Origin of the sequence: Lewinella sp. W8, assembly GCF_004375085.3 — a bacterium.
Taxonomy (GTDB): domain Bacteria; phylum Bacteroidota; class Bacteroidia; order Chitinophagales; family Saprospiraceae; genus Neolewinella.
On record NZ_SNAQ03000030.1, the window covers coordinates 3,669 to 49,155 of the forward strand.

Here is a 45,487-nt window from a genome sequence, read left to right on the forward strand (position 1 = left end):
AGGCTGGCCGTCTCGTAGAAGCCGGCGTCAATCGTCGGGTTGTTCTCGCCGGAGGCCAGGATCACCACCGGGCTCTGGCCCGTGGTCTCGTCCGCGTCGCTGTCCGTGGCGTCATCACCTACGTTGGAGGGGCTAGACTCAAAGCCGGCCGGGCTAACGAATTCTACCACGTACTCAACGCCGGGCGTCAGGTCCGTGAACTGGTAGAAACCACTGCCGTCCGTGGTCGTCGTGGCAACCTGCGCTCCGTCGACCAAAAGATTGACCGTTACGTTCTCAATGCCGGGCTCACCAGCATCCTGCTGACCGTCAGCATCGCGGTCCAGGAAGACAAAGTCGCCCAGGCTCGCCGTCTGGTAGAAGCCAGCGTCAATCGTCGGGTCGTTCTCACCGCTTTCCAGTACGATCGGGGCCGTTACGCCACCGGCAAGCGCGTCGGAGTCCGTCGCGTCGTCACCTCCCTGATCGGCGGGGCTCGGCGTCAGACCGGCCGGAGTAACGAACTCGACCCGGTAGGTATCGGGCGCAAGGTTCGTGAACTCGTAGAAGCCGTTGCCGTCCGTGGTCGTCGTGGCAACCTGGTTGCCGTCGGCATCCAGCAGGTTGACCGTCACGTTTTCGATGCCGGGCTCACCAGCATCCTGTACGCCGTCACCGTCCGTGTCCTGCCAGACGAAGTCGCCCAGGCTCGCAGGGCGGTAAAGACCAGCGTCAAGATCATCATTATTATCACCGCTTTCCAGCGTCACCGTTTCGGTCATGCCGTTCATCGCGGGGTCAGCGTCGCTGTCCAGCGCTTCGTCACCACCTTCGTTCAGGTCCGTGTATTCGTAGCCGCCGGGAAGGACAAACTGTACGCTGTAAACACCGGGCTCAAGGTTCGGGAACTCGTAGAAGCCGTTGCCGTCGGTGGTCGTCATGCCGATCACCACACCAGCTTCATTCTTCAGGTTAACCGTCACGTTCGGTACGCCGGGCTCGCCAGCATCCTGGATGCCGTCGCCATCCGTGTCTTCGAAGACGAAGTCACCGAGGCTCGCCGGACGGTAAAGTCCCGCATCCAGATCGTCGTTGTTCTCGCCGCTTTCCAGCGTGACCGTCTCAGTCATGCCGTTCATCGCCGGGTCAGCATCGCTGTCCAGCGCTTCGTCACCACCTTCGTTCAGGTCCGTGTACTCAAAGCCGCCGGGCAGGACGAATTGTACGCTATAATCGCCGGGGACCAGGTTATCGAAGGAGTAGGAACCGTCACCCGCAGTCGTCGTGCTGGCAATTACGTTTCCGTTCTCGTCCTTCAGATTAACCGTCACATTGGGTACGCCGGGCTCGCCAGCGTCCTGGATGCCGTCGCCGTCCGTGTCTTCGAAGACGAAGTCACCGAGGCTCGCCGTCTCGTAGAAGCCGGCGTCAATCGTCGGGTTGTTCTCGCCGGAGGCCAGGATCACCACCGGGCTCTGGCCCGTGGTCTCGTCCGCGTCGCTGTCCGTGGCGTCATCGCCTACGTTGGCGGGGCTAGACTCAAAGCCGGCCGGGCTAACGAATTCTACCACGTACTCAACGCCGGGCGTCAGGTCCGTGAACTGGTAGAAACCACTGCCGTCCGTGGTCGTCGTGGCAACCTGCGCTCCGTCGACCAAAAGATTGACCGTTACGTTCTCAATGCCGGGCTCACCAGCATCCTGCTGACCGTCAGCATCGCGGTCCAGGAAGACAAAGTCGCCCAGGCTCGCCGTCTGGTAGAAGCCAGCGTCAATCGTCGGGTCGTTCTCACCGCTTTCCAGTACGATCGGGGCCGTTACGCCACCCGCAAGGGCGTCGGAGTCCGTCGCGTCGTCACCGCCCTGATCGGCGGGACTCGGCGTCAGACCGGCGGGAGTAACGAACTCAACCCGGTAGGTATCGGGCGCCAGGTTCGTGAACTCGTAGAAGCCGTTGCCGTCCGTGGTCGTCGTGGCAACCTGGTTGCCGTCGGCATCCAGCAGGTTGACCGTTACGTTTTCGATGCCGGGCTCGCCAGCATCCTGTACGCCGTCACCGTCCGTGTCCTGCCAGACGAAGTCGCCCAGGCTCGCAGGGCGGTAAAGACCAGCGTCAAGATCATCATTATTATCACCGCTCTCCAGCGTAACCGTCTCGGTCATGCCGTTCATCGCGGGGTCTGCGTCGCTGTCCAGGGCTTCGTCACCACCTTCGTTCAGGTCCGTGTACTCATAGCCGCCGGGAAGGACGAACTGTACGCTGTAGGTGCCGGGCTCCAGGTTATCGAAGGAGTAGGAACCATCACCGGCAGTCGTCGTGCTGGCGATTACGTTTCCGTTTTCGTCCTTCAGGTTAACCGTCACGTTCGGTACGCCGGGCTCACCAGCATCCTGGATGCCGTCGCCGTCCGTGTCTTCGAAGACGAAGTCACCGAGGCTCGCCGGACGGTAGAGTCCCGCATCCAGATCGTCGTTGTTCTCACCGCTCTCCAGCGTGACCGTTTCGGTCATGCCGTTCATCGCGGGGTCAGCATCGCTGTCCAGGGCTTCGTCACCACCTTCGTTCAGGTCCGTGTACTCAAAGCCGCCGGGAAGGATAAACTGTACGCTGTAATCGCCGGGTACCAGGTTGTCGAAGGAGTAGGAACCGTCACCGGCAGTCGTCGTGCTGGCGATTACGTTTCCGTTCTCGTCCTTCAGGTTTACCGTCACATTCGGTACGCCGGGCTCGCCAGCGTCCTGGATGCCGTCGCCGTCTACGTCTTCGAAGACGAAGTCACCGAGGCTGGCCGTCTCGTAGAAGCCGGCGTCAATCGTCGGATTGTTCTCGCCGGAGGCAAGAATCACCACCGGGCTCTGGCCCGTGGTCTCGTCCGCGTCGCTGTCCGTGGCATCATCACCTACGTTGGCGGGGCTCGACTCAAAGCCGGCCGGGCTAACGAATTCTACCACGTAGGGCAGACCAGGAATCAGGTCCGTGAACTGGTAGAAACCAGCACCATTTGTGGTGGTGGTCGCCACTGGTGATCCAAGCAGCAATAGGTTAACCGTTACGTTCTCGATGCCGGGCTCACCAGCATCCTGCTGACCGTCAGCATCGCGGTCCAGGAAGACAAAGTCGCCCAGGCTCGCCGTATTGATTACACCGGCATCCAGGGTATTATTTGTTTCTCCTTCACCGAGGGTTACGGTTTGCGTCATACCGTTCATTCCGGGATCCGCATCGCTATCCGTAGCATCGTTGCCCTGGTTAGCCTCAGTGAATGAGGTGAAGCCAGCGGGCAGTTCAAACTGCACGCTGTAGGTGCCGGGAACGAGGTTATCGAAGGAATAGAATCCGTTCGAGTTAGTCGTCGTAGTTGCGATGATGTTACCGTTCTCGTCTTTGAGGTTAACGGTTACGGATTCTACTCCGGGCTCCAGAAGAGCAAGACCCTGCTGACCATTTCCATCCGTATCGACGAACACAAAGTCACCCAAAGAAGCACAGGCGTTGGGGTCAACGGTGATGGTAACGTCATCGGTATCAGAACAGCCGTTGGCGTCCGTTACTACTACCGTATAGGTAGTCGTTGCGGTGGGATTAACCGTTAAAGTGGCCGCCGTAGAAACAACGGTATTATCGTTTCCTACCGTCCAGGCGTAGGAATAATTCGGGGTTCCTTCCGTAACGTTGGCCGTGAGGATTACTTCCTCGGTAGCACAGGTCACGTCGTTTTCGTCGCTGGTAGTGATTTCCACCACGGGGTTTTCGTTGACGGTTACCGTGACGTCCGTAGTAGCCGTACAGCTTACGGGTCCGTTGCTACTGGTGTAAGTGCTGGTTACCTCAACGCTGTAGGTAGTGGTAACGGCGGGAGATACGCTGATGGAAGCAGTAGTAGCACCGGTGTTCCACAGGTACGTAAAGGTTCCGTTGCCACCGGAAGCCACTGCCTCCAGCGTAGCCGTTTCACCCACACAGATCGTTTGGGGAGCTACGGACACTTCAGGGTTGGGGACTACCGTTACCGCGATGATGTCAACGTCCGTACATCCTTTGCTATCGGTAGTGGTCACCCGGAACTCCGTGGTTCCAAGTTCCGTAGGCATTACCGTAGAGGAAGTTCCGGAATCTCCGTTGCTCCAATCGAAGGTGTAGGGAGGCGTTCCGCTGAAGCCCTGAACGGTCAGGACTGCATCATCGCCCTGGCAGATGGTAATATCGTTGCTGGCATCGCCAACCGGAAGCGGGTTAACCGTCACCGTAACGGTGGTGGTGCCCGTACATCCATTAGCGTCGGTAACCACTACGGTGTAGGTGGTGGTTTGCGTAGGCTCGACGGAGATATTTTGCTGACTGTCGCCATTACTCCAATCGAAGGTAAAGGGTGCAGTACCTCCAACAACCGTGGCGGAAAGCTGAGCACTTTCACCAAGACAAATCTCGGCATCCATGACCGAAACCGTAGGGTTCTCATTAACGGTTACGGTCACCACATCGGTGCTTTCACAGCCATTGTCGTCACGAGCCGTAACGGTATAGGTAGTAGTGACGGCCGGGCTAACGTTTTGTGATGCTCCGGTAAGGTTACCGGGCATCCAGGTGTAAACGATGGTTCCCGTGCCTCCGGTTGCCGCGGCAGAAATGGTCGTGCTGCTGCCCACGCAGATGGCTACATCAGCGGAAGCCGTTACAACGGGAGCGTTTTCATCAACCAGGTTGACGTCTTCCAGATCAATCGGGCATTCGTTGTTACCCCAGCGGACGTACAGGTCGTAGCTTCCCGCATCCAGGTTTTCAATGGTAATTGAGCCGGCATTATCCGCGCTGGTGAAGGGATAGGTAAGACCACCATCAATGCTGAATTCAATGCCCGTACGACCGGGATCATCATTAAAGAAGATGGTGATGGTTCCGTTATCGTCACCACAGGTGGGGTTGGTGGAAGTCACCTCCGTAACGTCGGGCAGGCTAAGCACTTCAACTCTCACCACGTCGGTATCCGTGCAACCTTTAGCGTCCGTCACCTCGACGGTATAGTCGGTGGTAACTGCGGGGCTGACGGTAATGGAGGCGGTGGTGGCTCCGGTAGACCATTCGTAGGTATAAGCGCCCGTTCCGGCGCTGGCGGAGGCCGTTAATTGTACCTCATCGTTCAAACAGAGGCGTACGTCATCTCCCGCGTCAACTACGGGGAGCGGGTTGACGATTACCGTACCGGAGGTCTCTCCCGTACATCCCTGCGCATCGGTAATGGTTACATCGTACACCGTAGTGGCTCCGGGGCTCACCGTGATGGATGCCGTAGTCGCTCCGGTAGACCATAGATAGGTGTATCCAGGAGTTCCTCCACTACCAACGGCGGTGAGGGTGGCGTCTTCACCACTACAAATTTCTTGATTTTCTACGGTCACTTCGGGATTTGGCACGACGGTCACCATAACAATGTCAACGTCGGTACACCCTTTGCTATCCGTGGTGGTTACGAAGTAATTGGTGGTACCAAGCGTATTCGGAGTCACCGTGCTGGAAGTCCCCGTATCTCCGGTGGACCAGCTATACGTGTAAGGAGGAGTTCCTTCGCGACCAGCAATGGTCATGGTGGTAGACTCGCCAAAACAGATCGTGACGTCATCACTGGCATCACCGATGGGCAGCGGGTTTACCGTTACCGTAGCGGAGGCCGTGGCGGTACATCCCTTCGCGTCCGTAATGACTACGCTAAAGGTCATCGTAGCGGTGGGTTCCACAGAAATGGAAGCTTCGCTATCTCCGTTACTCCAGTCGTAGCTGAAGGGAGGCGTTCCTCCCGCAGGTACCGCGGTTAGTTCGCCGGTTTCACCAAGGCAGATTTCAACATCGTCTACGGCGACGGTGGGACGATCATTTACGGTTACGATTACCTGGTCCGTGTCTTCACAGCCATTCTCATCGCGAACCGTAACGGTGTAGGTCGTCGTTACCGCGGGGCTTACCGTTTGGTTGGGGCCCATCAGGTTACCGGGCATCCAGGTGTACACCAGGGTACCAGTACCTCCCGTAGCGCTAGCAGAAATCGTCGTACTGCTGCCCTCACAGATTTCAACATCTTCGGAAGCCGTAGCGACGGGGGCGTTCTCGTCGGTTAGTTCGACGTCTTCAATGTCCGTGGGACAATCGTCGTCTCCCCAGCGTACTCGAAGATCGTAGGAACCGGCATCCAGGTTGCTGTAGGTTACGGAACCGGAGTTATCCGGCACGCTGGACTCGAAGGTTAGTCCTCCATCCAGGCTAAACTCAATCGCGGAACGATTGGGGTCATCATTAAAGGAAATAGTAATGGTGCCGTTATCGTCACCACAGGTAGGGTTGGTGGAAGTTACCTCCGTAATGACCGGGCGGGTGTTGTACCGTACCGTGACCACGTCCGTGTCCGTACAGCCGTTGGCGTCCGTTACGGTGACCGTGAAGGTCAGGTTCGTCGTGGAGCTGGCAGTCGGCACGAAGGTTGTCGTGGCGGTGTTGTCACCGTTACTCCAGGCGAAGGTGTAGGGGGCGTTACCGCCGGATGCCGTGGCCGTCAGGGACACGCTTTCACCATCACAGACTTCCTGGTCCGGCCCGGCTTCCGCCACCGGATTGGGGTTAACGTTAATGGTGCCGCTAACCACGGCGTCACAACCGTTCGCGTCCGTGATGGTCACGTCGTAGGAAGTGGTGGTAGCGGGGCTGAAGGTAGCCGAGGCTTGAGTTCCTCCGCCATTGCTCCAGGCAAAAGTGAAGGGTGCATCCCCTTCCGTTGGCACGACCGTCAGGGTCGCTTCATCTCCGGCACAGATGGTCTGGCTGGCGATGGTGCCGGCGGGGTCCGGCTTAACGACCAGCGTTACGGGTGCGGAGAAGGCCGTATTACAGTCAACTCCACCGCAAACCAGCCGGGCACGGTACTGATAGGTACCGGCGGTAAGGCCAGCATCGGTGACCAGCGTGTTGCCGGTGGTCGCCAGGTTCGTCCAGCTGCCGGAAGTTCCGTTGCGGAATTGCCACTTCACGTCCTGACAGTTGATTCCGCCACCGGGGGTAGCGGTCAGGGTTGCCGTTTCGTCCAGGCAGATTACGTTATCGCTGATCACGGCCGTTACTTCCGGATCGGGGAATACCGTCAGGGTAACCACGTTGGATACATCGTTATTACAGTCCGTACCGCTACAGTTCAGGCGGGCACGGAACTCGTAATCACCGGGCGTCAGGCCCGCATCCGTCACCAGGGTATTTCCGGTGGTGGGCAGGTTTTGGTAGGTTCCGCCTACGGGCCGGAATTGCCAGACAACCGCCGAGCAGTTAAGTCCTCCACTGGGGTCAGCCGTCAGGGTGACCGTACCACCTTCGCAAACCTCGTTTCCGGAAGCCGTGATGGTTACTTCTGGGTCAGGAACTACGGTGACCGTAACCTGATCCGTAGCGGTACATCCGTTTTCATCGGTGGCCGTTACGGTGTAGGTGGTCGTTGTCGTGGGGCTAACCGTTACCGAAGCACCGTTGCCCGCACCATTGTTCCAAGCGTAATTTATCGTGCCGGTTCCACCCTGAGCCGTAGCGGTGAGGGTTACGGAACCACCAACACAAATCATCTCATCGTTGCCGGCTTCTACGCTCGGTCCTTCCTCATCCACCAGGGTTACGGAGGGCAGGGTTACCGGACAGGAGTTGTCTCCCCACCGTACCACGAGGGTATAAGTACCGGGAGCCAGACCATCCACAACGTAAGGAGAGCTGTTGACCGAAACGGTGACAAAGTTCCCGCCGTTGACGCTGAATTCAATGTTGCTGCGGTTATCCTGAGGACCGTAGGTAAAGGTGATACTTCCGTCATTTTCGCCACAAGCGGGGTTTTCCGTGCTTACCGTTACGTCGGGATTTTCCCGAACGTTGAGGTGGCCAGCATCTGAAGCCGTACAACCGTTGTCTACGTTGGTTACGGTTACTCCGTAGCTTCCTTCGTCGGCGAGGGTAGCGTTAGAAATGGTAATGGAGGGGGTAGTTGCCCCGTTGCTCCACAGGTAGGTATAGTTTCCGGCCGGATCAACCGTTGCCGTGAAGGTCGCATCCTCGCCCTCGCAAATCGTACGATTGGGAACGGACACGGACACTTCGTCAAAAACGGTGATGGTGATCACGTTGCTTTCTCCGAGGTAAAGTTCGCAGCCTTCGTAGCGTGCGCAGCGGATAAAGCAGGTCGTTTCCGTCAGGAATCCGGGATCGTAGGTTGGAGCGTTGGCGCCGGGAATTTCTACCCAGTCGCCCAGGTCCTCGGTGGTGGGAGGCGTACAGTCTCCCGTAGTCTGCAACCAGATGTACTCGGTGGCGGTATTACCCGTTCCTCCGCTTGGCAGGCTCACGCTGGTCAGCGCGTTGGGATCGAAGGGACCACAGTTGTCCTGCTCACCGGCAATTTCTCCTCCGTCGGTGAAGTTCGTAAAGACTTCAACTTCAATTTGATCGGTTGAGAAGCAACCGTTCTGGTCCGTCACCGTGACGCCGTAAGTGGTCGTCGTGGAAGGGCTAACGGTAATGGCCGGAGTGGATTCCCCCGTAGACCAGGAATAGGTCAACGTACCGGTTCCTCCGGTAGCGAGGGCCGTGATGGTCGTGGAACCATCTTCACAGATGGGCTCACAGTCATCCTCTTCTCCAAACTTGGGCAGGGTGTTGCTGTCCAGAGAGAGATTGAAGTCAAACTGAACGCCAGCCGCGGCGTGGGGGCCGGAAGCTGGCTGACTAATGATCGTATAGTTCATCCAGGTAGACAGACCAAAAGCGTCGCTGTCCTTCAGGTTGGCGCCCGTTCCGACTTGCAGGGCGGGGCCCATATTCGTTACCGAAAGTTGTAGTCCGGACAACGCACCACTACCCGTTACCGTACCGGCCAGAATTGGATAGTAGTACCAGTCGTTGGTAGCGGCTCCCACACAGATCCCCGTTTTTGGGCTTCCGGCGGGTTCCGCCTGGGTACGTCCCGTCATGAGGACGTCGAACTGCATCACCAGCGATGTATTGTCACGGTTACGAACCGTCATCTGCAGGCGGGCCGTACCATTATTAAATTCTTCAAAAGAGGAGCTGCCGTCTACCGTCCACAGGTCCGCAGCGTTGTTGCTGCAGTTCGTGGCGGAGGGGAAGAGACAGTCCGCGTAGAATACGTGGGGCAGGTCACCGGTGTTGCAATCCTGTACCGTATTCTGGATGGATTTTGATTGTTGGGGAACGTCGTCACAAACGATGGCCACGGCGGGGCCTTCGTTGGCGTTAACCACGACGGTGCCAAGATCAACGGGGCAATCGTCATCACCCCAACGAACGAAGGTGCTGTACACCCCGGCCGCAACACTGTAGGACACTGAGCCCGCATCCACCGAAACACTGGACTGGTAGGTGTTGCCACCGTCAAAGCTGAACTCGTAGTTCGTCCGGCCGTTGTTGGGGTTACTGAAGGTAAAGGTGATGGTGCCGTTGGACTCCCCACAGGTAGCGTCCGTTGCGGATACCATGGCGTCGGGGGCTTCCTGGATGGTGATGGTAATCACGTTACTCTCTCCGAGGTATAGATCACATTCGGCGTAACGCGCACAGCGAATGAAACAGGTCGTCTGGCTGATCAGGCCGGGATCGTAGGTCGGGCCATTGGCTCCGGGAATTTCTACCCAGTCGCCCATATCATCGATGGTGGGCGGCGTACAGTCTCCGGTAGTCTGCAGCCAGAGGAACTGCGTGGGGCCCGTTCCGGTACCTCCGCTGGGCATGCTTACGCTGGTCAGCGGGGCAGCATCGGTGGGCTCACAGTATTCCTGGTTGGCGGCGATCTCGCCACCACTGGTGAAGTTCTGGATCACGGTCAGGGTTCCCGAAGCCTCGCTCGTACAGTTGGTTTGATTATCCGTGATGGAAACCGTGTAGGTTCCGGCGTCGGCCAGCACCGCCCGGTTAAAGGTGATCGAAGAGGTCGTAGCTCCGTTGCTCCACAAGTAGGAGTAGTTTCCGGGAGGAGTCACCGTAGCGGACAAGGTGGCCATTTCGTATTCACAGACCGTAACGTTGTTTACCTCCACGTCGGGGGCATCGTTGACGTTTACGTGGATGGTGGTGCTGGAAACACAACCATTTCCTTCATTTAGGGTCGCCACGTAATCACCGGCCTTCGCCAGGGTCATGGTGCCCAGGCTAACGTCGTTGCCCGTTGCGGTAAAGCCGTTGGGGCCGGTCCAGCTGGGATTGGTTCCGTTCGGATTAATGGATAGCGTAAGGTGCTCACCTTCACAGACCGTCACGGTGCAGTTATCCAGTACCACCCACCCCATATCCGGAGTATTGGCTTCACACACTAAATCAATAGTGTTTTCCAGAGTGACTTTATAGTCCTCTACCTCACCATCCTGAGCGGCATTATTGGTGTCACAGAACAAGCCCGTGGGGCCAGCCTCGCTTACGTCGCTGTTGATCGTGAAGCGGGCGTAGGAAGTACCACATCCAATGTCAGAAGGTACGTTTACCGTGAAGGTGTGCGTACCCGTCTGGCGATTGTTGTTCGCACCAACGATAAAGTTATTAACCACGATTTCGTCGCTATCGAAGGTACCGTTCCGGTCCCAGTCGATCCACCCGAAGATGTGCCCCTCCTGGTCGTTGGAGCTCCAGCTGATCGTGAGCTGCTTGGTGCCCCCGCCGGTCAGGGTGGTGCCACCAACGAAAACCACACCGTCTTCGTCGTCTACGCCGTTGTTGTCGTCGCCGTTGGCGTTATTGTTGCTCTGTGATCCGTTCTCACCGTCAATATTATTACCCAGCTTGGTTTGGCGGTTGACCACTTCGGGGTTACCGACGATGTAGCAGATGTCTCCGTAGCTCGCTGGTGCATCACCGTAGTCGGCGTTGGACAGTACCGGACACTGGACGTCTACGTACGCCAGTCCGGCAATGGTGTAGGACTGACCGTTGACGCCTCCGGGGCCCTGCCCGTTGCGAGTATCTACTTCCACGGTAATCTGGTCAACGTTTCCGGCCACGTTGGTCACCGTCAGTTCCAGAATGTCAATACAGCAGGGGCCGCCGGCGGGGCCGAAGGTCCACTCCTGGGTGGCACGCAGCGTGCCGTTGATCTTCGCGTTGAGCCGGACGTAGCGACCGTCCAGCGTAATTTCGGAGAAGGGGATCTTCAGCACCACGTCGCGGCTGAAGTTATCCGTGGGAATGGGAATGGTAAAGGACGCCAGGCTGTTGTAACCCGTCAGGTCGGTAAAAACACCAGAGCCCGCAACTTCGGTCGTCACGTTCCGGAAGGCGTAAATCGCCAGGGACTGTAGTCCGCTGTTGTTGGTACTGTTGTTCGTACACTGACCGGACAGCGCCGTGTGGCTCACCGAGCTGATGGCACTCACCGGGATTAATCCGCGGTAGATTTTGAAGCTGGTGTTCCCGCTGTTCGTTGGCGTGATTTTCTCCAGCAGGTAATTGTTACCGTCACTGGCCGTGACGAAGGTAGAGTTACCGGGGTTATTGGATCCCTTGTAAACTACTTCAGCAACAACCTGGTAGACGTTGCTGCTGTTGGGGATGTTTACGACGGCCTGGGGGTTGGCGCTACAGTTGACGTCGCTGGCGTAGAGGTCCACCATCTGACCGGAACCACAGTCTGCGGTAAAACCGGCCGGCGGATCACCACCATCGATGATCCCGTCCTTCTGCTCAAAACACACCAGGTCAAACCAGGAGTCGTTATTGGTGCTGTTGTCCCGGTACAGCCACAGGTTAATGGTCGTGGCGTCATTGGGAATTACGCCCTCGAAGGTGTAAAGGCTGTAACCGCTGTTACGGGTAACGTGCTGGGTAACCTCACTGAGTTCCTGCCCGCCAGAGTTGACGAAATCCAAACCGATAAACACCGTACCGGTCGTTGAGTGGTTCTTGGCGTAGATGGAAAAGCAGTACTCACTGCCACCGTCTACCGAAAAGGTTTGTCCTGCCGTGGTTCCCGGGGCATCAAGTTCCAGGGAGTAACTTCCGCTATACACATAAAAACCCTGAGCGGAAGTTCCGATCAGAGCTGAACCCCCGGAGGCCCACCAGGGGGATGCACCGTTTTCAAAACTGCGGTTAACGATTCTGTTGTTGACGCAACCGGTATTCTTCAGGGGCTCCACATCGGTCAATGGTTTGCCCACGTAGGGTTGGTCGTTATCCGGCAACACTTCCGGAAGGTCGCTGCGGTCAATCATGTTCAGCATGGTGTTGACCAACAACTCATTCTGGAAAAGCAGGGTCTTTCCGCCCTTCCGAATGCTCAACCGCTCGTACAGACCGTTCTGGGGCCGCAGATAGCGAGCGTACCCGGCCTCATCAACGGTCAGTAGCTCCTGAATCTTTTTACCGTTCAGGGTCGCCACAAATTCCAGCTGATCTCCCGGACGGGCGCTGGACTCAATTTCCAGGTATCCATCCCGGGCACCGTCCACGGATTCCGACATCACGCTAAGCTCATACACCTCAAGGGGCGCCGAAGCAGCGGCTGAATTTTCTTGAAGTAGTCCCTGGGCGCCCACGGGAAGACTGAGCAATGTAGTGACTACAAATGCGAATAGCAGACCCAGGGTCTGCTTGCGAAGCACCATACTTGTCATGGCAAATGTGTTGTGTTGTTCAGCGTGGCTGAAAAGACCGATTGTGTTGTTCATTTGTGTTGCATAGCGGGAGGAAAAACCTCCTAAAAAAATCTTCAGGCTCAACCGCCGTCAGACAAAAATTCAGTTCATAGCGTCAATAAAGGCAAAAGGCGTGTTGCCAACGGGCAACGTCGTGTTTATGAATACGCGGTCTTCGGAATCTTACGAATAGAGGGATACTCTCTCGTGTACGCAAAGGTATATTAATAATTTTCATAACACCAAACCCCGAAGGGCCCACTGCAGAAATTTTATATACGCTTTACTTCCTTCTGAATACCTGATGAATCAGACGCAGACTTCATCTGGCCGTCACATCAAAAAAAAATTGCATTGACTAAAGTAGTAGAAAATGGGGACAGATTACAAACCCAAGTACATAAAGAATTTATTTAAATATAAATTTTAACATAAATCCACGGCACTTCACCCCGCTTCTGTGGTCCTGAATTCCGTCAAAAAAACACGGAAAATTTATTGATACCCCCGGGCCTGCAGGCGGAACAGCTCCGCATACCGGCCATTCAGCTCCATGAGGGACCGGTGGCTCCCCATCTCTAAGCGGCGACCATACTCCAGAAAAAGGATGGTGTCTGCCATCCTCACCGTAGAGAATCGGTGGCTGATCAGCACGGCCGTCTTCCCCGCGATGAGTTCCGTAAACCGCTGAAATACTTCATACTCCGCCCGGGCATCCAGGGCGCTGGTGGGTTCGTCGAGAATGAGCAATTGGGCATCCCGCATGTACGCCCGGGCCAGGGCAATCTTCTGCCACTGACCGCCGCTGAGGTCCATGGCGTCGGCGAATCGTCGCCCAAGCAGCTGATCGTAGCCCCCCGGTAGTTCCGCAATGACTTCGGCGGCCAGGGACTTTGTCGCACTGTCTTCAATGCGGTCCTGCTCGCCAATATCCTCAATCCTCCCGACGGCAATGTTCTCTTTCGCGGATAACTGGTAGCGGAAAAAGTCCTGAAAAATCACCCCCACATTATCGCGCAATTCCGACAATTTATACTCCCGCAAATCCTTCCCGTCCAGGAGGATTCTACCTTCGGTGGGTTCATAGAGTCTTGCCAGCAGCTTGACCAGCGTGGTTTTACCGGCCCCGTTCTCACCCACCAGAGCCAGGCGGCTGCCGGCCGGCAGCTCAAAGGACAGGTTACGAATGGCGTATTTCTCTGCCCCCGGATACCGGAAGCTGACGTTCTCAAAGACCCACCCCTTTTGAATCGGCGCGGGAAAACTGACGGCGGTGGGCCCGTCGGCAATCCGGGGCTGAATCTTGAAGAAATCGAACAGGTCCTGCAGGTAGAGCGCATTTTCCCCAATGGTGGCAAAACGCGACAGAATCGTCCGTAAACTCCCCTGCATCCGCCGGAAGGCTCCGGCTAGGAAAGTCAGCGTTCCCACCGTAATCTGACCGTTGATTGTCTGCATGATGATCAGCACGTAGGCCCCGTAGTAGGTTACCGAGCCGATGGCACTGAAGAAGGCGCCCCATCCCGCCCGCCGGATACTGAGGTCCCGGTTGACGTAGTAATACTTCATGGAGAGCTGGTCAAAACGGTCGGTGATGAAGTCGGCCAGACCAAAAATTTTCACCTCCTTGGCCGTGGTATCACTGGCCCCGATGTAGCGCAGGTAATCGAGTTCCCTCCGCTCGGGCGTCCAGCTCCGGGTGATGCTGTACTTCTGCTGGTTAAAGTAGTTCTCCTGAATGAAACTGGGGATCACGGCCAGCACGAGCAACAGGATCAGCCAGGGATTAAAGGCAATTACGCTGGCCCCCAGCACCAGCAGGGTAACGATACTCTGAAACTGGGCCAGCAGCTGGGACATTAAGGTCGCTCGGCCCGACGTCTGCCGGCGGGCCCGCTCCATCTTATCGTAAAACTCGGCGTCCTCGAAGTGGTAAAGGTCCAATTTAGCGGCGTGGCGCATCAAATCGACGCTGGTTTGGTTCGCGATCAGATCCGTCAGCAACGAGTCGATCAGGTTAATGCCCCGGGTTAGTAAATCCGAGAGCAGGGCCAGGCCAAACTCCAGGGCTACGATCTTCCACAAATAGTTGGGGTCTCCCCCACCCTCGATCACCAGAAGTACCTCATCGATGATCAGTTTTCCGACGTAAAGGATGGCCGTCGGCAGGGCCGCCTGCAGCAACCGCAGAAGAATATTGCCAAGGGCGAGTCCCGGACTGGTGCTCCAAATCAACTTCAGAAAAGGGGGGAGATTGCGCAGCGCCCCCAGTTGATCGCGGAATGATTTTTTCTCCTCCTCCTTACCCCTTCTTTTTGCCATGGATACAATACGCAGCACCACCAAAAATAGTTGCTCCTTTCTCAGGTCCCCGGCACCTGTACCGGCTGAGCCGAGTATTCCGCTGCGCTCCACACGCCGTTGCATTTTCAAAAAAACAGCGATCCCGACGAGGTACGGAACTCGGGACCGTTGCCCCACATTTGGCGAGGAGCGATTCTTGCATACTACCCCGTCGGTCCAGATGGTTATATCCGCGAGGGGTTAGCAGTTTTTGGCGAAGTCGCAGGTGCCAAGTTTTTCCCGGCGGCACAAATGCTAAAGTCCATCCCTCGCCGAACAAATGCGACATTTTTTAATTTCTTAGAAAACCTGTACTTACCCACTACCCACGGCGGGCTTCCACGCGTGGCCTTCCGCACTCAGCTTTTAATAACTGGATTCATGAAAAACTTTTTACTGTTTGCGCTGATCGTGGTGATCAGCAGCAAAGGACTTCTCGCACAGGAAGTTCCCCTCACCACCTACGTCCCCACCAAATCCCAGTTGGAATCTTCCGAAAACCTGTTGCTCCCCGAACGGGCCAGCTACCACCGGCTGGAAAACCCAGCGCAGCTGATTGAAAGCCTTAGCCCCCGGAAGGATGCCCCCGCTACTCCGCGGGAATTCACCCTCCCCGACCCAGACGGGCGGGCCCGGAACTTCATCCTGACGCCCTACCAAATGGTACACTCCTCCGTCCGGGAGATGTTCCCCGAGCTGCTGACCGCCCGGGGGTACGATCAGGACCGCCCCTGGGTTTCCATCGTGGTGGACTGGACGCCCCACGGTTTCCACGCCAGCGTCCGCAACGGAGCGGAAGGCCATTGGTACATCAACCCCCTCCTCCCCGGAAGCCAGCAATTCTACCAAAGTTTCTACACCCGGGAGCTGACCGACCATGCGCATGAACCCGTCGAATGCATCACGGAAGAAATTCTCGCCCAGCCCGATATGCCCGATGGATTCCGGCCGAAGTCGGTCGGTGATTGCCAGCTCCGGGAATACCAACTCGCCCTGGCCTGCACCGGAGAATACGCCAACTTTCACGGCAATACGGATGCGGAGGTCTTTGGGGAGATGATGACGGCCATCAACCGGGTTAATCAGATATTCGGCCAGGACCTCTCCCTCCAGCTTACGCTCGTCAACCAGGTGGACATGGCCGGTAACATTGAACTGGTCTTCAATAACCCGTCTACGGACCCCTACACGAACAACGACCTCGCTCAGTTGCTCGCCGAAAACCAAACGACCTGCGACAACGTCATTGGCTCGGCCAACTACGACATCGGGCACGTCCTGGCCACCACCGGCGGAGGAATCGCCACCGTATTCAGCACCTGCCAGAACGGCTTCAAGGCCCGGGGAGCCACCGGGCTGAACAACCCCGTTGGCGATCCCTTCTACGTTGACTTGCTCGCCCACGAGTTCGGACACCAGTTTGGTGCGCGTCACTCCTTCAACTCTTCCAACGGCAACTGCTCCCAGCGTAACGGCCCCACGGCCTACGAACCGGGCGGCGGCAGCACCATCATGGCCTATTCCGGCATCTGTGGCCCGGCCGCCAACATTCAGTTTAATGCCGACGACTACTATCACGGTGGAAGCATTTCCGAAATTGCCAACTACCTGGAACTCAATTTCGGAGCCAGCTGTGCTTCCACCCGGTCCACCTCCAATACGGCTCCGACCGTTTCCGCCGGCGCCGATTACACCATTCCCACCAACACCCCCTTCGTGCTGACGGCTTCCGGCAGCGACGTGGACGGAGACTTCCTTACCTACTGCTGGGAACAGGCTGACCTCGGTCCGGCCGTGGACGCACTGCCCACGGGCAACGAAACGGAAGCGCCCCTGTTCCGCTCCCGCCCCCCAACGCCCGCTCCGGAGCGATACTTCCCCCGCCTGTCGGACCTGGCCAACGGCACCGTAGACTGGGAGGTGCTCCCCCTGGTTAGCCGGGATATGTCCTTTGTCGTTACCCTCCGGGACCTGCACGTCGCCGGAGCCGACGTTTACGGCTGCCCGGTTCAGGACGGTATGAACATCAGCGTCGTCAATACCGGAAGCCAGTATGCCGTCAATTCTCCCAACGGGGGCGAAAGATGGCAGGCCGGCTCCACCCAGACCGTCACCTGGAACGTGGCGGGCACTACCGGCAACGGGATTAATTGCGCCAACGTAGACATTGTCCTCTCCACCGATGGCGGCCTGACCTTCGACCAGGTGCTCGTCTCCTCGGTCCCCAACAACGGTTCCCGGGCCATTACCGTTCCCGCCATCACGCAAACGGATTCGCGGATCATGGTCCGCTGTAGTGACAACATCTTCTTCGACATCAGCGATGCCGACTTCAGCATCGAACAAAACGATTATGATTTCCGGGCTACGATCAATACGGGAATTGCCTGTGATGGCGCCAATATCGTCGATGAGTACAGCCTGGAGCTGGAAAGTCTGCAGGGCTACACGGGTACCGTTGACCTGAGCACCATCGGGCTCCCCGGGGGCATTAACCCCTCCTTTTCCATGGATCCCGTCGCGCTGGGCAGTGGTGACGAGGTGACGGTTTCACTGGAATTGAGCGGAGTAGCCGCCATCCCTCCGGGCTCCTACCCCTTCATCGTCCGGGCCAGTGACGGCGGTGCCCCCAAGGATCGTAACTACACCCTGGTGGTGAAGCCTACCCTGGCGGCCGCGACGCTGGTCAGTCCGGAGGACTGCGGCTTCCTGGACCCGGAGGCCGCCTTCTTTGACTGGGAAGCCGTTCCGAACGCCACCTCCTACGAGTGGCGCATGTACAGTAACCCCGCCGGTACGGGAGGCTTCAACTTTGCCACCACCACCAACTCGTTCATCAACTTCGGGCCGAATCTTCCGGTCAGCGATGGCGACATCCGGTACTGGGGCATCATTGCCGTTGACGAAAACTGTGATCCCGTAAGCCAGAGCGTCAGTGCCCTCATTAAGGTTCAGTTCGGCACCGCTCCCGTGCTACCCGTAGAATGGCTGAGCTTTCGGGCAAGCCAACGGGGGAAAACGGCACTGCTCGACTGGGTAGTTCGGCAGGACGCCGAACACCTCGGCTTTACCCTCCAGCGGCGCAATGATGAAGGGAGTGAGTGGGCGGACCTTCACTGGATCGACGCTCTCCCCGGTGAGGAAATCACCGAATACCGGTTCACGGATCGGGAGATCAACGAAGCCAGCACTTACTACTACCGTCTGCGGCAGGAAGATCGTGACGGGCAAACGTCCTTCAGCCCCATCCGAAGCGTCAGTTTCGACGGTACCGCAGCGACGGTTGTCTTTCCCAACCCCGCCGAAGACCGGGTCTTTTTGCGCACCGCCCGGGAATACACCAACTATGAGCTCTTTGACGCGCAGGGGCGGCGGCAACAATCCGGGCTAATCCAGGATGGCCGTGCGGCCATCGAGCTGGAAGCCCTTCCGGCGGGCGTCTATCAAATCAAGGTTGCCGGAGCGGGCGGCAGTGCCGTCGTTCGGGTTGTGCGGAAATAAATAAGTGCTTGATTGGACTTTAGTAATCGACCTCCATTTGGCCAGAATCCAAACAAGCTATAAAGTACGTGCGGCGGCCTCGAAGTTTCGAAGCCGCCGCACGTACCTTAAGGTTAAACCCGGGAAGTAGGGTTAATCCCTTTTCTTTTTGAAGTCCCCACGCTTCCAACCGTCGAAGAATTGCTTCCAGGCCACGGGGCTGAAAATATTCATTGGCGGACGCTGGCCGATATAATAGGTCTTACCGGCCTGTTGCCGCAGGTAGTAGCTGGCGTTTTCGGCCCCTGCCCGGGGAACGGTTTCCCGCAGTCGATCCAGCTTATCGGCGCTTAGGTTCTCTCGGGCGCGCGTTTGTAATTCCGGAGTGACGTCCATGGCCAGGAATTCCAGTTTAAAGTGGTCGCGGCTGGGCCAGGGAAATACGACCGTTTCCGGGAGGTTGATCGCGTCCTGGGTCATCAGTTGTACCATACTGTACTTGTCGTCTTCCAGGTCAGCGGGGATAATGTAGGTTACGTCTTCGTAACCGAGGGCGCTAAAGAGAATGGTATCCCCCTTATGGGCGACGATGCTGAAGAAGCCCTCCAGGTTGGCGTAGGTTCCCCGGCCATCATTCTTGATGAGGATGGTAGCGTAAGGGACGGGCTGCAATTGTTCGTTCGTTCCATCCAGAACCATACCGGAAAATTGCACCAGATCTTCTCCATTCTGGTCTACCAGCTGGGCACTCACGCCAAAGCTGAGGAGAAAAAGGGCAAAAAGTAGAAGTACGTTTTTCATAATCTAACACTGAATTCCGGACAAAGGACGCACATTCGCCCCTTTCCGTTGGATGGAGAACGCTTAGTTAACGAAAAATTACACCATTAGGGTTTAGCTGGAATGGATTATCCTTGTCTACTGCAGGGCAAAATCCAGGACTTCCTGCATCGTTTCGACGTATTTGATCGTCAGCCCCTTCAGGTAGCGCTCCTCGATTTCCCGGACATTTTTCTCGTTCATCTGGCTGAGCAGCACGGTTTTCATGCCCGCACGGCGCGCGGCCAGCAATTTTTCCTTAATACCACCCACCGGTAGCACCCGTCCGCGGAGGGTAATTTCCCCCGACATGGCCAGGTAGGGCTTCACGGGGCGGCCGGAGTAAATGCTGGCCATGGCCGTCAGCATGGTGATGCCGGCACTTGGTCCGTCCTTCGGGGTCGCTCCCTCGGGCACGTGAATGTGTAAATCGTGCTCTTTGAACTCGGTGATGTCTACCCCGAGATGCTTGGCGTTGGCCTTCAGGTAGGACCGTGCGGTAATGGCACTTTCCTTCATTACGTTCCCGAGGTTCCCCGTTTGTTGCAGGCTACCCTTCCCCGGACTGAGGCTGGCCTCCACGAAGAGAATTTCTCCGCCGACCTGGGTCCAGGCCAACCCGATGGCGACACCAGCCTGTTTCGCCTTCCGGTAGGGTTCCCGTTCAAAGCGACGGGGACCCAGAATTTCTTCCAGTGCCTCCGGTTCAATCTTTACCTGACTGGCTCCCTCCATGGCAATGGCTTTGGCCGCGTGCCGCATCAGCGCCCCCACCAGTCGATTAAGGCTACGGACGCCACTTTCCCGGGTGTAGCCCTCAATGGTGGCCCGCAGCGTGCTCACCGGAATTTTAACCTGGTTGGCCTTCAGTCCGTGGTCCTCCCGCTGATGCGGGAGCAAATGCCGTTTGGCAATTTCCAGCTTCTCCTCCTCGGAATATCCGCTGAGGTTAATGATCTCCATGCGGTCGCGCAGGGCGGGTTGAATGGCGGCAAAGTTGTTTGCGGTGGCGATAAACATCACCTTGCTGAGGTCAACGTCCAGATCCAGATAATTATCGTGGAAGCTACCGTTTTGCTCGGGGTCCAGGACTTCCAGTAAGGCGGACGACGGGTCCCCACGGTGGCTTTGCCCCACCTTATCGATTTCGTCGAGAATGAATACCGGGTTGGCGGACTGCACCTTCTTCAAGGACTGCACGATGCGGCCCGGCATCGCTCCGATGTAGGTCTTGCGGTGTCCCCGGATTTCGCTTTCGTCGTGCAAGCCACCCAGACTCATCCGTACGTACTTCCGGCCCAGCGCATCGGCGATGCTGCGACCCAGACTCGTTTTTCCCACGCCCGGAGGGCCCAGCAACAAGAGAATCGGGGCCTTCATGTCTCCCTTCAACTTCAGCACGGCCAGGTGACCGAGGATGCGGTCCTTGACTTTTTCCAGCCCGTAGTGGTCCTGGTCCAGTTTCCGGGCCACGGCCTTCAGGTCAAAATTGTCCTCGGTGTATTCCTGCCAAGGGAGGTCCAGCAGAATCTCCAGATAGGAAAGCTGGACGCTGTATTCGGCCACCTGAGGGTTCATACGCTTCAACCGGGCAACTTCCCGCTGAAAAGCCGTGGCAACCTCTTCCGGCCAGGCCTTGGCTTCGGCGCGCTTTTCCAGGCGGTCGATTTCGGCCTTGTTGGGGTTCTCCCCCAACTCCTCCTGAATCGCCTTCATTTGCTGGTTAAGGAAATACTGCCGCTGCTGTTCTTCAATGTCGCCCCGGGTCTTGTTCTCAATCTGATCCCGCAACTCCAGAATCTGTAGTTCCTTTTGCAGTTCCCCCAGGACCATTTCCGACTTACTCCCGAGATCATTGGACTCCAGCAACTCCTGTTTGACTTCCACGGGCCCGTTCAGGTTGCTGGAAATGAAGTTCAAAAGGTGACTGGGTTGCTCAATATTGTCGAGCATTACCTGGGCCTCGGTGGGAATGTTCGGGCTGAGTTCAACGGCCCGGCGGGCATTATCCCGCACACTGTCCATGGTGGCCTGAAACGCCAGGGGATTGAGGGTCGGGGTGTAGTGCAGGAGCTCTACCTCTCCTTCCATAAAGGGCTCCTGACTGACCATCCGGCGGCGGATGATCCGGTGGCGTCCCCGCAGTACGGCCGTCAGGCTGCCATCCGGCATCCGCAGCATTTTCAGGATTTTGGCAATCGTACCCACCTCGTAGAGGTCCTTCGCTCCGGGTTCCTCAACGTCCTGATCCTTTTGGGCGAAGACGGCCACGAGCTTGTTGCCCGAAGCGGCGTGGTTGATGGCCTTGATGGAACGATCCCGTCCGATGTTAATCGGGATTACGATCGTCGGAAACAGCACTGAATTTTTCAGGGCCAGTACCGGAAGGGAATCCGGCACTTCGTTGCTTTCCATTTGCTCATCTCCTTCTTCCGTTCCGATGAAGGGGAAAAGATCTGGTTCGTCGTCAAATCCGCGATTATCCATGGGGTAAGTTTCTTTTCGGTGAGCTTGCTGGTCGGTTCAGGTTAACAGGTAAAACAGCTTGAACCCGCTCAGAGTTTCCATCAATAATCGTGCCAAAGTGGCCATGTCGCCACCATGAATTACTGCGACCAATAAACTGCGTTGAAACTTTTGATCTACCAGAAAGAAAAACCCCCAAACCAATGGTAAGGGGGCAAAGAATGTGGTATGTCAGAAAGCTTTATCTATTACTGATTGAATCAAAATCCTCTGTGCAAGGATGGATGAAAATCAGTTTCTCTTATTCATAGCATTTTAGAGCCGTAGAGAAAACCTTCTCTTAAATCTGCCGAAAAATAGGACTTTTCTAGCTCGCAAGCCAATGCTTTCAATACTTTTTTACATCAGGGTACCCCATGATAGTGGGGTGAGCGGAAAAAAACGTGAGATTTGTCAGGATGGTTTCAGAAATAATCACAAACGTAACTGATTGTTTACGCGCACAATAGCTATGCATTTTTATAATTTATGAAATTATTGTTTCGACCCATCCTTCTTTGCTGCACCCGAGTGGAAATCCGCCAGATAAATCGGCGGGCGGGCGCAAAAAGATAAGACAGACTTAAATCCGGGAAAAGTATTGGCGTCTTGCGTAGGCATTATCTTGCCCCAAATCACTTCATCCATGCGATTTCTTTCCGTCATCCTGCTACTATTTGTTTCCCTCGGCGCAGTGGGCCAATCCAGCCTTTTACAATCCGGTCCCATGCTGGGTTATTGTGAACAACGTGAGGTACTCATCTGGGTACAGACCACGGCCCCGGCCACCGTACAGATTGTATACACCGACAGCCTGGGGCATCAATTCCTCACCGCCGAACACCATACGGAAAAAGCCTCGGCCTTCACCGCCAAACTCATCGCGGATGAAGTACAGCCCGGAGTTACGTACCAGTATGAACTGCTCATCAACGGCCAGGCCGTTGACCTGGACTACCCTACCACCTTCACCACCCAACCCACCTGGCGGTGGCGCACCGACCCGCCACCGTTTACCGTAGCGCTGGGCAGCTGCACCTACATCAATGAACCCCGGTACGATCGTCCCGGACCGGGCTACGGCAGTGAATACGAAATCTTCACCAGCCTGGACGAAAAGCACCCCGACCTGATGATCTGGCTCGGAGACAATATGTATTTGCGCGAACCCGACTGGTATACCAAAACCGGATATTTCCACCGCTTTACCCATACCCGCTCCACCAAAGAGATGCAGCCACTACTGGCCCGCACCCACCATTACGCTACCTGGGACGACCATGATTACGGCCCCAACAATTCTGACCGGACCTGGGTGCACAAGGACCTGGCCAAGGAAACCTTTGACCTCTTCTGGGGAAACCTTACCTCCGGTATTCCGGGTAGTGGGGAAGGCATCACGACTACTTTCCGGTACATGGACATCGATTTCTTTCTCCTGGACAATCGCTCCTTCCGCACCCCCAACGATCAGGAGCGCACGGACAATAAGACCCTGCTCGGCAAAGCGCAACTGGAGTGGTTGATCGAGTCCCTGATCTTCAGTGATTCCCCCTGGAAGATGGTGTGTATCGGCGGGCAGGTACTAAACAATTCCGGCCGGGGAGAGGCCTACCTGGTGCTGGCCCCCGAAGAGCAGGAGTACCTGCTGCGAAGAATCACCGAGGAGAACATCAGCGGAGTGGTATTCGTAGACGGCGACCGCCACCATTCCGAGTTCAGCGAAATGGAACTGCCCAACGGCAAAATGGTTTACGACATCACCGTCAGCAGCCTGACCGCGGGAACGGGCAACAACCGGGACGAACAAAACGACTTCCGGGTGGAGGGCACCCTTACGGTCCGGCACAATTTTGGCCTCCTCAATTTCAGCGGCCCGCTCCGGGAGCGTCAACTATCCCTTGATCTCTTCGACAAGGATGGCCAGCGCCTGTGGGGCAGAATCCTTCACCGGGAAAAGCCCAGTGAAAGCAAGGAATAGAATTTTCCGACATACCGTTAGGGCGACGGCCCCGAGTTTTGCTTCGCAGCTACCTTCGGTGGTCGTAACTCGTCGGGACCATCGATTCTAAATAGCATGCGACGGAGCGCAGGTGCAGTGAAACGGAACCCTCGTGCTCAGCCGGGGTACCAAAGAAATGTTTGAAGGAGTGAATGACTGAAGGAGTGAATGACTGAATTATTCAATCCTTCCATCATTCTTTCCTTCATTCCTTGTCCCCTGGCACCTGCGCGTAAGCGCCCTACATTAAACCACGATGTGAAGGGGGAGCTCGAGATTAGTCGTTGAAGACTTCTACTTCCCGGTTTTTGACCACCAGGTCCGTGAATTTACCCTTGAAGCGGGTGGCCTTCACGATGTGGTTGTCAATCCAGTGGTAGTTGCCACCACGGGGCTTGCCCATGAGCATACCGTGCCACTTGAAATTGTGGCGGTGGAGCCATTCCTCGGTTACTTCGCGGTGCTCTTCGGTACGGGAGGTGAAAAACGTAATGATGTGACCTTCTTCGTACCATTTATTCACGATGCGCAAGGCATCGGGATAGGGCAGACAAGTAGCCATGCGCTCGGGCTCCTCGTTGGGGATGTCGTCGCAGATCGTTCCGTCGATGTCGATGAGGAAGTTCTTGACGCCACTCGGCAGCACGGGGCTAATCAGTTCGCCTTTTTCGTTAAAAGTAGTTTCCAGGTTGGAGTTGGGAGTAGACATAAAAGGAGTAAGGTTACGTCCATTTGATTATTGAAACACAAAGGTAGGCATTAAGAACGGCTAGCCGGGGCCGTAAGACGTTAACCTCCGCTGAATTATGGGTGTTGGTTGCGCTAAATTTCTTTTTCTTTACGGCCGCTAAACGAATAAATACGATGCAACAGGTTGCTTTAGTTACGGGTGCTTCTTCGGGTGTAGGCGAAGCCCTCGCCCCTCTTTTGGCCAGCCAGGGATATCGCGTGTACGGCATGAGCCGACGCAGCGTGGACCTGCCGGGTGTAACGTCCTTACCCGCCGACGTCACCGACCGGTCGGCGCTCGATTCGGCCATTGCCCAACTCCTACAGGAAGCCGGCCGCCTGGACATCGTGATGCACTGCGCCGGCATCGGTGGTGCTGGTCCGGTGGAGCAAATGCCCACCGAACGGGCCCGGGCGATCATGGAGACGAACTACTGGGGGAGCTGGAATCTCTGTCAGGCTACCCTCCCCCACCTGCGCAAAAGCCCCCGCGGTCGTCTGCTGATGGTCAGTAGCATCGCGGGTTTTATGGGTATCCCCTTCCGGTCCATGTACTCGGCCAGTAAGGCGGCGCTCCAGGCGATGACCGACAGCCTACGCCTCGAGCTGCGGGGCTCCAATCTCCAGGCTACCTGTGTTTGCCCCGGCGATATCGCCACCAACATCATCGCCTCCCAGTACCGGCAGCCCTACGACGAGATCGATCCCCTCTACCGGCCACGCTACCAGAAGGCCGATGAAGGCATGGCCAGTAACGTTGGCCACGGTATGACTGCCCAGCAGGTCGCCGAAAGCATGATCAGCATCATGGACAAGGAAAGCCTGAAGCCCTACTACGTCATCGGCGAACCCATCCAAAAGGCCAGCACCATCGCCCGGAGGCTGCTCCCCGGTCGGACCTGGGAGTGGGTACTGAATAAGTATTACAGTTAATTCTGGTGGACGGCTTTCTTTCGTCGTAAATGCTTCTTGGCCGGTCGTCCTGATTAGCGTCATGTACCCCGCCGGGGCTATGTTCTCTGCATGAAAAAACCTTCCGGAGACAAGTCTGGTCTTCTGCTTCCCTTCATAACCAAAAAGATGGGCATTCAGGAGCTTCAGGCAGGTGTAGAGCTGAGCAGCCCGAACGCTACCCATTTGACCACCCAGGATCAGGTGAAGGGAAAAATTATCCTGATCAACAGCGGAAAAAGCAAGGTCTACATTAAGCACGGCAAAATCCACCTAAGCAGTGTACAAAAAGGGCCGTATGCGGATCACCTAAAGGGCTCTAAAACCGTCACCTTCATGGGAAAGCGGGAGCTAGCGCCCGGCGAGCGACTTGAAATCCCGGTTCCTCAATTGGGTCGATTTACCGACCCTTCCTACGCGGGTAGGATGCTCAGCCAGGTAAACCTCGTAAAAATTAGCCTGACCCGCCACTATCCGGTAAAGATGTCTTACACGGATAAGGTTCGTCAACTGGGACGCGGGCATGAATTTGACTTTCAGTTTGAGGTTCCCGTTTGCTTGCCTCCCGGTTTTTATTTCGCCTACCCCAAAGTCTGCGATATGGCTAAATTTGAGCCGGGATGGTTGTCGTGGGCCAGTATTGTCTACCTACTTCTCCTCTTCATTTGGGCCGTTGTCCTTGCCCTCTCTTTTTCGCTACACGTAATGGTGGTTGGAGCACTCGTCTCGCTACTGGCCTGGGCAACGATAAAACTATCGGCATTCAAAAACATCAGCCTCAAAGTAGCGGGAACTCCGGGCAGCTCCATGAAGGTCAGGATGCTCGACCTGGGGGATGAGTTTCGCGCAAGCCTGAGGGTGGGTTATCGGATCAACGAATACTACGAAGGTGCCTTCCAGCCCAAGGATGCACTGAGTAATGTGCTGCGAAAAGAATACATCGTGGGAGTTGATCAGGCCGCCCGAAACGACGGCCCGTTTCTGGTCGTGTCCCTACCATGGCCGGAAAAAGTATTTCCGGTATCCAGGAGTCTTGACACTGATCACCAGGGAGTTCACTGGGAGCTGGTACTGCAACGTACGTCCTTTTGGGGAAAGATATCCGAGTTGACCTGGCCCCTCCACGTGAATTGGGAGCACCGACCTCCCCCAGAAGAAATTCTGGAGCTGAAAGACCTGACACCAGAAAGAGAAATTCTTGGGGGTACGCCAGGAGCAACGAACAATAAGCAGTAATTCTCACTCTTTATCCTCGTCGTTTTTTCCCCTTGGCCGGTCGTATAGATTGGGAAGAAAGATTAAGATAGCTGATCTTCTTAACCACTCCTACAAGAACACCCAAGCATAAAACACCCACATGACCTACCCTAAAACCACGAAGCTTCTTGGTGACTGGAATTTACAGGTTGTCCTTTCCCTTGATCGGGCGGTGGGGCAGTACTTCGTGGTGGGTGATCACCTGAGTGGAAAGGTAGAGATCATCAATAATGGGACGACGCCAATTCCGTTACGCAGTGTCAACATTTTCCTCAACGAAAGGGTAAAGGGGGCTATAAAAACGGAACAGAGACTCCTGAAAAGCTTTTCGCTGATCGGAAAGACGGAGCTCCTACCCGGGCAGCGTAAAACCGTTCGCTTTCGTGGACTGGGAACCCTGCAAAATCCTAGTTTTCGAGGAAAACGTTTATCCGTTTCAAACCGGATTTCCGTCCGGGCGTATTCCGCCCAACCAGCCAACGTCTCCCTGCTCAAACAAATAAAACTTTGGGGCAGGAATCGCAATAATGAGTTCGCCTATAATTTCGAAGTTCCCACAAAACCTCAGAGGGGAGTTTATCAGGTAGCTCCCCGGCACCTCCCCACCAAGTGGCTCCCCTCCATTAACCTTAAATGGACGCCATTCCTGGTGGCCCTTCCGTGGTTGCTTTTTCTGCTACTTGAGGAAGCCCCTCCCATTTTTTTCCACTGGGCGGGTGTGTTGGTGATTCTACTCCTGATTGCGCTGATCATCGGGCGTATTACCCTATTCCGGGACAGCCCCATGGAAATCGTCGAATCCCCCGGAGGTTCTTTTTTGGTCCGCATGCTTGACCGTGGCGACAACAGCTGGCAATCTCTACACCTTGGCTACCGGATCACGGAAACTTATCTGAATGGAGAGGGCCAGCACGAAGAGAAGCTGGTCACTAAGACCTTGCACCGAGGCGCCTATAGCCTGAAAGAAATTGGTCAGGTCAGGGGGAGTTTCATTGAAGCCCGCCTTCCCTGGCCCAAAGACTTTTACCCCAACCTCAAGTATGCCTCCGGCCAGGGTTTCGGCTGGGAATTCACCCTGCTGCGCAAAAACATTCTCGGTAATTGGGCCGAAGTTAAGTGGCCCATCAACGTCAGCTGGGAGCACCTCCCACCGCCCGAAGAAGTGCTGGAGCTGAAAGACCTGACACCAGAAAGAGAAATTCTTGGGGGTACGCCAGGAGCAACGAACAATAAGCCGTAAATCTCACTCTTTATCCTCGTCGTTTTTTCCCCTTGGCCGGTCGTAAATTTTGGAAAACCCGGGGCCAGGACCGCATCTTCCTGAGCGAAAACACCCGCTACCCGCAATGACCTACCCCACCATCACCAAAAAGCTGGGCGACTGGGAATTAGAAATTACCCTGACGCTGGACCGCAAGCCGGGCCAGGATTTTCGGGTGGGTGACCAAATGAGTGGGAAGGTGGATTTAAGCAATGTGGGCAAAGCCCCCATCCCCCTGATGAGCGTTAACTTATTTCTTTCCGAAAGGGTCAAGGGGCCAAACACGTCAAATCAGGTGCTGCTCAGTGACGTTACCCTCCTCCAGGAAGAGAAGCTGCAAAGTGGCCAACGCAAGACCCTCCGCTTTGAGGATATTGGGAGCTATGCCCACGAAAGTTTCCGGGGAAAGCGAATGAGCATTACGAACCGGCTTTCCCTGCAGTTGACCACCTCCCGAATGTCAAGGGGTGCACTGCTCAAACGGATGCAAAACTGGAACACCTATTTTGGGGACAAGCTCACGAGTAATTTTGTGGTCCCTGTAAAACCCGGAGTGGGTAGCTATCGAATTGACCCGAGGCCCCTGCCGGCGCGCTGGCTCCCTTCCTATCAATTCCTCTTACCTCCCGTTGGCTTACTCTTTGCGGTGGGCATCGCCCTTGGGCTGGAGAACCTATCCATGGGTACCTTCCACCTACTCGGCGTTGCGGCCCTGCTTTCCCTGATATTCACCTGGCTTTGGCGCATCTCCCTGTTCCGCGACAGCCCCATGGAAATAGTAGCCACTCCCGGGGAAGCCTTCCTGGTGCGGATGCTGGACCGGGGAGACGACAGCTGGGAATCCATCCACCTGGGCTATCGGGTGACGGAAAACTACTTCAGCGACAGTGATTCCAACCATCGGATCGTTACCCGCACCCTCCTCCGGAAAGCCTTTCCGCTCAGGGATATCGGTCGGGTGAGGGGAAGTTTCATCGAGGCCCGGCTCCCCTGGCCCGAAGATTTCTATCCCACCCATAAGTACCCATCCGGGCAGGGGTTTGGCTGGGAGTTTTCGCTGCTGCGTAAGAATTTCTTTGGGCACTGGTCCGAGGTCAGCTGGCCGGTCAAGGTCCGGTGGGAGGAGTTGCTTCCCCCGGAAGAGGTGCTGGAACTGCAGCCACTCCCGGCCGAAGCAGAGCGTTCGAAGGAGGCCGCCCCGGTTACCCGCCGGCTAGTCAGAGGGTAAATGCCTCCGTTCCGGGTCCCACTCGTCGGATTTCCCGGCAGGTTCATCGGAGGAATTCGCGGCGGGTGCCCGTCGGGTGGACCTTTGCCGTGGGTTAAGGGAGAATGATTTCGCTTCCTTCCCCGGTCCCCCCCACCTACCCTATCCGTCATGATACGTTCCCGGCAAAGCCTGCAAATTGGTCAACAACGACTCCTCGTGGAGTTGCGGCTGGACGGTGGTCACCGGGATTACCTGTATACCGGAGAAGCCGTCCGGGGGGAACTCGTGCTCACCAATACCGGAGAGGGTCGTCTGGTGATTGAGGAGGCCGACATCCGGTTGGCGGAGGTCCGCCGTTCCAACAAAAAGTCATATACCAAGCCGTCGTGGGATAGCCTGTCGCTCGGCAAGATAACGCTGGAAGCCGGGGAGAAAAGGGTGATCTCGTTGCGGGAGCTGGACAGTTTCCAACAACACAGTTTTAGCTATAAGCACCTTCATTACGAAAACCAGCTGGTGATAGAAGGCTTCGCCTACGTATCCAGCTGGGCGCCCGAACGAAAGAGCCACCGACAACGACCGTCGGCCCACGATTTCCGGGTTACGCTTCCCGTTCCGGTCCGTAAGCCCCCCAGCTTTTACTACGTTCCGGAGGGCCTTTATTCGACGGAGCAGTATTCGGGCAGTGCCCTGCTGTCCCTGCTGGGGCTCATCGGAGGGTGGATTTATACTACCATGAAGTTTGAGCTTGATCTGGTCCTTTCCCTTCACCTGCTGCTGGTGTTGGTCGTGCTCCTGATTACCGCCGCCCGCTTTCAGAACCTCACGGTTTTCCGGGAGACGAAGGTGGAGATTATTCCCAATCCCGGAGGCCCCATGGTCCTGCGAATGCTGGACCTTGGGTCTGCCTTTCAACGTTCGCTGCGGGTAGGTTACCAGATTTTTGAGCAGTTTGAGCTGCGGGAGGAAGGCCAGGTCATCACCCGGCGTGCCCTACTGAAGAGCACGGTGGTCCGGGTCGCTGATCACGCCCAGCCACACGGCCCCTTTCTGGAGCTGAAACTACCCTGGCCGAAGGAATGCTTTCCCCTCCCCGTCATGGGCTCCAAGAACCCCAGAAACCTTCACTGGCGCATGGTCGTATGGCATACTTCCGTGTGGGGAAAGGTGGCCGAGGTATCCTGGCCCCTGGACGTCCGGGAGGAACGATTAGCCGTTCCGAAGGAGGAAAACGATACCCTGGACTTACCGTTGATCGAGCCGGCATCATTCCCCGATCGGGCGCCAACGCCCCTTCAGGCCCAGCTGGATGACGATTCAACCCAATAAAACGACGCTTCAACCCATCGGCCTTGCACCTGCGGCCACGCCCCCTGCTTTTTTGTCTCATAAATACACCCCAAATGACTCCGCAAGAACTTTCCCGTATCAGCAACGGATTTTACCCCGAATACCGCTCCTTTGCCCTGACGCTGACCAGGGATGAAGACCGGGCTGCCGACCTCCTTCAGGAGGCCATTTATCTGATCCTGAAGCACCACGAACGATATACCAACGGGACGAACCTCCGCGCTTGGGTCAAGACCATTATTCGCAACCTCTACATCAGCAATTACCGTCGGGGGAAGCGCCGGCAAACCCTGACGGAAAATCGCCCCCCGGCGGAAGGCTGGATGACCAATAAAGTGACCGACAACCCCGCCGAAGCCAACCTCAACGCGGAAGGAATTATGGAGTTCGTCGACGAACTTCCCGAACGGTTTCGCCGGTCTTTTCTGCTGCACTACCAGGGCATCAAATACGAAGACATCGCCAACATTACCGGGGTCCCCGTCGGGACGGCCAAAAGCAGGGTTTTCACGGCCAAAAAAATGCTGAAGGAAAAATTGGGGCCCATTTTCCGGAAGTAGCACAAAAATTAACCAAAAAGATCAACCATTTGGTTAATCGTATAGTTATAGGGTCACGCCCGGAGCAGGTTGCGGCATAAAAACCAGCGTCCCATGCTTCGGGCTAGCTTTTACCCCAGAATTAACCATTTAGTTAAACCCCTTAGATAGTCCTCGTATGACCCTCCTGGAAATTCAGCAACTCGGCTACCAACACTATCCCGAACTACTTGCCTTTGCCATCAGCCTGACCCGGGATGAGGAGCGCGCCCGTGACCTGCTACAAGACGCCTTCTTCCTGCTGCTGAAGCACCGGAAGAAATTTACCGCGGGATCGAATTTCCGGGCCTGGGCCAAGACCGTGATCCGGAATACCTTTCTGACCGGCTACCGCAAACGCAAGCGGCGGGAAAGGCTCCGGGAGGAATACGCCGTTACTCCGGACTGGGTGGACCCCGGTTCCACCACCAATCCCGCCGAAAGCCAACTGGGGGCAGAGTACATCCTGGAAGTAGTCGATCAACTACCGGAGCGGTACCGGCGGGCCTTCCTGCTGCACTATCACGGCGCGAAGTACCGGGACATTGCCAGCTGGACCGGGGTACCCGTGGGCACGGCCAAGAGCCGGGTGTTTACGGCCAAGGCCCTGCTGCGGGAGGCCCTGGAGCGGGGAGGGATGGCCCGTGGCTAACGGAAGTCTTCGGTAGCGGATGTGGGGGAGCCCGGCGGGGGACATCGTCGTTTAGACAACGCTCCTCCCTCCCGGGAGCACATCCCACTTCTTCCACCACATTCCCGACCATGCGCAATCCGCTTCCTTCCCTACTGCCACTGGCCCTCCTGGCGTTTCTGTACGTTGGCTGTCAGCCACCCGACCCCGCCGAAACGGCGGATATCCGTAGCCCCAAATGGGAGAAGATAAGCCTGGATTTCGGGGGGCCCAGTTCCGCAGAAATGGCCGAGGATAATCCGTTTCTCCACTACCGACTCGACGTTCGGTTCTACCACGACGACCGGGTGTTCACCGTTCCCGGATACTACGCCGCCGACGGAAACGCCGGAGAAACCAGTGCGGATACGGGCAGCGTCTGGCGGGTCAACTTCCGCCCCGACGAAGAAGGTCTCTGGCGGTGGGAGGCCGATTTCCGCCGGGGTGACCGGATTGCGGTCAGTGAAGACCCCGGGGCCGGTGAGCGCCTTTCCCTGACCGGCCAGGAGGGTACCATCTTTGTCGACCCTCCGGCCGAAGGAGAACGGGGACGGCTGATGCGCACCCACCCACGCTACCTGCAGTGGGCCGAAAGCAAGGACTTTTTTCTCAAGGGCGGGGCCGACAGCCCCGAGAACCTCCTGGCCTTCAAAGACTTTGACGGCACCTACCGCCACAGCAATGATTTTCGGGACGGCGAAAGCAAAACGGAGGGTTTGCACCACTTTACGGCCCACGAAAAAGACTGGCGGGAGGGTGACCTCACCTGGCAGGACGGTAAGGGTAAGGGGCTCGTCGGTGGGCTCAATTACCTGGCCCAAAAGGGGATCAACAGCGTCTACATGCTCACGATGAACATCAACGGCGACGGCAAGGACGTCTGGCCCTACACCAGTCACGAGGAACGTTATCGCTTCGATTGCAGCAAACTGGACCAGTGGGAGGCCGTGTTCGACTACATGGACGATGAATTGGGCATGATGCTTCACCTGGTCATGCAGGAAACCGAAAACGAGACGCTGCTGGACGGCGGCGATACCGGTCCGGAGCGGTCCATTTACTTCCGGGAGCTGGTGGCCCGTTTCGGGCACCACCGGGCCGTGACCTGGAACATGGGCGAGGAAAACGGTCCCAACAGCTGGTCGGAAACGGGAGCCCAGACCAACGAGCAGCAGGCCGCGGGAGCGGCCTGGTTCGCCAAAAATGACCCCTATCAGGGTTACGTGGTCGTCCACACCCATCCCAATGAAGAGGAATTCGCCAAGATTTATACACCGCTGCTGGGCAACGATGACTTCGACGGGCTCAGCCTCCAGATCGGAAACCCCGCCCAGGTCCACGAAGTGACCCGCAAGTGGCTGGCCCTGACCGCCGATGCCGGAGCCCCCTGGATCATGACCCTGGACGAGATCGGCCCCTGGTACCGGGGGCTGGACCCCGACGACCGGGCGCCCCACAACAATCAGGATTCCGTGCGGGCCCTGTCACTGTGGGGCAACCTGATGGCCGGAGGTGCCGGGGCGGAATGGTACTTCGGAGCCTTCAGTCCGCACAATGACCTGGGCATGGAGGACTGGCGCAGTCGGGACCGGGCCTGGACCTGGACGGCCCACGCCATCAATTTCTTTGGGGAGCACGTGCCCTTCGCGGAGATGGAAGCCGCCGATGAACTGACCCGGGAAGGGGATTTCTGCCTGGCCAAACGCGGAGAGTTTTACCTGGTCTACCTCCCCTTCGGCGGCATCGGCAGCATTGATCTGACGGACGCCGGCCCGGAAGACACCTTTGAGGTACTGTGGTTCGACCCCGCAAACGGTGGGGCTCTGCAGACTTCCGATCTGCTCAGCCTCCAGGGAGGTGGTCTTCACGACCTGGACCTTCCTCCGGGAGCTGCCGACTGGACGGACCGCAAGGATTGGGCGGTGATTATTCGCCGGGAATCAGAATCCTAGGTTGTAGCCCAGGCGGAACTGGGCGTCGGTGTAACCGGGTCGGGTGGAGGTTGTTCCGGCATTGATGACGGAAATATTTGCCGTAATGCCCTGCTTCTTGCCGAGGTTATAATTCCCCCCCAGGGTTGCCTGCAGGATTCCGGCGTTCTCCCTGGGTAAGCCCGGCGTTATGGCCGTCAGGTCCGTAGTTGTCCAGTTATAGTTCAGCGAGAGGTTGATTTTCCCTTTTTCCCGGAATGCTTTCCGGGAATAGCCCAGGGAAGGTCCCAGCGTGTTGATGTTTACGTCCGGCGTTTGATTACGATGGTAAAGCATACTGGCCGACAGCGATCCCGGCGCCTTCTCCGGAGCGTAGGTATAGCTGATCATCAGTAGGGAGAAGGTGCTGGTCTGGCCGTCATCGACCCGGTCATCCCGGATTAGGGCGGCCCGCTGCAGGCCCGCCGCTCCCACAAAAACATGTTCATTTTTTGCACCCACCAGCACGGAGGTAGTCAGGTCGGCACTTTGCTGCGTCTGCGCCAGTACGATACTATCGACCAGCAAGTTATTCAGGGCGATGGCCTTGTAGCGGTTAGTAGAAACGAAATTGCTGAGACTGAGGGAGGTATTCACCTTGGCCGAAATGGCGTAGTTGATGCCGAGGGACCCCACGAAGCGATTGAGGGAGGCTGCGGAGGCATTGTCGAGGTCATTCCTCTGGATACCGATCTGGGTGTTGATGTCCACCTTCTTTTTGAAGAGTGGCGCGCTGAATCCGGCCGTGAAATTTTCCAGGTCGTTTTGAAAAAACAGGCTACCGTGAGTGCGATATTCCGGCCCGATTCTTTCGTACTGAAAATTTACCTTCCCGAAGGAGGGGGACAATCCGATGCGAAGTTTCAGGGCGTCGCTGGCGGTCGTACTCACCCGCGGAGAAAACAACCCGAAAAGACGGACTCTTCCCGAGGGGTTTTCGAGTAGTGGAGACCGTTCATCTCTGGTCAGTACGGACCGTGCCCATTCCCCTTCGACGCGCAGAAACTTACTGAGTTGGTGGCCGCCGGAAAAGCTGAGGACCATATTCCGTTCCGGGTTGGCGAGCAAGAGCGAATCCTGGGGATTGGCGTTTTCCAGCTGGTCTGCGGAAGAAAATACGGAGGCCATCAATTGGGATCCTTCCCCGCTATCAAAGCCGAACTTCACTCCCGTTCCGATTCGCCGAAAGTCCGTTTCCAGGTTTTGGATGCTCGAAATATCCTGAATCCGGGCTCGGCGTAACTGACCACGCATCCCGGCGACGTAAAATTTACCCGGTTTTAACTCGAAACCAACACCCCGAAAATTCACTCCCGCGAGGCTGTAGGGGGAAAAATTCAAATTGCGATCACCGGCGTGCAACGTGATCCAGCGATAGGTCGGGCTTACGCCGACGAAGGAGTAGCTGGGTAGATTGTACAGGGTATTTCGATTCGAAATGGCCGCCGAAAAGGGCGCCTGGATGCCCAGAATATCCAGGTTAACGGAGGCATTCCCGGACCAGTTGAAGGGTTGGTTTCTCGGCAGGGCTCCACTTCCTCCTTCATCAAAATAATTATATCCGACCTGCCCTCCGAGGTTACCACTTAAACGTAAAATATCCTTGGCCCGGAGGCGCTCTGAGATGTCGGAGAAAAACCCGCCAACATCCTGGGCCACCAGAGAAGTGGTAATGAACAAAAGGAAACCAATGAGTCCAGTCCGCATAAATTAAATAGGGTCTCGGTGACTAAAAGTAAGCTTCCGATGGGCGGTATACAAAATTTTTTGCGCGGACGCAGGTGCATTGTTTCTACCTAAATGCAATCACCTTACTTGATGTATCGACAGCACTTGTCATCACAACTTTATTCTCGCCTGCTACTACCCTTCTGACACCCCGGGATTCATCACCAATAAATATCATTAAATCACTAATTATCAACATTTTAAATTCAAGAATAAAAATAACCTTTGGGATAGTCTCTCCGCTTGCGGGCTAAGAATTATCTTAACACATCCAACACCTATCTGAGAAGCATTTTTTTCTTGGCAAAGGCTGGCTTGCATCATCCTTTTAACGGGTGATGCCGACGGAATTTCCGGCCTTCAGGGCCTAGTTATTGCTTGTATTTTTTACCCATTCACGAAGACTCAATACGCTTAATCCCAACACCATGAGAGCAACCGATTTGGCGATAGCTCTTCTATTAACGCTCCTTATTGGCACCTCCTCCCTAGTTGGTCAAAGACCGGTTTTGCCTGAGCTTCCCGTGGAGCAGCTAAAGGACGTCACCTGGACGTACCTTTACCCGGATGGCTCCATCCATCAAGAGCCTTTTGCCGGAGAGCAGCGCTCCTTTATCGAGAAGTCGTCAAACTGCGATCAACTATCCGGTGGCGCCGGCGTGTTGGGTGCCTGTAGCCAGGGAGGTTATAATGGCGTACAGGTTTCACCCAACGGGGGCACTCCTCCCTACAGCATTCTGTGGTCAAATGGTTCCACGGCTGCCATGCAGCAGCCGGTGCCAGCGGGCTCATACGAAGTGACGGTAACGGATGCCGTTGGCCGGTACATCAAGCGCCACAGTTTTGCCTATCCCTATGCTGGTTCGCTGACCACCTTTACGGACCAGGCTTGTGCCAATGTCGGCAGTGGCAGAATCTCGACTTTACTCATTGGCTGTGAGCCCTACACGGCAATCATTACCGAAATTTCACCCAACCCCGGGGTTATTTTGAGCCGGCAAGTCACCGAGTTATCCAATGGTGCTTACCGCACGAACATAAACCAGGCTCTCAGTCCCGGGGATTATGAGTTGCTCATGATTATGGACTCCGGCGAAGAGGCCCAGGAGTTTTTCACCATCGACCCCGGCTTTAACGTCTCCGCCGTCGCCAACGTAACCAGTGACGCCAATTGCGGGGCTAATGATGGATCCGTTACCATTAACGTTTTTAATTACGATGCCCCAATTACCGATCCGGAGGCCAGTGGATACACCTTCTCCTGGTCCGATGGAAGTTCGAACGCTACGGGTATCCGGAATGATTTAGCGCCCGGGAATTATGGGGTTACGGTCACCAGTCCCAACTGTTCCTGCACGGGTTCGACCAGCTTCACTATCCAGGAGGAGTCCGTCACCGATCCCGGACAAATCTCCAGTTTCACCATTGAATTCTGTGGCACTGATCCGGATGGGCAATTCATCTTTAGCGACCAACCCGCCTCCACCAGTGGTAGCAGCACGATCATCTACCAGTGGCAGGTCAACGACGGAGGGGGATGGGAAGACATCCCCGGAGCCACGGGACTTACTTATGACCCCTTATCCTCCAATCAGACCCGGTCCTTTCGGAGGGGAGCTCAGGTCGCTGGATGTCCTCGCCTCTACTCTAACGTGGTAACCCACAGCGTTTTCCCCACTCCGGGGGCGAATGTTGAGATCATTAGTTTTCCCAGCTGTAACAACAACAATGGCGTTGTGCGGGCGCAAACCTCCGGGGGAACGGCACCCTATTCCTATAGCTGGTCTAACGGAGCAACTACGGAAACCGTCACCGGCATTTCTCCCGGCCCGATCGGATATACCGTGACGGACTTTAATGGCTGTCAGGCCGTCGCCTCCGTTACGGTGTCCAGTTCAAACTCGCAGGCGACGGATGGCGGTGATTTTCTGGATCAGGAAGGACAGGTCGTATCTACCGAGGATATTTTTATTTGCGGTCAGGCGACGTATAAACCAAACATCTTTATCGTTAGCCCGGGGAGTTGTTCTGATGATGCTCCCCCCACTTATCAATGGTACCGGGCGGACAATTCCACTTCCTTCAATAATGCGGTCCCCATCCCGGGTGCCACGTCATCTAATTATGATCCGGGCCCCATTCCCAGTGGTTCTCTGGTCAGTTTCTGGCGACTGACCCGTTGTGATTGCGATGGAGATGGCGAAGGTGAATTGACCAACCAACGGCAGTCCTTCTACGTGTCGAATTTAGCGGTTTCCCTAACGGCGAATCCGGACCCGCTTTGTGCCGGAGAATCATCGACCCTCACCGTAAATATCCAATCTGATGGATACCTCAGTGCCGGTGGATCGTACACATATTCCTGGTCTCATTCGGGATCCGAAAATGGTCCGGAGGCCGTCGTCAGCCCCTCTGCATCCACCTTTTACCAGGTAGACGTGACCGATCAGGCGGGGTGCACGGCGGTGGCTTCCCTCAATCTGGAGGTGACCGACCTGGATGATCCCGACATTATTCACCCGAATGAATTCACTTATTACTGCGGGGATGCCACCGTAACGTTTGAGTTACGGTTTGGTCCTCAGGATGGCGTGGATTACTTCTGGGATTTTGATGAATTCGGTGATCACGCGAGTCCCGCTACGGCTACGGGCCCAGGACCCCATACCGTAACGTTCACCAATCCCAATCCCGGTTTCCGGCACCTCATCGTTACGCCCCTTCTGGTAGCCTCACGGGGAGAATGCTCGACCACAGAGAATACGGTAGTTATTCTCTACAGCCCCCCGAACGCGGGGTTCTCCTTTCTGGACGCTGACTGTGAATCGGGCACCGGTAGTATTACGGTAGACTGGTTCGGCAATCAAGATCAGACGGGACCAGGAAATGACATTGAATTCAGTATTGACGGCGGAGATTCGTTTGTCAGCACGGGATCAGGATTTTTTAGTGGTGTATTCACTTTCGATGACCTGGCACCCGGCGATTATCAGATCATTGCCCGCTACGCGAGATCACCGGATTGTGCGATTGTGCTGGGGGAGGCAACGATATCCGACATTTCCGCTCCGAACATTTCCGGAGTCGTTACTGACGTCAGGTGCCACGGAGAGGCAACTGGAAGCATTGATGTGTCCGTGACTCCGGATGCACCAGGCTATACCTATCGGTGGCAAGACGGAACCACCACCCAGGACCGAGAGGGTTTAAGGGCTGGTGCTTACGCGCTCACCGTAACGAGTGCTGAGGGCTGCAGCTCCTCCCAGGAATTTTTTGTCGGACAGCCGGATGCTCCCATTACCGTGTCCGCAAATTTAACGGACGTCAGGTGCTTCGGAGAAGCCAACGGCAGCATCGAATTAGACATTTCCGGAGGAACTCCCGGCTATAGTTTTCTTTGGTCAAATGGCAGTCGGCAACCAAATATATCCAACCTTACTGCAGGAACGTACACCGTTAGTATTACGGACGCCAATGATTGTTTTTTTACGGAAAGTTATTCGATCAGTGCCCCCGATGCTTTGGACGTAGTAGTGGACCCCCAAAGTATTTCCTGTAATGGGCTAACCGACGGCCGCATTGACGTCACCGTCTCCGGCGGCACCCCGCCCTACGAATACCGATGGGAAGATGGCCCGACGACTCAGGACCGAGATGATCTAAGTGCAGGCTTTTATAATTTATCCGTCACGGATGCTAATGAATGCCTGGTTGTCGTGGATCGCATTCAAATTATTGAGCCACCGGCACTGGTGGTCACCTTCTCCACTCAGGACGTGCGCTGTAACGGTGAGGCCAACGGCAGCATCGACGTTACTGTGTCCGGCGGTACCCCACCCTACGAATACCGATGGGATGATGGGCCAACGACTCAGGATCGAGACGATCTAAGTGCCGGGGTTTACAATTTATCCGTCACGGATGCCAATGATTGCCTGGTAACCGTTGATCGCATTCAAATAATTGAACCCGACGCCATCACCCTCAGCGGCAACGTCACCGACCTGCTCTGCAACGGGGACAACAGCGGAGCCATCGACCTCAGCGTAGGTGGTGGAACGCCGCCCTTCACTTACTCCTGGTCCAACGGTGCGTCCACCCAGGACCTCAGCGGACTGGCCGCCGGCACCTACTCCGTGATCGTTTCCGACGCCAACGGCTGTAGCCGCGAGACCGCCTTCACCGTCAGTGAGCCACCGGCCCTGGTGGTCACCTTCTCCGCTCAAGACGTGCGCTGTAACGGTGAGGCCAACGGCAGCATCGACGTTACTGTGTCCGGCGGTACCCCACCCTACGAATACCGATGGGATGATGGGCCAACGACTCAGGATCGAGACGATCTAAGTGCTGGGTTTTACAATTTATCCGTCACGGATGCCAATGATTGCCTGGTAACCGTTGATCGCATTCAAATAATTGAACCCGACGCCATCACCCTCAGCGGCAACGTCACCGACCTGCTCTGCAACGGGGACAACAGCGGAGCCATCGACCTCAGCGTCGGTGGCGGAACGCCGCCCTTCACTTACTCCTGGTCCAACGGTGCGTCCACCCAGGACCTCAGTGGACTGGCCGCCGACACCTACTCCGTGATCGTTTCCGACGCCAACGGTTGTAGCAGAGAGACCGCCTTCACCGTCAGTGAGCCACCGGCCCTGGTGGTTACCTTCTCCGCTCAAGACGTGCGCTGTAACGGTGAGGCCAACGGCAGCATCGACGTTGCCGTCTCCGGAGGCACGCCACCTTACTCCTACCAGTGGTCGGACGGCCCCACTTCTCAGGACCGAAGCGGACTCTCCGCCGGCACCTATTCCCTCGACGTACGCGACGCCAACAACTGTCTGCAAAGCATCGCAGTGAGCATTCAGGAACCAGCCGCCATCACCCTCAGCGGCAGCGTCACCGACCTGCTTTGCAACGGAGACAACAGCGGAGCCATCGACCTCAACGTAGGTGGCGGTACGCCGCCCTTCGTTTACTCCTGGTCCAACGGTGCGTCCACCCAGGACCTTAGCGGACTGACCGCCGGCACCTACTCCGTAATCGTTTCCGACGCCAACGGCTGTAGCCGCGAGACCGCCTTCACCGTCAGTGAACCGCCGGCCCTGGTGGTCACCTTCTCCGCTCAAGACGTGCGCTGTAACGGTGAGGCCAACGGCAGCATCGACGTTACCGTCTCCGGAGGCACGCCACCTTACTCCTACCAGTGGTCGGACGGGCCCACCTCCCAAGACCGAAACGGACTCTCCGCAGGCACCTACTCCCTTGACGTGCGCGACGCCAACAACTGTCTGCAAAGCATCGCGGTCAGCATTCAGGAACCCGCCGCCATCACCCTCAGCGGCAGCATCACCGACCTGCTCTGCAACGGGGACAACAGCGGAGCCATCGACCTCAGCGTAGGTGGTGGAACGCCGCCCTTCACTTACTCCTGGTCCAACGGTGCGTCCACCCAGGACCTCAGTGGACTGGCCGCCGGCACCTATTCCGTGATCGTTTCCGACGCCAACGGTTGTAGCAGAGAGACCGCCTTCACCGTCAGTGAGCCACCGGCCCTGGTAGTTACCTTCTCCGCTCAAGACGTGCGCTGTAACGGTGAGGCCAACGGCAGCATCGACGTTGCCGTCTCCGGAGGCACGCCACCTTACTCCTACCAGTGGTCGGACGGACCTACTTCCCAGGACCGAAGCGGACTCTCCGCCGGCACCTATTCCCTCGACGTACGCGACGCCAACAACTGTCTGCAAAGCATCGCAGTGAGCATTCAGGAACCAGCCGCCATCACCCTCAGCGGCAGCGTCACCGACCTGCTCTGCAACAGAGACAACAGCGGAGCCATCAACCTCAGCGTTGGTGGTGGTACTCCGCCCTTCACCTACTCCTGGTCCAACGGTGCGTCCACCCAGGACCTCAGCGGACTGGCCGCCGGCACCTACTCCGTGATCGTTTCCGACGCCAACGGCTGTAGCCGCGAGACCGCCTTCACCGTCAGTGAGCCACCGGCTCTGGTGGTCACCTTCTCCGCCCAGGACGTGCGCTGTAACGGTGAGGCCAACGGCAGCATTGACGTCACCGTCTCCGGCGGTACGCCACCCTACTCCTACCAGTGGCAGGACGGGCCCACTTCCCAGGACCGGAACGGACTCTCCGTCGGCACCTATTCCCTCGACGTACGCGACGCCAACAACTGTCTACAAAGCATCGCGGTGAGCATCCAGGAGCCCGACGCCATCACCCTCAGCAGCAACGTCACCGACCTGCTCTGCAACGGGGACAACAGCGGAGCCATCGACCTCAGCGTTGGTGGCGGTACGCCGCCCTTCGTTTACTCCTGGTCCAACGGTGCGTCCACCCAGGACCTCAGCGGACTGGCCGCCGGCACCTACTCCGTGATCGTTTCCGACGCCAACGGCTGTAGCCGCGAGACCGCCTTCACCGTCAGTGAGCCACCGGCCCTGGTGGTCACCTTCTCCGCTCAAGACGTGCGCTGTAACGGTGAGGCCAACGGCAGCATCGACGTTGCCGTCTCCGGAGGCACGCCACCTTACTCCTACCAGTGGTCGGACGGACCCACTTCCCAGGACCGGAACGGACTCTCCGCCGGCACCTATTTCCTCGACGTGCGCGACGCCAACAACTGTCTGCAAAGCATCGCGGTCAGCATTCAGGAACCAGCCGGCATCACCCTCAGCGGCAGCATCACCGACCTGCTCTGCAACGGGGACAACAGCGGAGCCATCGACCTTAGCGTCGGTGGTGGAACGCCGCCCTTCGTCTACTCCTGGTCCAACGGTGCGTCCACCCAGGACCTCAGCGGACTGGCCGCCGGCACCTATTCCGTGATCGTTTCCGACGCCAACGGCTGTAGCAGAGAGACCGCCTTCACCGTCAGTGAGCCACCGGCCCTGGTGGTCACCTTCTCCGCTCAAGACGTGCGCTGTAACGGTGAGGCCAACGGCAGCATCGACGTTACTGTGTCCGGCGGTACCCCACCCTACGAATACCGATGGGATGATGGGCCAACGACTCAGGATCGAGACGATCTAAGTGCTGGGTTTTACAATTTATCCGTCACGGATGCCAATGATTGCCTGGTAACCGTTGATCGCATTCAAATAATTGAACCCGACGCCATCACCCTCAGCGGCAACGTCACCGACCTGCTCTGCAACGGGGACAACAGCGGAGCCATCGACCTCAGCGTCGGTGGCGGAACGCCGCCCTTCACTTACTCCTGGTCCAACGGTGCGTCCACCCAGGACCTCAGCGGACTGACCGCCGGCACCTATTCCGTGATCGTTTCCGACGCCAACGGTTGTAGCCGGGAGACCGCCTTCACCGTCAGTGAGCCACCGGCACTGTTAGTCACATTCTCCACCCAGGACGTGCGCTGTAACGGTGAGGCCAACGGCAGCATCGACGTTTCCGTCTCCGGAGGCACGCCACCTTACTCCTACCAGTGGTCGGACGGACCCACTTCCCAGGACCGAAACGGACTATCCGCCGGCACCTATTCCCTCGACGTACGCGACGCCAATAACTGTCTGCAAAGCATCGCGGTGAGCATTCAGGAGCCCGATGCCATCACCCTGAGCGGCAGCATCACCGACCTGCTCTGTAACGGGGACAACAGCGGAGCCATCGACCTCAGCGTTGGTGGTGGAACGCCGCCCTTCGTCTACTCCTGGTCCAACGGTGCGTCCACCCAGGACCTCAGCGGACTGGCCGCCGGCGCCTACTCCGTAATCGTTTCCGACGCCAACGGCTGTAGCCGGGAGACCGCCTTCACCGTCAGTGAGCCACCGGCCCTGGTGGTCACCTTCTCCGCTCAGGACGTGCGCTGTAACGGTGAGGCCAACGGCAGCATCGACGTTGCCGTCTCCGGAGGCACCCCGCCCTATTCCTACCAGTGGTCGGACGGACTCACTTCCCAGGACCGAAACGGACTATCCGCCGGCACCTATTCCCTCGACGTACGCGACGCCAACAACTGTCTGCAAAGCATCGCAGTGAGCATCCAGGAGCCCGACGCCATCACCCTCAGCGGCAGCATCACCGACCTGCTCTGCAACGGGGACAACAGCGGAGCCATCGACCTCAACGTCGGTGGTGGAACGCCGCCCTTCGTCTACTCCTGGTCCAACGGTGCGTCCACCCAGGACCTCAGCGGACTGGCCGCCGGCACCTACTCCGTAATCGTTTCCGACGCCAACGGTTGTAGCCGGGAGACCGCCTTCACCGTCAGTGAGCCACCGGCCCTGGCAGTTACCTTCTCCGCTCAGGACGTGCGCTGTAACGGCGAGGCCAACGGCAGCATCGACGTTACCGTCTCCGGAGGCACGCCACCTTATTCCTACCAGTGGTCGGACGGACCCACTTCCCAGGACCGAAACGGACTCTCCGCCGGCACCTATTCCCTCGACGTACGCGACGCCAACAACTGTCTGCAAAGCATCGCAGTGAGCATCCAGGAGCCCGACGCCATCACCCTCAGCGGCAACGTCACCGACCTGCTCTGCAACGGGGACAACAGCGGAGCTATCGACCTCAACGTCGGTGGTGGAACGCCGCCCTTCGTCTACTCCTGGTCCAACGGTGCGTCCACCCAGGACCTCAGCGGACTGGCCGCCGGCACCTATTCCGTGATCGTTTCCGACGCCAACGGCTGTAGCAGAGAGACCGCCTTCACCGTCAGTGAGCCACCCGCCCTGGTGGTCACCTTCTCCACCCAGGACGTGCGCTGTAACGGTGAGGCCAACGGCAGTATCGACGTTACCGTCTCCGGAGGCACGCCACCTTATTCCTACCAGTGGTCGGACGGACCCACTTCCCAGGACCGAAACGGACTATCCGCCGGAACCTACTCCCTCGACGTGCGCGACGCCAACAACTGTCTGCAAAGCATCGCAGTGAGCATCCAGGAGCCCGACGCCATCACCCTCAGCGGCAACATCACCGACCTGCTCTGCAACGGGGACAACAGCGGAGCCATCGACCTCAGCGTAGGTGGTGGAACGCCGCCCTTCACTTACTCCTGGTCCAACGGTGCGTCCACCCAGGACCTTAGCGGACTGACCGCCGGCACCTACTCCGTAATCGTTTCCGACGCCAACGGCTGTAGCCGCGAGACCGCCTTCACCGTCAGTGAACCGCCGGCCCTGGTGGTTACCTTCTCCGCCCAGGACGTGCGCTGTAACGGTGAGGCCAACGGCAGCATCGACGTTGCCGTCTCCGGCGGCACGCCACCTTACTCCTACCAATGGTCGGACGGACCCACTTCCCAGGACCGGAACGGACTCTCCGCCGGCACCTATTTCCTCGACGTGCGCGACGCCAACAACTGTCTGCAAAGCATCGCGGTGACCATTCAGGAGCCAGCCGCAATCACCCTCAGCGGCAACGTTACCGACCTGCTCTGCAACGGGGACAACAGCGGAGCTATCGACCTTAGCGTCGGTGGTGGAACGCCGCCCTTCGTCTACTCCTGGTCCAACGGTGCGTCCACCCAGGACCTCAGCGGACTGGCCGCCGGCACCTATTCCGTGATCGTTTCCGACGCCAACGGTTGTAGCCGGGAGACCACCTTCACCGTCAGTGAACCGCCAGCTCTGACGCTAAGCTGCACCCCAAGCCCGATCTCCACCATCAACGGTAACGATGGCAGCATCCTGTTAAACTGGGAGGGCGGCACCCCCGCCTATCAGATTACCCTGAACGGGGAAGTGATCGCCGATACCGACGCCAACACCTTCACCATCTCCGACCTTGGTCCCGGAGACTACACCGTCGTCATCACCGACCAAAATGGTTGTCAGGAACAGTGCGTGGCCACCGTAAATGATGTTGAATGTAGCGACCTTGCCGTAACCCTGGAAGGAACGGAGCCCGGGTGCGCCGGCGAAAACACCGGGTCCATTACCCCTAACATCACCGGAGGTTCCCCGCCCTATACCTATCAATGGTCAAATGGCGCTTCTTCCCCCACACTGACCAACATTGGCG

At 57.0% G+C, this 45,487-nt stretch carries 17 protein-coding genes; 11 read left to right on the top strand and 6 right to left on the bottom strand.

Annotated features, from left to right (window positions below):
* Window positions 1-12,665 (bottom strand): SdrD B-like domain-containing protein (locus E1J53_RS22845; protein WP_173021611.1); only part of this gene is annotated, 12,665 nt, incomplete at its 3' end.
* A 462-nt stretch (window positions 12,666-13,127) separates the two neighbouring features.
* Window positions 13,128-14,954 carry an ABC transporter ATP-binding protein gene (locus tag E1J53_RS22850; RefSeq protein ID WP_134273647.1) on the bottom strand — a complete coding sequence of 609 codons (1,827 nt, stop codon included), beginning with the start codon at window positions 14,952-14,954 and terminating at the stop codon, window positions 13,128-13,130.
* 402 nt (window positions 14,955-15,356) lie between these two features.
* Between E1J53_RS22850 and E1J53_RS22855 the strand changes: the two genes are divergently transcribed.
* A complete protein-coding gene (locus tag E1J53_RS22855) occupies window positions 15,357-18,476 on the top strand; it encodes a reprolysin-like metallopeptidase (RefSeq protein WP_173021612.1) in 3,120 nt (1,039 codons plus the stop codon).
* Window positions 18,477-18,608: 132 nt separating this feature from the next.
* On the opposite strand, the gene E1J53_RS22860 is transcribed toward E1J53_RS22855, so the two are convergent.
* Entirely contained in the window at window positions 18,609-19,256 is a 648-nt protein-coding gene (locus tag E1J53_RS22860) for a carboxypeptidase-like regulatory domain-containing protein (protein ID WP_134273645.1), read from the bottom strand.
* 117 nt (window positions 19,257-19,373) lie between these two features.
* Complete coding sequence (gene lon, locus E1J53_RS22865; RefSeq protein WP_134273644.1) at window positions 19,374-21,761, bottom strand: endopeptidase La; 2,388 nt, start codon at window positions 21,759-21,761, stop codon at window positions 19,374-19,376.
* 664 nt (window positions 21,762-22,425) lie between these two features.
* On the opposite strand from lon, the gene E1J53_RS22870 reads away from it, so the two are divergent.
* The gene (locus tag E1J53_RS22870) at window positions 22,426-23,760 is read left to right on the top strand and encodes an alkaline phosphatase (RefSeq protein ID WP_134273643.1); all 1,335 of its coding nucleotides are present in this window, start codon (window positions 22,426-22,428) and stop codon (window positions 23,758-23,760) included.
* A gap of 298 nt (window positions 23,761-24,058) precedes the next feature.
* On the opposite strand, the gene E1J53_RS22875 is transcribed toward E1J53_RS22870, so the two are convergent.
* On the bottom strand, window positions 24,059-24,490 hold the full coding sequence (locus E1J53_RS22875; protein WP_134273642.1) for a phosphoheptose isomerase: 432 nt from the start codon (window positions 24,488-24,490) through the stop codon (window positions 24,059-24,061).
* A gap of 155 nt (window positions 24,491-24,645) precedes the next feature.
* Between E1J53_RS22875 and E1J53_RS22880 the strand changes: the two genes are divergently transcribed.
* From E1J53_RS22880 to E1J53_RS22915, 8 genes are all read left to right on the top strand, one after another.
* Window positions 24,646-25,443 carry an SDR family oxidoreductase gene (locus E1J53_RS22880; protein WP_134273641.1) on the top strand — a complete coding sequence of 266 codons (798 nt, stop codon included), beginning with the start codon at window positions 24,646-24,648 and terminating at the stop codon, window positions 25,441-25,443.
* A gap of 90 nt (window positions 25,444-25,533) precedes the next feature.
* Window positions 25,534-26,697, top strand: a complete 1,164-nt coding sequence (locus E1J53_RS22885) for a hypothetical protein (protein ID WP_134273640.1) — start codon at window positions 25,534-25,536, stop codon at window positions 26,695-26,697.
* A gap of 121 nt (window positions 26,698-26,818) precedes the next feature.
* The gene (locus E1J53_RS22890) at window positions 26,819-27,958 is read left to right on the top strand and encodes a hypothetical protein (RefSeq protein WP_134273639.1); all 1,140 of its coding nucleotides are present in this window, start codon (window positions 26,819-26,821) and stop codon (window positions 27,956-27,958) included.
* Between the two features lie 106 nt (window positions 27,959-28,064).
* Complete coding sequence (locus E1J53_RS22895; protein WP_134273638.1) at window positions 28,065-29,207, top strand: hypothetical protein; 1,143 nt, start codon at window positions 28,065-28,067, stop codon at window positions 29,205-29,207.
* 150 nt (window positions 29,208-29,357) lie between these two features.
* A complete protein-coding gene (locus E1J53_RS22900) occupies window positions 29,358-30,518 on the top strand; it encodes a hypothetical protein (RefSeq protein WP_134273637.1) in 1,161 nt (386 codons plus the stop codon).
* A gap of 74 nt (window positions 30,519-30,592) precedes the next feature.
* Window positions 30,593-31,099, top strand: a complete 507-nt coding sequence (locus E1J53_RS22905) for an RNA polymerase sigma factor (protein ID WP_134273636.1) — start codon at window positions 30,593-30,595, stop codon at window positions 31,097-31,099.
* Window positions 31,100-31,256: 157 nt separating this feature from the next.
* Window positions 31,257-31,769, top strand: a complete 513-nt coding sequence (locus E1J53_RS22910; protein ID WP_134273635.1) for an RNA polymerase sigma factor — start codon at window positions 31,257-31,259, stop codon at window positions 31,767-31,769.
* A gap of 110 nt (window positions 31,770-31,879) precedes the next feature.
* Window positions 31,880-33,739 (top strand): DUF5060 domain-containing protein, encoded by a 1,860-nt coding sequence (locus tag E1J53_RS22915; protein ID WP_134273634.1) that lies wholly within the window; start codon window positions 31,880-31,882, stop codon window positions 33,737-33,739.
* Here the strand turns inward: E1J53_RS22915 and E1J53_RS22920 are convergent.
* Window positions 33,728-35,464, bottom strand: coding sequence for a hypothetical protein (locus tag E1J53_RS22920; RefSeq protein WP_134273633.1), 1,737 nt, complete (start codon window positions 35,462-35,464; stop codon window positions 33,728-33,730). The genes E1J53_RS22915 and E1J53_RS22920 overlap by 12 nt on opposite strands.
* Window positions 35,465-35,994: 530 nt before the next feature.
* On the opposite strand from E1J53_RS22920, the gene E1J53_RS22925 reads away from it, so the two are divergent.
* On the top strand, window positions 35,995-45,487 hold a 9,493-nt coding region (locus E1J53_RS22925), incomplete at its 3' end, for a SprB repeat-containing protein (RefSeq protein ID WP_173021613.1).

Excerpts from the sequence above, each read along its gene's own strand:
- E1J53_RS22850 (WP_134273647.1), bottom strand. The coding sequence starts at position 14,954 with ATGGCAAAAAGAAGGGGTAAGGAGGAGGAGAAAAAATCATTCCGCGAT.
- E1J53_RS22855 (WP_173021612.1), top strand. The coding sequence starts at position 15,357 with ATGAAAAACTTTTTACTGTTTGCGCTGATCGTGGTGATCAGCAGCAAA.
- E1J53_RS22860 (WP_134273645.1), bottom strand. The coding sequence starts at position 19,256 with ATGAAAAACGTACTTCTACTTTTTGCCCTTTTTCTCCTCAGCTTTGGC.
- lon (WP_134273644.1), bottom strand. The coding sequence starts at position 21,761 with ATGGATAATCGCGGATTTGACGACGAACCAGATCTTTTCCCCTTCATC.
- E1J53_RS22870 (WP_134273643.1), top strand. The coding sequence starts at position 22,426 with ATGCGATTTCTTTCCGTCATCCTGCTACTATTTGTTTCCCTCGGCGCA.
- E1J53_RS22875 (WP_134273642.1), bottom strand. The coding sequence starts at position 24,490 with ATGTCTACTCCCAACTCCAACCTGGAAACTACTTTTAACGAAAAAGGC.
- E1J53_RS22880 (WP_134273641.1), top strand. The coding sequence starts at position 24,646 with ATGCAACAGGTTGCTTTAGTTACGGGTGCTTCTTCGGGTGTAGGCGAA.
- E1J53_RS22885 (WP_134273640.1), top strand. The coding sequence starts at position 25,534 with ATGAAAAAACCTTCCGGAGACAAGTCTGGTCTTCTGCTTCCCTTCATA.
- E1J53_RS22890 (WP_134273639.1), top strand. The coding sequence starts at position 26,819 with ATGACCTACCCTAAAACCACGAAGCTTCTTGGTGACTGGAATTTACAG.
- E1J53_RS22895 (WP_134273638.1), top strand. The coding sequence starts at position 28,065 with ATGACCTACCCCACCATCACCAAAAAGCTGGGCGACTGGGAATTAGAA.
- E1J53_RS22900 (WP_134273637.1), top strand. The coding sequence starts at position 29,358 with ATGATACGTTCCCGGCAAAGCCTGCAAATTGGTCAACAACGACTCCTC.
- E1J53_RS22905 (WP_134273636.1), top strand. The coding sequence starts at position 30,593 with ATGACTCCGCAAGAACTTTCCCGTATCAGCAACGGATTTTACCCCGAA.
- E1J53_RS22910 (WP_134273635.1), top strand. The coding sequence starts at position 31,257 with ATGACCCTCCTGGAAATTCAGCAACTCGGCTACCAACACTATCCCGAA.
- E1J53_RS22915 (WP_134273634.1), top strand. The coding sequence starts at position 31,880 with ATGCGCAATCCGCTTCCTTCCCTACTGCCACTGGCCCTCCTGGCGTTT.
- E1J53_RS22920 (WP_134273633.1), bottom strand. The coding sequence starts at position 35,464 with ATGCGGACTGGACTCATTGGTTTCCTTTTGTTCATTACCACTTCTCTG.